The organism is Streptomyces sp. NPDC000345 (genome assembly GCF_042898825.1).
Taxonomy (GTDB): Bacteria; Actinomycetota; Actinomycetes; order Streptomycetales; family Streptomycetaceae; genus Streptomyces.
In genome coordinates this window covers 57,672-115,342 of sequence record NZ_JBIAZE010000014.1, presented here as the reverse complement: position 1 = coordinate 115,342, position 57,671 = coordinate 57,672, and the positions used below count along the sequence as shown (strand labels likewise).

Genomic DNA, 57,671 nt, shown 5'->3' with positions numbered 1-57,671 from the left:
AGAGGAATCACAGTGAGTCAGATCATCCGTCGGATCGGTGTGCCCCCCAGCGAGCGGGGGAGCACGGGAGGGGGCAACTGCCCCGACATCTTCGAGTTGTCCGACGGGAACTTCGCCGTCATCGGCACGGACGCCACGGAAGCGCTCGACGGAGGCCTGCCCTCCGACGCCTCGCGCGCGGACTACGAACGCATCGTCGTCGTCACCCGCGAAACGCTGATCCGAGCAAAGGCCGACATCCCGGACGCGTGAGAATCCCATGGGCATAGACATCATCCTCGTCATAGCCGCGGTCATCAGCGCGGCCGGCAGTGCCACTGGCGCTTACGTCGGCATCAGGATGCTCCGCCAGCATTCGAAGGCCCAAGCAGCACCAGCCTCACCGTCGGAGCCCGACCGTTCCGCCCCGAACCCCGACAGAAAGACCGCCGGGCACGCCGAGCCCTTCACCCAGGAGCCCGAAGCGCGCCGCCAGGCCGACCAGTCCCAGTGACGAGCGCCTCTCGGGTCCGGCACCTCTCAAGGTGCCGGACCTTCCGCGCCCCCTCAGACCGCTTTCGGCACCTCCACCGGCGCCCCCGGCCCCACATACCGCGCCACAGGGCGGATGATCTTCGAATCCTGCGCCTGCTCCAGGATGTTGGCGCTCCAGCCCACCACCCGGGCCGCCGCGAAGGTCGGGGTGAACATCTCGCGGGGCAGCCCGCACCGTTCCATGACGACGCCGGCGTAGAACTCGACGTTGGTGTGCAGCTCGCGGCCCGGCTTCAGTTCGGCGAGGATCGACTCCACCCGCCGCTCCACCTCGACCGCGAACTCGACGCGCGCCCCTCCGAACCGCAGCGCGGTCTCGCGGAGCATCCGCGAACGCGGGTCCTCCGTGCGGTAGACGGCGTGACCGAAGCCCATGACGCGCTCACCGGCGAGCACACGCTCCCGGATCCAGGAGTCGATGCGATCGGGGGAGCCGATCGCGTCCAGGGTGTCCAGCGCCCGGCTGGGTGCCCCGCCGTGCAGGGGCCCCGACAAGGCGCCCACCGCCCCCACCAGGCATGCGGCCACGTCGGCCCCGGTCGAGGCGATCACCCTGGCCGTGAAGGTTGATGCATTGAATCCATGGTCAATGGTGGAGATCAGGTACTGCTCGACCGCCCGGCCCCGCTCCGCGTCGGGCTCGGCGCCGGTCAGCATGTAGAGGTAGTTCGCCGCGTACGACAGGTCCTCGCGCGGCTCGACGGGGTCGAGGCCCTTCCCCAGCCGGTACAGCGCGGTGAGCAGGGTCGGCACGGCGGCTGCCGCGACGACGGTGTCCGCTCGGCGCCGGTCCGCGTCGATGTCGTACACGGGCCGGAAGCCGTGCTCCGCGCCCAGCAGTGACAGAGCCGTCCGCATCCCGGCGAGCGGATTCGCCCCGGCGCCGGCCGCCGCGATGGCGGGCAGGGCCGCCGTCACCGCCCGCGGAAGCCGTCGCAGGGCGGCGGTCTCCGCGGCGAAGGCGGCACTGCGCCGCGCGTCCGGCAGATCGCCGTGGACCATGAGGTGCCAGACGTCCTCGAAGGGGCGGGTGTGCGCCAGGTCGACGGCCGAGTACTGGCGGTAGTGGTAGAACCCCTCGCGCCCCCGGACGTCACCGACCTCCGTGTCGGCGACGACGACTCCGGCGAGGCCGCGCGGGGCGTCGAGGAGCGCGGGGGTGGACGGGTTGACGGACGTGGCGCCGGACGACGTGACTGTCATGACTTCCTCCCTGATATTGATTCGACTGTCCATGCTTGACCAAATCTCTGTCAATATTGATTGAATCGATGTTCAGTCAACGCAAACGCTCTGCGGATACGGTGAGCCCCATGCGCGATCACGACCCCGCCTCCGGCCACGAGGACCCACGGCTGAGCACCAGGGAGGCCGCCGAACTGCTCGGCGTGAAACCCGAGACCGTCTACGCGTATGTGAGCCGCGGTCAGCTGAGCAGCAGGCGTACGCCCGGCGGCCGGGGCAGCACCTTCGACGCCAGGGAGGTCGAGGCGCTCGCACGGCGCAACAGGCGCGAGACCGGCGGGAGTCCGGGCCCGGGCGGAGAGCTGTCCGTGCGGACGCGGCTGACGTTCATCGACAAGAACCGGTACTACTTCCGGGGTGTCGACGCGACCGAACTGGCCGCCCGGCACTCGTACGAAGAGGTCGCCGAGTGGCTGTGGACCGGCCGGATGAGCCCGGGCACCACCTTCACCGCGCCGGCCTCCTCCGTCACGGCCGCCCGCCGCGCGGCCGACGCGCTGCCCGAACACAGCGGCCCCACCGACCGGTTGCGGGTCGCCGCCGTCGCCGCCGCGGTCGCCGACCCGCTGCGCTTCGACCTGACCGGGGAGGCCGTGCTCGGCACCGCGCGCATCCTGATCCCCACCCTCGTGTCCGCCCTGCCGCCCAAGCGGCGCGACCACCGCGACGAGGGGTCCCTGGCCCAGCGCCTGTGGGGCAGACTCAGCGGGCGCCCACCGGCCGAGGCGCACCTGCGGGTCCTGGACACGGCCCTCGCCCTGCTCGTCGACCACGACCTGGCCGCGTCGACGCTCGCCGTGCGCGTCGCGGCCTCGGCCCGCGCGCACACCTACGCGGCCGTCTCCGCCGGGCTCGGAGTCCTGGAGGGGCCTCTGCACGGTGCCGCGAGCGGGCTCGCGCACCGGCTGCTGCAGGAGGTCCTCGACCTGGGCGACGCGGCCCCCGTCATCGCCCAGGAACTGCGGGCCGGCCGCCGCATCCCGGGCCTCGGCCACCGGCTCTACCCCGGCGAGGACCCGCGCGCGCGTGCCCTGTTCGCCCTCCTGGAGGAGATCCCCGAGGCCGCTCCCGCCCTCGCCGCGGCCCGGGACATCGTCGCCACCACCGCCCGGCACACTCCGCTGCACGCCAACGTGGACCTCGCGCTCGGTGTCCTCACCGCCTCCTGCGGCATGGAGTCCTCGGCGGGCGAGACGATCTTCGCCGTGGCCCGGACCGCCGGGTGGATCGCCCATGCCCTGGAGGAGTACGGGGAGCGGCCGCTGCGGATGCGGCCCAGCGGGCACTACGTGGGTCCGAAGCCGCCCCAGCCCCTCCCCGGCTAGGACGCTCGGGCCTTGGACGGCGCCGGGGCACGCGCGCGTGCCCCGGACGGTGAACAGGAGTCACCGCCCCGGCCCGAGGAGTCCACAGCCACCCACAGGCGCCGAGGGAGGTGCGGCGCGTCAAGTCAGGTTAGGCTCACCTCTGTGAGTACGTGCGCGACCGACTCGCGGAACCTCGGCGAGCCCATGCCCGGAACCGCGGCCACCGCCTCGACCTGGCTCCTGCTGGAACAGGCCGGTCCGTGGGGTGCCAAGGCGCTCACCTCGAGCCACCTGGACCCCGCCCTGGGCCGGGACCTGGAGGCGGCCGCCCACGGCACGGGCGTGCGCGTCGCGCTCATCCGCCGCCCGGGCCGGCACGCCGACCCCGGCCTGCCGCCGCCCGTGCGGCAGGTGTACGCGGCCCACACCACGCCGGGGAACGCCTGGGTGCACACGACCACGACCACCGACCCCGGGCGGCTGCTGGACCTCGACTTCGCCGCGCTCGGCCGGGGCGACCACCGCACGTTCGACACCGCGCTGCGCGGCGGCCCGCACACCGGTGATCCCCTCGCCCTCGTCTGCACCAACGGCAAGCGCGACCGCTGCTGCGCCCTGCTGGGCCGCCCGCTCGCGGCCGAACTGGCCGCGTCGGGCGTCCGGGGCGTCTGGGAGGTCACTCATCTGGGCGGTCATCGCTTCTCCCCCACGGTCCTCGTCCTGCCGCACGGCTACGTGTACGGCCGCGCCGAGGCCCACTCCGTCATGGAGGTCCTGCACGGCGTCCAGGAGGGGCGGGTCGTCGTGGACCGGTGCCGAGGGCGTTCGGCCTGGGAGCGGCCCGCGCAGGCGGCGGAGCTGGCCGTGCGGCGGGCGGCCGGCGAGGACGGGGCGGACGCCCTCGACGTCGTCCTCACCACCGGCGGGGCACCGCGCTGGGAGGTGACCGTCGCACACACCGACGGACGCCACTGGCGGGTCGTCGTGGCGCAGGGCGCCTCCCAGCCGCCCCGGCCCGAGAGCTGCGGGGCGTCGGTCCTGGGGTCGCCCGCGCGGATGGACGTGGTGGCGGTGCACGAACTGGCGGTGGCGGTGGCCGGCTGAACCAGCCGCGTCGCCAGCCGGACACAGCCCCCGCGCGGACCCGGCCGAACCGTTTCCTCTTGAGTCGGTCAAGAGATCCACACCACAGACCCCTACGGCTGCACCGGCTCGCCCACGTACCGTCTTGGGTATGAGCCCCTCTCCCCCCGCCCGTCGCCTGCGTCTCGGCATGCCGCGGCGCATGTTCTCGCAGGTGCTGCTGATGCAGCTGGCGATCGCCGCGGGAGTCGTGGTGCTCGCCACCGGCCTGTTCCTCGCCCCGCTCAGCGACCAGCTGGACGACCAGGCGATGCGCCGCGCCCTCGCCATCGCGCAGACCACGGCGGCGGTGCCCCAGATCGCCGAGGACCTGCAGAGCACACCGCCCACCGTCGGCGGGCCGGTCCAGCGCGAGGCGGAACGGATCCGCAAGGCCAGCGGCGCCGAGTACGTCGTCGTCATGGACCTCCACGGCACCCGCTGGTCGCACACCGATCCCGACGAGGTCGGCGGCCATGTCTCCACGGACCCCAGTCAGGCGCTGGCCGGGAGGAACGTCATGGAGATCGACAGCGGCACCCTGGGCCGCTCCGCCCGCGGCAAGGTGCCCCTGCGGGACGGCGACGGCAAGATCATCGGGGCGGTCTCGGTCGGCATCGAGTACGACAGCGTGCGGGCCCGTCTGATCCACGCCATCCCGGGGCTTTTCGCCTACGCGGGCGGGGCGCTCGCCGTGGGCGCGCTCGCCGCCTGGCTGATCTCCCGGCGGGTCCAGCGGCAGACCCGCGACCTGGCCTTCTCCGACATCTCGGCGCTGCTCGCGGAGCGCGAGGCCATGCTGCACGGCATCCGCGAGGGCGTCGTCGCGCTGGACCGGGCCGGCCGGGTCCGGCTGCTCAACGACGAGGCCCAGCGGCTGCTCGGCATCGGCGAGGAGGCGGTGGGCCGCTCGCCCGACGACGCGCTCGGCGAGGGGCGCACGGCCGACGTGCTGGCCGGCCGGGTGACCGGCACCGACCTGATCGCCGTACGCGGACAGCGCGTCCTGGTCGTCAACCGCATGCCCACCGACGACGGCGGCGCGGTGGCCACCCTGCGCGACCGCACCGAGCTGGAACAGCTGGGCCGCGAGCTGGACTCCACCCACGGTCTGATCGACGCGCTGCGCGCCCAGGACCACGAGCACGCCAACCGAATGCACACGCTGCTCGGCCTGCTCGAACTGGAGATGTACGACGACGCCGTGGACTTCGTCGGCGAGGTGGTCGGCGATCACCGGGCCACCTCGGAACAGGTGACCGAGAGGATCGAGGACCCGCTGCTCGCCGCTCTGCTGGTCGGCAAGGCGACCGTCGCGGCCGAGCGCGGTGTCGCCCTGTGGGTCTCGGACGGCACCCGGCTCCCGGACCTGCTGGTGGACCCGCGCGGGCTGGTCACGGTGGTGGGCAACCTCGTGGACAACGCGCTCGACGCCGTCGCCGGCACCCCGCACGCGCGCGTGGAGGTCGAACTGCGCGCCGAGGGACGCACCGCCGTCCTGCGGGTCCGGGACACCGGACCGGGAATCCCGGCGGAGCAGCGTGAGTTGATCTTCACGGAGGGCTGGTCCACGAAGAAGCCGCCCGCGCACGGCAAGCGCGGCATCGGGCTGTCCCTGGTCCGCAGGCTCGCCGAGCGGCAGGGCGGCAGCGCTACGGTCGGCGAGTCGGCCGGCGGGGGCGCCGAGTTCACCGTCGTCCTGCCCGAGGCGCTGGCAGGGCCCGATCTGGAACCCGCCCTGGCCGCACCGGCGAAGGGCACGGCCGAGGAGGAGTCGCGATGATCGAGGTCCTGGTCGTGGACGACGACACCAGGGTCGCCCAGGTCAACGCCGCTTATGTCGAGAAGGTGCCCGGCTTCCACGTCGCCGGCGAGGCGCACAGCGCCGCCGAGGCGCTGCGCCTACTGGAGCGGCAGCCGCGTCTGGACCTGGTCCTGCTGGACCACTACCTGCCCGACGAGACCGGTCTGGAGGTCGTCCAGGAGATGCGCCGACGCGGTCACCAGACCGACGTGATCATGGTGACGGCGGCGCGGGACGTCTCGACGGTGCAGGCCGCGATGCGCCACGGCGCCCTTCAGTACCTGGTGAAACCGTTCAACTTCGCGGGTCTGCGCGCCAAGCTGGAGGCGTACGCCGAACTGCGCCGCACCCTCGACGGCGGCGGCGAGGCCGAACAGGCCGACGTCGACCGGATCTTCGGTGCGCTGTCCGCCCCGTCGGAGCCCGGGCTGCCCAAGGGGCACTCCCCCACCACCGCGGAACTGGTCCGCCAGGCCCTGATGAGCGCGGAGGGGCCCCTGTCGGCCCAGGAGATCGCCGACCGGACCGGGGTGAGCCGCCAGACCGCCCAGCGCTATCTGAAGCTCCTGGAACGGACGGGACGGGCCCGGCTGACCCTGAAGTACGGCGACGCGGGCCGCCCGGAACACCGTTACGTGTGGGCGACCCGCGCCTGAGGGCACGGCCCGGTGCGGCCGTCAGCCGGCCGCCTTCTCGACGAACTCCGTCGTGTAGGTCTTACTCAGGTCGACGTCGGCCTTCTGGATGTTGGGGTTGAACGCCTTGAGGACCTTCTCCACGGTCTCGGGGCCGTCCTCGGGCATCACGCCGTCCTTGGTGAACATGGGCAGGGTGCTCTTGATGGCCACCGCGTACAGCGTCTTGTTGCCCTGCGAGTAGTCGGCGGGCATCTTGTCGGCGATCTCAGCGGCGCTGTGGGTGGACATCCACTTGAGCGTCTTGACGAATGCATTGGCCAACTTCTGGACGGTGTCCTTGTGGCTGTTGACCCAGTCCGTCTGCATGTACAGGCTGGACGACGGGTACGGCCCGCCGAGCGCCTCCATCGAGCCCTGCGGGGTGCGCATGTCGAGCAGGACCTTCCCGGCCTTCTTGTCCAGGATCGTCGCGACGGTCGGGTCGGTCGTCATACCGGCGTCGATGGCGCCCTTCTGGAGCGCCGAGATGAACGTCGGCCCGGCACCCACCGCGACCGGGGTGAAGTCGCTGACCTTCACGCCGTTCTTGACGGCGAGGTACTTGGTGAGGAAGTCGGTCGAGGAACCAAGGCCGGTGACGCCGAGCTTCCTGCCCTTGAAGTCCTCGGGTGAGGTGATGTCGCCCTCGGCCTTGGTGGAGACGATCTCCACTTCGCCGGGCGCGTGCGAGAACTGCACGACGGATTCGACGGCCTTGCCCTTCACCTGCAGGTCGAGCGTGTGGTCGTAGAAGCCGACGGCGCCCTGGACCTGGCCGGAGACGAGCGCGGTCTCGGCCTGCACGCCGGCCGGCTCGCTCAGCAGCTCGACGTCGAGGCCCTCGGCGTCGAAGTAGCCGAGCCGCTGGGTGAGCATCGCGGGCAGGTAGATGACCTTGTCCAGGCCGCCGACCATGATCTTGACCTTCGTCCCCTTGCCGTCCCCGCCGGAGCCGGTGGACGCGGTGCTCGCCGCGTCGTTGGCGCATGCGGTGAGCGAGGAGAGGGCGAGCAGGCCGGCGGCGGCCAGGGCGGTGTGTCTGGCGGAGAAGCGCATGGCGGGTTCACGTCCTTGTGAGAGGGGTGGTGCGGAGGGAGGGGAATCGTGCGACGAGGGTCAGCTGTCGGAGCCCGAGGGCTTCCAGCGGAAGATGCGGCGCTCGGCGAAGGTGAGCAGTCCCTCGGCCACGAGTGCGACGACGGCGAGGATGACCATCGCGGCATACACACCGGCCGTGTTGAACGTGCCCTGCGACTGTGCGATGAGCAGGCCGACGCCCTTGGTCGCGCCGATGTACTCGCCGACGATGGCGCCGATGAGGGCGAAGCCGAAGCTGACGTGCAGGCTGGTGAAGATCCACGAGGTGGCGGACGGGATGACGACCTGAAGCGTCACCCTGCGGTCGCTCGCGCCGAGGATGCGGGCGTTGGCGACGAGATTGCGGTCGACCTCGCGGGCACCCTGGAAGGCGTTGAAGAACACCGGGAAGAACACCAGCACGACCGCCGACGCGACCTTGGAGGCGGGGCCGAGGCCGAACCAGATCACGAAGATCGGCGCGAGGACGATCCTGGGTATCGAGTTGAGGACCTTGATGTAGGGACCAAGGACATCGGCGAGGAAGGTGATCCGCCCGAGCAGGATACCGAACACGACACCCGCGACCACGCCGAAGACCCAGCCGAGCAGCGCCTCGTAGAGCGTGTACCAGATCTGCTCGCCCAGGGACCCGATGGCGGTCCCGTGGGTCACCCAGGTGTAGATCTGATCCCAGACCTTCGAGGGCATCGAGAAGTTGAACGGGTCGATGACCTTGGCGCGGGCAAGCGCCTCCCACAGGGAGAGCACGGCCACCAGGAGTACGACCCGGGACGTCCCTACGACGATCTTGCGTCTGCGGGCGGCACGCGCGCGTGAGTGCGCGCGGTCCGGCGCCTTGACCGTGTCGACGACGGGTGTGCTGAGGACGTCAGGCGACATGGGCGGCACCTCTTTCGCGGGTGATGCGGACCTCTTCGCCGAGGGACTCCCAGATCTCGCGGTAGATCTCGATGAACCGCGGCTCCAGGCGCACCGACTCGACCTTGCGCGGCCGCGGCAGGTCGATGTCGAAGACGTGCTTCACGGTGGCCGGTCCGGCGGTCATGACCACGACCTTGTCGGCCAGCGCGATGGACTCCTCCAGGTCGTGGGTCACGAAGACGACCGAGGCCCCCGTGCCCTCCCACAGCTCCAGGAGCTCGTCCGACATCAGGGCCCGCGTCTGGACGTCGAGCGCCGAGAACGGCTCGTCCATGAGCAGGATCTCGGGATCGTTGACGAAGGTGGCGGCGAGGGCGACGCGCTTGCGCTGGCCGCCGGAGAGCTGATGGGGATAGCGGTCCTCGAAGGCGGCGAGCCCGACCCGGGCCAGCCACTCGCGCGCCTTCCGCTTCGCCTCCGCCTTGGGTACGCCGCGGAAGCGGGGGCCCGCCATCACGTTGGACAGCACCGTACGCCACGGGAACGTCGCGTCCTGCTGGAAGACGAAGCCGACCTTGTCGCCGACGCCGCGCACCGGCTCCCCCGCGACCAGCACGTCGCCCTGCGTCGGCTCCTCGAGGCCGCTGACCAGGGTCAGGGTGGTCGACTTGCCGCAGCCGGTCGGCCCGACGACGGCCACGAACTCGCCGCGCCCGATGGTGAGGTCGAGGTCCCGGACGGCCGTGTGCAGACCCCCCGAGGGGGTCCTGAAGACCTTGCTCGCGCCCCGCAGCTCGATGGCGGGGCTGGTGTGTGCGCTCATGGCCGGGGACGGTAGATGTGAGCCGGGATACGGCATCAGCCTTGTGAGCGCATGCGCTTCTTTTGCTTGCAAGAGGCTGTTGTGCTCGTTTTGCGCGCGCTACAACAGCGGAGCCGAAACATGGGCTTAACGCCCACCAGGCCTTGAGGGAAAGAGGCCCGATGATTGACGTCCTGGTCGTGGACGACGACTTCCGCGTCGCTGAGATCAACGCCAAGTACGTGGGGAAGGTTCCCGGTTTCCGGGTGGCCGCCCGCGCGCACAGCGCCGCCCAGGCGCTGGCCACCGTGCAGCGCGGAACCATCGACCTGGTTCTGCTCGACCACTACCTCCCCGACGGAACGGGTCTGGACCTCGTCCACCGCATGCGGGAGCAGGGCCACGGCACCGACGTCATCATGATCACGGCGGCCGGTGACGTCAGCACCGTCCAGACCGCCATGCGCCTGGGCGCGCTGCACTACCTGGTGAAACCGTTCACCTTCGCCGCGCTGCGCACCCGCCTCGACTCCTATGCCGCCCTGCGCCGCACGGTGGACCGAGTCGGCGGCCGGGGCGTCGCCGGCCAGGAGCAGGTCGACCGGATCTTCGGCGCCCTGCGCACCGCCCCGGTGCCGTCCTCCCCCGGTCTGCCGACCGGCCACTCGGAGCCGACCACGGATCTGATCTGCGCCGTCCTGCACCGCGCGGACCACCCGCTCTCCGCCCACGAGGTGGCCGCCGAGACCGGTCTGAGCCGTTCCACCGCCCAGCGCTACCTCAGGCACCTGGAACAGGCCGGCCGGCTGCGCCTCTCCCTCAAGTACGGCGACACCGGCCGCCCGGAACACCGCTACGCCTGGGTGGCGCCGTAGCTCCACGGGCGCCCGGCGCGGTACGCGTCAGACGGCCCCCGCACCGGTCAGCGACCGTACCTCGGCCTCCGCGTGCTTGGCCTCGTCCGCGATCTCGGACGAGGTGACCGTGCCGAGCCAGCCCGCCAGGAATCCCAGCGGGATCGAGACCAGACCGGGGTTCTGCAGCGGGAAGTACTGGAAGTCCACGCCCGGGAAGAGCGACTCGGGACTGCCCGACACCACCGGTGACAGCACCACGAGGACCAGGGCCGGCACCAGGCCGCCGTACACCGCCCACACCGCGCCCCGGGTGGTGAAGCCGCGCCAGAACAGCGAGTACAGCAGCACCGGCAGGTTCGCGGACGCCGCGACCGCGAACGCGAGCCCCACCAGAAAGGCGACGTTGAGATCGCGGGCCAGCAGTCCGAGGCCGATCGCGACCACGCCGATGCCGACGGCGGCGATCCGCGCCACCGCGACCTCGCTGCGGGGTTTCGCCTGCCGTCGGCGCAACGAGGCGTACAGGTCGTGCGCCACCGACGCCGAGGAGGCGAGCGTGATCCCGGCGACGACCGCGAGAATCGTCGCGAACGCGATCGCCGCCACCAACGCGAACAGAACCGTGCCGCCGGTGGAGTCGGCCCCGCCGCCCAGATCGAGCGCCAGGAGCGGAACGGCGGTGTTCCCGGCCGCGTTCGATGCGCGCATGGTCTCCGGGCCGACGATCGCGGCCGCCCCGAAGCCGAGCACGATCGTCATCAGGTAGAAGCCGCCGATGAGCCCGATCGACCAGACGACGGACCGCCGAGCGGCCCGTGCGGTGGGGACGGTGTAGAAGCGCGACAGGATGTGTGGCAGCCCGGCCGTGCCCAGCACCAGCGCCAGCCCGAGGCTCATGAAGTCGAAGCGGGCGGTCCAGTCGCCGCCGTACTTCAGCCCGGGCGCCAGGAACGCGGCCCCGTGTCCGCTGCGCTCGGCCGCCGTCAGCAGCAGCCGGTCGACGTCACCGTGGAAACGCACCAGGACGAGCACCGTGAGCGCGATCGTGCCGCAGAGCAGCAGGACCGCCTTGACGATCTGGATCCAGGTGGTGGCCCGCATCCCTCCCAGCGACACATAGATCACCATCAGCGCGCCGACCCCGATGACGGCCCACGCCTGGGCCGCCTCGCCGGTGTTCCCGAGCAGCAGCGCGACCAGGCTGCCCGCACCCACCATCTGCGCCACCAGATAGAGAACGGACACGGTGACCGAGGAGGTTCCCGCCGCGATCCGCACCGGCCGCTCGCTCATCCGCGCCGCGACGACGTCGGCGAGCGTGAACCGTCCGCAGTTGCGCACCAGTTCGGCGACGAGGAACAGCACCACCAGCCAGGCCACGAGGAAGCCGACCACGTACAGCAGGCCGTCGTAGCCGAAGAGCGCGATGAGCCCCGCGACACCGAGGAAGGAGGCGGCGGACATGTAGTCGCCCGCGATCGCGAAACCGTTCTCCATCGGGGAGAACAGCCGCCCGCCGACGTAGAACTCGTCCTCCGAGCCCTGCCGGTTGCGGCTCACCCAGGTGGTGATGCCCAACGTGACCGCGACGAACGCGCTGAACAGCAGCAGCGCCAGAGCCTGGTGGTGACCGATCACAAGGCACCACCCCTTGTCCCCCGCGTCAGCTCCTGGGTGTCCCAGCGCAGTTCGAGCGCCGCACGGTCCCGGCGCAGCCGCGCGTGCCGCGCGTAGGCCCAGGTGAGCAGAAACGTGCTGAGGAACTGGCCGAGCCCCGCGAGCAACGCCACGTTCACCGCGCCCGCCACCGGCCGCGCCATGAATCCGGGAGCGGCCGTCGCGGTCACGACGTAGCCCACGTACCAGAGGAAGAACCCCGCCGTCGCCGGCCCCACGAACCGCCGGTACCGGCTGCGCACTTCCTGGAAGGCCGCGCTGCGCTGCACCTCGAGGTAGACCTGGGCCGCCGCCACGGCCCGGTCGTCCCCTCCGTGGCGGGCCGCGGGCACCCCGGCGAACGGCGATGCGCCCACCGGGCCCCTAGTGCCCGGCTCCCCCCAGCCCGACGCGAGCGTGTCGTACCAGGGGTCCTCGTAACGCGCCTCACCCGGCGCTTCGGCGAACTCCGGGCCCTGGCCCGGGTGGTGTTCGCCCGATCTCTCAAGGCCGTCTCCGCGGCCGCGGACACAACCGTTGCTTGACTGCATGCCCAAGGATGGACAGAACGGGAAGATCCCCGACTCTTCTTCCCGCCTACTTCACCCCATCAGGTGACGAAATGGCCATTCATCCCGTCGGCGGCCGTACCAGCCCCTTTCCGTACGCGTAACGCACTGCCTGCGCACGGTCCTTGAGCCCTGTCTTGGTGAACATGTTGTTGATGTGGGTCTTCACCGTCGCCGTGGAGACCTGGAGCCTGCGGGCGATCTCCTGGTTGCTGAGGCCTTCGGCGATCAGCGTCAGCACCTCCGTCTCCCGGGTGGTGAGCCCGTCGGGTGGAGCGGCGGGCACGGCCGGTTCCGGCTCGGGTGCCGACAGGCGCTCCAGCAGCCGTCGCTGGACGCTCGGCGACAGTCCCGCGTCCCCGGACAGGACGCTCCGCACGGCCCGCACGATCTCGTCGCCGCCGGCGTCCTTGGTGAGGTATCCCCGCGCCCCCGCCCGCAGTGCCGGGAACAGGGACTCGTCGTCCACGAACGTCGTGAGCACCACGACCTGCGTCCCGGGATGCTCGCCACGGATCCGCCGCGTCGCCTCCACGCCGTCGCAGCGGGGCATGCGCAGGTCCATCAGCACCACGTCCGGGGCGAGTTCGGCGACGAGCCGCACCGCCTCGTCGCCGTCTCGCGCGGCCCCGACGACCTCCACTCCCGGCAGCAGCCCGAGCAGCATCACGATGCCCTCCCGGACCACGGTCTGGTCGTCCGCGACGACCACCCTGGCCGGTTTCCGCTCCGCCTCCTCGGTCATACCGGCACCCTCAGCGTCACCGCGAACCCTTCCTCGTCCGGCCCGGCGTCCAGCGATCCGCCCAGCAGCTCGGCGCGCTCCCGCATTCCGAGCAGACCGTACCCGCCGCCGGTCGCGGCCAGTTCACCCGGCGAACCGCCCGAGTCGCGTATGTCCAGGGTCACTTCATGCGGGCCGTAGTCCAGCCGTACGCGGACCTTCGCACCCGGCGCGTGCTTCCGGGCGTTCGTCAGAGCCTCCTGGGCGACTCTGCGCACGGCCTGCGACGCTTCGGCCGGTAGTGCTCTGCGTTCACCTCCCACGGTGACCTCGGCACCGTGGGCCGCCCGCGCGAGGCCGGTCAGGAAGTCCTCGAGCGGCGTCAGGTCGCCGCGCAGCGCGGACAGCGCCTGCCGGGTCTCGTCGAGGCCGTCGCGGGCCATACCCCGGGCCGCCACCACCCGCTCGAGGATCTGCTCGCGGCCCACGCCTCGCTCGATGAGGAGCCGGGCGGCCTCCAGGTGCACGAGCTGCGCCGAGAGGCTGTGGGCCAGTACGTCATGGATCTCCCGGGCGATGCGGGCCCGCTCGGCGAGCGCGGCCGACTCGGCCTCCGCGGCCCGCGCCGCACGCTCCTGTGCGAGCAGCCGCTCGGCGTTGCCCCGCGCCTCGGCGTCCAGGCGCAGCGTGTATCCGGCGAGGGTCATTCCCCCGATGGTGGCGGCCGTGCTCACCCACCCGCCGCCGTCGACCTGGGCAAAGGCGGCGAGTCCCACGGAGGCCACCGGCAGTGCGGCCGCCACCGGCAGTCGCTCCAGCGCCGCGATGGCACAGCCGCACCAGAGCACGACGGCCGGAACGCCGAAGCCGGCGGCCCGGGCCCCGGCGGCGAGCGCCAGCAGCAGCGCGACGAGTGCCAGAGAGGGCCACAGGCGGTGCTCGAGCGTCGTCTGGAAGAAACCCCAGGCCAAAGCGCCGGCCACAAGGATCCCGCCGATTCCGGCGACGACCGCCCACCCGTGGACACGGCCGTCCTGGAAGGCGCTCCACAACAGCCCGCCGAACACGAGCAACCGAATACCCCAGGCCAGCAGACGTCTGGGCCGGGAGGTCTCCTCGAGCCCCAGCGCCTCACGGGAGGGCCAGCGTGTCCAGGCGCTCTCCCTCACAGGCGCTCCTTCCACGCGGGCCGGGCCACCCTCTCACCGTACGCGGGGCCGCGCACGGGGCTCGCGCCCGGACTCCGCACCGACGCGGTGTGGTGGCGGGCATCGAGCAGGCCGGGCTCACGCAGCGCCATGACGGCCAGGACCTCCGGCAGGACCCACCACCGCCGGTCCGCGTCGACAGGGCTCGCGCGAAACTGCCGCCCGATCACCAGCACGACCACGGCCACGATCACCAGCGCGTTGATCAGCCCGGACATCACGGCCTCCGTGAGCGAGAAGGGGAGGCCGGCAGCGAGTGCTGCCGACGCCTTCGACGCTACGGATTCATACAGGTCAGCGGATCGGAGCCCAGGTGGATCACGGGTGGATCGCGTGTGCCGGCGACTCCACCCACGGGTGGAGTCGCCGGGCACAGGGCCGGGCCGGGCGCGGCCGCTACGCGTCGATGCGGGACCGGTCCAGGGTCGCCGCCGAGCTGGAGATGAACTCCTTGCGCGGCGCCACGTCGTTGCCCATGAGCAGATCGAACACCTGCTCCGCCGCCTCCAGGTCGGAGAGGTTGATACGGCGCAGGGTGCGGTGGCGCGGGTCCATGGTCGTCTCGGCCAGCTGGTCGGCGTCCATCTCGCCGAGACCCTTGTAGCGCTGGATGGAGTCCTTGTACCGGACGCCCTTGCTCTGGAACTCCATGAGCTTGTCGCGCAGCTCACGGTCCGAGTAGGTGTACACGTACTTGTCCTGGCCCCGCTTGGGCTGGACGAGTTCGATGCGGTGCAGCGGCGGCACCGCGGCGAACACCCGGCCGGCCTCGACCATGGGCCGCATGTAGCGGTGGAAGAGCGTCAGCAGCAGCGTGCGGATGTGGGAGCCGTCCACATCGGCGTCGGTCATCATGATGATCTTGCCGTAGCGGGCCGCGTCGATGTCGAAGGTCCGCCCCGAGCCCGCTCCTATGACCTGGATGATCGCGCCGCACTCGGCGTTCTTGAGCATGTCGGTCACGGACGACTTCTGAACGTTGAGGATCTTGCCCCGGATCGGCAGAAGCGCCTGGAACTCGGAGTTGCGGGCCAGCTTCGCGGTGCCGAGCGCGGAGTCGCCCTCGACGATGAACAGCTCGCTGCGGTCGACGTCGTCACTGCGGCAGTCGGCGAGCTTCGCGGGCAGCGAGGAGGACTCCAGGGCCGTCTTCCGGCGCTGGGCGTCCTTGTGCTGACGGGCCGCGATGCGCGTACGGGCGGCGGCCACCGCCTTCTCCATGACCACGCGGGCCTGGGCCGCGGCGTCGCGCTTGGTGGAGGTCAGGAACGCCTTGAGTTCCTTGGAGATCACGGTGCTCACGATGCGCCGGGCGGCCGAGGTGCCGAGGACCTCCTTGGTCTGGCCCTCGAACTGGGGCTCGGCGAGGCGGACGGTGACGACGGCGGTAAGGCCCTCCAGGGCGTCGTCCTTGACGATGTCGTCCTCGGCGACGCGCAGCAGCTTCTTGGCGCGCAGCACCTCGTTCATCGTGCTGGCCACGGCCTGTTCGAAGCCCGCCACATGAGTGCCGCCCTTGGGGGTGGCGATGATGTTCACGAAGGACTTCACGGCGGTGTCGTATCCGGTGCCCCAGCGCATCGCGACGTCGACGTCCAGCTCGCGGGTGACCTGGGTGGGCGTCATCTGCCCGTGCTCGTCCAGGACCGGGACGGTCTCCCTGAACGTGCCCTGCCCGGTGAAGCGCAGGACGTCGCACACCGCCTTGTCGGTGGCCAGGTACTCGCAGAACTCGCTGATACCGCCGTCGAAGCGGAAGGACTCCTCGCCCTTGCTGCCGCCCTCGCCCAGGCCGTACTCGTCGCGGACGACGATGGTCAGGCCCGGCACCAGGAACGCGGTCTGGCGGGCGCGCTGATGGAGGTTCTCGAGGGAGAGCTTGGCGTCCTTGAGGAAGATCTGGCGGTCGGCCCAGTACCGCACACGTGTGCCGGTGCGGGTCCTGGCGATCTTCTTGGCCTTGCGCAGGCCGCCCTTGGCCTCGAACTTTGCGTCGGGGCCGTCCGCGGCGAAGGCGCCCGGCACACCGCGCCGGAAGCTGATCGCGTGCGTGTGGCCGCCACGGTCCACCTCGACGTCGAGGCGGGCCGAGAGGGCGTTGACGACGGAGGCACCGACGCCGTGCAGACCACCGGAGGCGGCGTAGGAACCGCCGCCGAACTTGCCGCCGGCGTGCAGCTTGGTCATGACGACCTCGACGCCGGAGAGGCCGGTCTTGGGCTCGACGTCGACGGGGATGCCCCGGCCGTTGTCGCGCACCTCGACCGAGGCGTCGTCGTGGAGGATCACCTCGATGTGGTCGCAGTAGCCTCCTAGGGCTTCGTCGACGGAATTGTCGATGATCTCCCACAGGCAGTGCATCAGGCCCCGACTGTCGGTCGAGCCGATGTACATACCCGGGCGCTTCCGCACGGCCTCGAGGCCCTCGAGGACGAGCAGGTGCCGCGCGGTGTAGTTGGAACCGTCCCGGTCTGCTCCTGCCAGCAGCGCTGTGGACGGCACGGACGTCTCGGCGGTCACGCGGTTCGCTCCTCGCTGAATTTCAGGTGGGGCCCTTCTGGGTAAGGGCGCGGCTTCATTCGCCGCCAAGAGGGTACCGAGGCCTGGTAGAGCCGTTGTAACGCCACCCTCGTACGGAACTCAGCCTAGTCCAGAGTCGTATGGGTGTTCGATCCCTCGTTGGAGTGAAGTACATATCACGTTCCCTTCGAGGCATGAACCATTTAGGCTCCGGGCACGTCCTCATGAACAAACCGGCAATCCAGCCGGGAGGACCGAGCCATGACCGACAGCGCGAAACCGTAAGCACCACAGACACGCAATACGGCACATTCGCCGCCAAACCGGCAGCAGACGGCCACCTCGAAGATTTTTTTCGAGGAAAAGCCACGAGCGGGAACGTTTTGGGGCTGGTTGGATGTTGACCCTGGTACGACAGCTCGTCGAGCTAGAGAAGAGGCGACGTGACTACTGTTCTGACCCCCGCGAGCCCGCTGACGGCCGCTGACCGCTGCGACCGCTGCGGCGCCCAGGCGTACGTGCGCGTGGTCCTGCTCAGCGGCGGAGAACTGCTCTTCTGCGCCCACCACGGCCGCAAGTTCGAGCCGGAACTCAAGAAGATCGCCGCTGAGATACAGGACGAGACGGAGCGGCTGACGACCGTTCCCGCAACCGCCTCCGAAGAAGAGCGCTGATCCCGCGCGTTCACGACGAGCCAGAACCGGCACAGGCTGGTGTGAGGGCGGCGGCCCCTGGAAACAGGGGCCGCCGCCCGTTCTCGTGGTCTCACGGCCTTGCTCCGCGGCGCCTGCGGCCAGGCGGCGACGGAGATCAAGTCCACAACGCCGTCAGGGCGCCGTGGCGGTCCCCTGAGGAGCCGCAGCGGCCCCCTGAAGCGTGGCGGCTCCCGGAGCGGCCTGGCCCTGGCTCAGGGCCCGGACGATCTCGGAGACCCGTGTGTAGACCCCCGGGCTTCCCGCCCGCCCGCAGCCGCTGCCCCACGACACGAGTCCGATCAGCCGGCCCTGTGCGACCAGCGGCCCGCCGCTGTCCCCCTGACAGGCGTCCCGCCCGCCACGCGCCTCTCCGGCGCACACCATGCTCCCGGAGAGGTAGGTGCCGTCCGCCGAGCCCGGATACGCCCGCTCACAGAGCGCGTCGGTCAGCACATGGACCCGAGCGGCCCGCAGCCGATGCGGATAGGCGCCGAATCCCGTGGTGTCGCCCCAGCCGGTGATGACGGCCTCCGTCCCGGGCCGGTACGCCGCGTCGCCCGCCGCGGCCAGGGCGATGGCCGACGTCGCGGGGAGGGGTTCGGCGAGGGTGAGCACGGCGTAGTCGCCGGCGTTGCTGACGCTGTCGTAGGCCGGATTGACCCAGGTCTCCCGGACGGCGATCTCGCGGCCCAGGTCCGAGGAGAGGTCCGTGCGTCCCGCGACGACCTTCAGATCGCGCACCTGGTCCGGCGCTTCCAGGACGTCCTCGGCCATGCAGTGGGCCGCAGTGAGCACGGTGGTGGGACCGACCACCACACCTCCGCAGAACTGTCCCGACCGCGTACGCCCGAACCGGTCACGGCTGGACAGCGCGACCGTCCACGGGCTCTGGGCGGCTTCGACGGGGAAGCCGCCCAGAACGACGTCGGAGGCCGCGGGAGCGGCGGACAGCAGCGGTATGGCCACCGCTGTGGCCGCCAGAGCCAACGGCCGGGCCAATGCCCGGACAAAGCGACGACGCATACACACTCCTCACTCCGATGTGACCGATGAACACCCAGAGTGATTCACTGTGCGACGCCCCGCACCCGCGCGCTCACGCCGAAGGCCCGGCTCCCCGAGCGGGAAACCGGGCCTTCGGCGTCGCGGTACGGCCAGAACCTGGTCGTGCGACCTCGGTCTAGTCGAGGTAGTCGCGCAGGACCTGCGAACGCGACGGGTGGCGCAGCTTCGACATGGTCTTGGACTCGATCTGGCGGATGCGCTCGCGCGTGACGCCGTACACCTTGCCGATCTCGTCGAGGGTCTTCGGCTGACCGTCGGTGAGACCGAAGCGCATCGAGACGACGCCCGCCTCGCGCTCGGACAGGGTGTCGAGGACGGAGTGCAGCTGCTCCTGCAGGAGCGTGAAGCTGACCGCGTCGGCCGGCACCACGGCCTCGGAGTCCTCGATGAGGTCACCGAACTCGCTGTCGCCGTCCTCGCCCAGCGGGGTGTGCAGCGAGATGGGCTCGCGGCCGTACTTCTGGACCTCGATGACCTTCTCCGGGGTCATGTCGAGTTCCTTGGCCAGCTCCTCCGGGGTGGGCTCGCGGCCCAGGTCCTGGAGCATCTGGCGCTGCACGCGCGCCAGCTTGTTGATGACCTCGACCATGTGCACCGGGATACGGATGGTGCGGGCCTGGTCGGCCATGGCGCGGGTGATCGCCTGACGAATCCACCAGGTGGCGTACGTGGAGAACTTGTAGCCCTTGGTGTAGTCGAACTTCTCGACCGCGCGGATCAGACCGAGGTTGCCCTCCTGGATGAGGTCCAGGAAGAGCATGCCGCGGCCGGTGTAGCGCTTGGCCAGGGAGACCACCAGACGGAGGTTGGCCTCCAGGAGGTGGTTCTTGGCGCGGCGGCCGTCCTCGGCGATGATCTCCAGCTCGCGCTTGAGCTTGGGGGCGAGCTTGTCGGCGTTGGCCAGCTTGTCCTCGGCGAACAGACCGGCCTCGATGCGCTTGGCGAGCTCGACCTCCTGCTCGGCGTTGAGCAGGGGGACCTTGCCGATCTGCTTGAGGTAGTCCTTGACGGGGTCGGCGGTGGCACCGGCGGCCGCGACCTGCTGGGCGGGCGCGTCGTCCTCGTCCTCGTCGGACAGCACGAAGCCGGCACTCTCGGTGCCCTCGGGCTCGTCGCCGCCCTTGGGGGCGTCCTCGAGGACCTCGTCCTCGAGCAGCTCGACGTCGTCCTTCTTCGCGGTGGTCTTCTTCGCCGCCGCCGCGGTCTTCTTGGTGGCGACGGTCTTCTTCGCGGCCGCCTTCTTGGCGGTCGTGGTCTTCTTGGCAGCCGCCTTCTTGGCGGGGGCGGCTTCCTCTGCGGGGTCGTCCACAGCGGGCGCGGCCGGGGCGGCCGGCGTGGTGGCGGTGGCCTTCCTCGTGGTCACCGTCTTCGCCGCGACCGTCTTGGTGGCGGTGCGCTTGGCCGGACTCTTCGCTGCGACGCTCTTTCGGGTGCGCTTGGGCTCCGCGGCACTGACCATCAGCGTCACACCCTCTTCCTCGAGGATCTGGTTGAGGCTGCGCAGTACGTTCTTCCACTGAGTGGCCGGAATCTGGTCAGCTTCGAAGGCCCGACGCACATCGTCGCCGGCGATCTGCCCCTCAGCCTTTCCCCGCTCAATGAGCGCCATGACAGAGACGGACTCGGCGATCTCCGGCGGGAGCGTACGGGATGTGCTGGCCGACACGAACAACCTCTCGGAACGTTGGAAAACGGCTTCCGGCCCCGTCCACGGCGGACGAGAGCCGACCACCGGCCTGGGGTGGGCCGACGGCGCGGGCGGGGGGCCGGGAAGATGCACAGCGCCTAGAACGGCGTCCGTATTCCCTCCGCGGCTGTCACCTCTTAGGTCATCGCGTTGTTTCCACAAGCGTTACGCCCAATCTTCGTGGCCCGAGTCACACCCCGTAAGCGCCTAAAAACGGTCAGACGCGGTCAGAGGTGGTCACTCGTAGTACGTACCCAGGTTGCCCCGATCCACCCCGATCCGTGTCGCGCCGTCGGACCCCGCAGACCCTGTGCGGGGCTCTGCGGGGTCCGACGTAGGGGCGGGCGGCCGGCCGGCGACGCAGGAGGAAGGACGTCCCCGGGCCGGGCACCCGCAGTGTGCGGTCAGTGCTCGCGCGGCGCCGGCACGACGCGCTCCACCTCGGGGTGCACGGTGAGCAACTGGCGCATGGCCGCCTCGGCCGCACCGCCGTCGCCCGCGGCCAGGGCGTCGACGATCCTGCCGTGGTGCGCCAGCGAGGCCTCGTTCGGCCGGTCACAGCCCGTGACCGGACCGCCGGAGACATGGAGGGCGGCCGAGACGATCCCGGAGAGGTGCTCCAGCATGCGGTTGCCGGCGATCTGGATGAGCAGTGTGTGGAACTCCGTGTCGGCCCGGGAGTAGGTGAGCGCGTCACCCTGCCCCATGGCATGTCCCATGATCTCGACCATGTCGCCCAGCCGCTGCTGGATGTCGTCCCGCCCGTGCCCCGCGGCCAGCCGGGCGGCGAGCGGCTCGATCGTCCAGCGCAGCTCGCTCAGCTCACGCCGCTGGTCGTCGCGCTGCGGGCCGAAGGCCCGCCACTCGATGATGTCCGGGTCGAGGAGGTTCCAGTCGCTGACGGGACGCACACGCGTGCCGACGTTCGGCCGGGCACTGACCAGGCCCTTGGCCTCCAGGACGCGAAGCGACTCACGGACGACGGTACGGGAGACCTCGAAGCGCTGGCCGATCTCCTCGGGCACCAGCGGACGGTCGGCTCCCAGGTCACCCGAAACGATCATCTGGCCCAGCTGCTGGACGAGTTGGCCGTGCAGCCCGCGGCCGCGGCTGCCCGCGGCACGTCGGCCCACGCGGCCCAGCTCGGGTTCCGCGCCCTCCCAGACGTGGGCTCCCACGCGGTCGGCGGCGGAGGCCTCGGCGTAGGGGTAGCGGTCGAGTTCGCCCGGGCCGGCCAGACCGGAGTCGGTGGAGCGGGCGGCGGTCATCATGGTGTGCGCAAGGGTACTCACGGATCCTTTGTCGGCGCCGTCTCCAACTCCCTTGAGGTCTTTGGTGAAAAGCACACGAAAGGGTGATCGCTCACCCCGTCGCAATTGACGCCTTATCGGAAAGAAATGGGCTTTATCCGGGGAGTTGTGCACACGCCAGGACAGGAACGGTGCGGAACAGTCGTCATCGAACCCTGCTCCGCACGGTCATCAGCAGATACGCGCACAGCAGGGCGGTCACCGACAACGCCAGCGCGCCGCCGACGGGTTGGGCGATCACCCGCATCACGGCCACCACGTATCGCTCTCCCCCGAAGGGCCACTGGACGAGCAGCACCTCGCGCAACCGCAGCGAGAACCCGGCCGCGGTCCGCACGGACGCGTTCTCGGCGGCCTTTTGTGCGAGCGGCACGACGACGACGGGTACGGCGAGCACGGCCGCGAGTCCGGCCGTGGTCGACCGGAAGACACCGGCGGCCAGGACGCCGGCCCAGGCGCAGCCGACCACGAGCGCGAGCCAACCGGCGCTCAGTGAAGCCCACTCCGCGGGAACCTGCGCGAGCTCCCGTCCGTAGAGGAGATAGAGCACTTCGGCGTCGCAGCCCACGGCGAGGAAGGCCAGCATCAGCGCCGTGAGCCCGGCGACGAGCAGCTTGGCGGTGAGCAGCCCGAGCCTGCGGGGCACCGTGCCACGGTCCGCGGCCAGGGCGGGGTGGCGGAACTCGTCACCGAAGGCCAGCGCACCCAGCAGTCCCGCCCCGAGCGCCGCCGGCGGCAGCGGCAGCTCCACGGGCCACGCGGCCAGCAGCCGCGCCTGCGAGGTGTGACCCATGCGCGCCAGGAGTACGGCGATGAGGGCGGAGGAGAGGAGCACCGCGGCGCCGGTGACGAAGCTGGTGCTGATACCGGCGGCGCGGCGGATTTCGTAGCGGAGGGGGCGGAGCGGACTGGGGGCGGAGCGGACGGAGATGGGGGGCGGCAGGGCCGAGTCGAGGTTGCGGACGGCTCCGCCTGCCCCCGGGAAGCGGCGGCCGGACCCCCTGAGCGATCGGGCTCCGTTCGCGGCGGGACCGCCGGGTTCGGCGACCGGGTCGGGGAGCGTCAACTGCTCGGCCACCACCAGCGGCAGAGGCACGCGCACGGGCTTGGTCAGGGGCAGGGGGTCCTCGAGGTCTCCGGCGTCCCCGAGAGGCAGCGGCCCAGACGGAGGCTCGGGCTTGTCGGCGGCGGGCGCAGGAGCCAGGGGGCGAGCTGCCGTGACCTCGAGGACGGTGGGCGCGGGAGCGGTGGGCTCGGGAAACGTGGGGGCTTGCACATGGGGCTCTGCGGCTGGGGCGTCACCCGAGGCGCTGCTCGTGGCCGTCGCCGTGGCGGGCTCGGGCCGCCGGGTGGCGCATGCGGAAGCCGTGTCGCCGGCAACCGATCTGTCATCGGAAGCCGACGCTTCTTCAGAAGCCGACGGTGTGTCGGAAGCCGGCACTGTGCCGGGAGTCGGCCTTCCGTCGGGTGCGGGCGTTCCCTCGGCGGTCGGCGTGACGTGGGGGGCCGGACCGTCCTCGGCGGCCGGTGTTCCGTGAGGGGTCGGCCCTTCCTCGGCGTCCGAGCTGCCGCTGACGTCGGAGTCTTCCGGGTACGAGGGACGCGGTGTGGGAACGGCGACGGGGTTCTGCTCCCCCTCCTTCGCCGAGGGGACCGCCTCCGGCCCTCCCCCGGGCCGCACCCGCCCCGAAGTCCCCGTTCCCGCACCCGGCCCCATGTCGCCTGTCTCGTCCGCGAGTTGGTGGACGAGGATGCCGTGCCGGAACGCCGCTTCGCCCACCTCGGCGCAGGTACTGCCGTACACGCAGAGCCGGTTGCCGTCCTCCTGGACGACCTCGACGGAGCGTCGACCGGTACGCGCCTCCCTGGTGAGCAGGGCGGCCAGGCGGGCGGCGTGCGGGGTGCGGACGGCCACGCGGGGGCGCAGCCGGGTGCGGGCGAAGTCGCTGACGTCCTGGTCGGCGACGACTCTGCCCTTTTCCAGGGTGACGACCCGGTCGGCCGTGCGGGCGGCCTCCTTGGGGTCGGCCGTGGTCATCAGAACGGTTCCGCCGTGGGCCGCGTGTGCGCGCAGCATGCCGTGCAGCCAACGGTTTTCACGGCCGGAGAGGCCCGCGGCCGGTTCGTCGAGCACGAGGGTGTGCGGGTCGCCGAGGAGGGCACAGGCCAGTCCGAGCCGCCGGTCCATGCCGCGGGAGAGGGTGCCGAGGCGTTCGTCCCGCAGGCTGATCAGGCCGACCACCTCCAGGACTTCGTCGGCACGCCGGACCGGTACACCGGCGGCCGCGCACAGCATCCGCAGATGGCCGCGGACGGTGCGGGCCGGGTGTCCCGGCACATCGCCGAGGAGGACGCCGACCTCCCGGGAGGGATGGGCGATGCGGTGCAGTGGGCGGCCTCTGAAGTAGGTGAGACCACGGCCCTGTTGGAGTTCGAGCATGAGTCTCAGCGCCGTGCTCTTGCCCGCGCCCGGCGCTCCGAGCAGCGCGGTGACACGGCCCGCGCACGCCTCGAAGGACACGTCGTCGACGGCGGGCGGAAGTTCCTTGCGGGAGTCGCTGGTCAGTCCGAAGGCCTGGATCACCCGTAGCAAGATAGCGCGCTATGTCCGGTTTTTCGGGTGCAGCGCGGCCGAAGAGGCATGCCCGATCGCCGCATCCGGCTCGCCGTCATCTCTCCTCGACATCAACTTCCGGCGCGGAGTGGGCCGTTGTCGCGGTATCGCCTCACACTTCGGGGCGCAGCATCGGCGGGTTGAGCAGCGTCGCGCCGCCTGCCCGGAAGAGCTGGGCCGGGCGGCCGCCCTGACGTGTGGTGGTGCCGCCGGTGGGGACGAGGAAGCCCGGGGTGCCCGTCACTTTGCGATGGAAGTTACGCGGGTCGAGGGCCACGCCCCACACCGCCTCGTAGACCCGGCGCAACTCGCCGACCGTGAACTCGGTGGAGCAGAACGCTGTCGCCAGAGACGAGTACTCGATCTTGGACCGGGCGCGTTCCACCCCGTCCGCGAGGATCCGGGCGTGGTCGAAAGCGAGAGGGGCGAGGGGTTCGCCGTCCCGGCCGTAGCCACCCTGCTGCAGCAGTTCCTCGACCGGCGCCCAGCGCGCGTTGCTGGCGTCGCCACCGGCGCGCGGGGCGGGCAGGTCCGGGGCGAGCGCGAGGTGGGCGACACTGACGACGCGCATTCTCGGGTCCCGGTCGGGGTCGCCGTACGTCGCGAGCTGTTCCAGGTGGGCGCCGTTGCCCTGAGCCGGGGCGGAGGGGTCGTGGGCGCGCAGTCCGGTCTCCTCGGCCAGCTCCCGCGCCGCCGCCTGGTTGAGGTCCTCGTCGGCCCGCACGAAGCCGCCCGGGAGCGCCCACCGCCCCTGGAACGGCGACTCGCCCCGACGTACCGCCAACGCGCACAGGGCATGGCGGCGCACGGTCAGCACGACCAGGTCCACTGTCACGGCGAAGGGCGGAAAGGCTGACGGGTCGTAGGGCATGCGGCGATCATAGTCGTCTTCCTGACGATAAACACACCCTTCGCCGGACGCATCGAGAACTGATCCACTTCGGTCGGCCACGACGGTCACCGGCCGGCGCCGGCTCTTTGCCGGTTCCACGTCATACCAGGTCACACTCCCAATTGCAGTCCGTCGGCCGCTTCCTCGACCATGGCGAGGCCGAGCCGGCTGACCCGTACCGAGAAGGGGCCGCCGGCGACCCTCAGCCCGGTCAGGCCGATCTCGCCCAGGGGTGCGCCGCGCAGGGGGCGCAGGGTGATCGTCCCGGCCGGTGCGTCGGGCCGGATGCCGGCCGGAGTGGTCAGCAGCAGGACTCCGGCGGCTGCCGACGTGGCGGCCGGGCGGCAGGCGGCCGGGTGGGGCAGAGGGGCGCCCCCCTCGGTGCGCTGCCCGCCTGCGTACATCTCGGGAAGGCGGTGGCCGAAGGCCTCGGCCGCCGCGAGTGCCCCGCTCAGCAACGCCCCGGCCTCCTTCTCGTAGCCCGCGGTGGCCAGGCCCGCCACGGCGATCGCCGTCTCGTGGACCCGTACGGCGCCGCTGCGATGGCCGAACGGGTTGTAGCCCGGCTCCTTCGCGCTCAAGGCCCGCAGTCCCCAGCCGGAGTCCATGGCGGGACTGCCGAGCAGCCGGGCCAGGCTTTCGGTCTGCACCTTGTCGAGCAGCCCGGGTGCCGACGCACCGCCTCCGAGCAGGCCTGTGTCCAGGAGGTGGACGGCTGACGCGCCGAGGTGGGGCACCGGCCGGCCTTCCGGCGTGAGGGCGGCCGGCGGCCGGCCGCCGCCTCGGTCGTCGAGCCAGAAGTCCCGCCGGAAGACGGCCCGAAGTCGCCGCGCCCACTCCCGCAGCCAGGCGGCGTCGGGGCTCGCTCTGCCGCAGGCGTCGAGCAGGTCGGCACCGAGCAGTGCCGCCCGATGGGCGTGGGCCTGGGTCTCGCAGCGGACGGGCCCGCCGGGCTGGGGGTCGCGCAGATACGTCCCCTCCCCCACGGCGGCCCGCAGCCAGCTCAGGCAGCGTTCGGCGGTCGGCAGCAGTTCCTCCGTGTCCTGCTCGGGCAGCCCCCAGCGGCGGGCCTCCGCAAGGAGCACAGGGAAGAGCAGGGTGGCCTCCGTGCCGGTGCAGCCGGGCGGCAGGTGGGCGCCCGCGTCCCGCCGGGGACCGGGGATCATGCCGTGTCGCGGGCCCTCGTGCGAGATCTGGGTGCGGGCGAGCGTGCGCAGCGTGCCCGCGGCGAGCCGGGTCCCGAGGGGCAGGGTCATACGGGCGGCGGCGAGCGCCTCGGCCGGGGCCAGGCCGCAGCGCCATGGCGCCCCGGCCGCCAGATAGGTGTCCGTGGGGTGGGAGGGGTCGCGCACCAGCAGGGCCTGGAGATCCCCGGTACTCGTGGCCATGAGCGCGGCCACCCGTGGGTCGTCACCCGTCGCGCGGGCGGCCGCCAACGGGCTTGTGGCCGCGCGGCCGACGGGCCGGGCCGGCCCGGCGCCTTCCAGACGGACCTTCAGTTCCACACAGACGCTGCCGCCGGGAGGAAGGTCGAAGTCCCAGCGCAGCAGTCCGGCGGAGGCGATGGCGTCCGCGGGCGGCGGGTCGGCGGTGACAGATGAGGTTCCTGTGGCACAGGACCAGCGCAGCCCGGAATCGCGGACGCTGGCGGGCAGTTCGGGACCCACGGCGCCGGACGCGATCGCCGCGATGTCGGACAGGTCCGCGCCGAGGGACACCTCGACCGGGAGGCGCAGGGGCCGCAAGGCTGAGCTGCGCAGCACGATCCGCTCCGTGCCGTCCGCGCGGCGGATCCGCTCGACGACGACGTCCGGGTCCGGACCGCCGTGCGGCGTGACGCGCAGGGCGGCGGTGAAGCGAGCCTGGTCGGACGCGGTCATGCGCGCCTGCACCGCGAGCGGTTCCCGTCCGGCCACCCGCACCTGGCAGCGCGAGAGGATGCGGCGGCCCGCCCGGTAGAAGCCCTCCAGCCCGCGTCCGGTCAGCTGTCCCTGTTCGGTGGAGATCGCGAGGCACGGCAGGGCGACGCAGATCATCGCGAGGTGGGCAGGCGGCAAATCGCCGGCGGGCCGGGGTGGCGATGGCATGGCAGGTGCCGTACCGCGGGACGGGCGCGGAGACGGGCGGCGCGGTACGCCGAGGGGCGGGAAGGAGGGCCCGGCGCGCGTGCCCTGGTGGGCGGACGTGCCCGCGACGCCCTGCGAACCGGCAGGAGGCGAGGCGCTCCGGACGTCCACCAGGAGCTCCGTTCCCGGAGGCAGCGCGTCCGGGTGCGGTCCGCCCGGCGCCGCTCCAGGGAGCGGCGCCGGGGTGCCGAGGCTGGGGTGGTCGGAGGCTGAGGGCGGAGTCGGCTGATGCATGCGGTGACTTCTTCTGCTCGCTGTGCGCCTCGGGCGGGGTCGAGGGCCGGTGACGGGGTCCCGCGAAGCGGGGGCGCTGCGGCGGTACGCCCCGTGCGGACATCCGCCACTCAGGTGAACGGGGCCGGGCTCCCCCGGGTCACGCCCCAGGCGGACGGTCCCCACCGAATGGCGGTCCGGCATCGGGGTGTCCCGCGCGACCGCCCGCGCAGGATCACCCGGCACGACGCCCCTCCCCGACCGCCAGCCGTCGACGGCCAGCCGCACGGAGGCACAGCCGATCGACGCGCCGAGGAGGCTCATCCCTTCCCCCTGGCGTCGTCACCTTCGGCGCGGACGCCCTGCGGGCGGTTGCCCCGGCGCCGCGCGGAGAGCTTCCCGGCGGTGCGCGGGCGTGACCGGCCCCTGCTCGCGGCGGCAGGACGTGTCGTGGGCGTACGGGCGCGGCAGGGGTGCGCGCCCGGCGCGAGCTCCGTCGGCTCGCCTCCTTCCGCCGCCTGGGCACGCGAGGGGCGGTCGGTGATCGCCTCTGCGCCTGAGCGGTCCGGTCCGCCGCCGGACGCGGGAGCGGGCGTCGGCACGGTCACGGAGGCGCCGTCCACGGCGTCGGAGCCCGCGGGGGGATCCCCCACTCGCCGGTGCGGCTCGCGTGCCTCACGCGCCTCGCGCTCGGTGCGCAGACAGCGGCGTACCGATTCCGGGTCGAGCCCTTCGTTGCAGGCTTGATGCAGCAGGCGTGCGAAGAGGTAGCCGGGGTCCGCGCCCAGGGCCATGGCGAGGGCTTCCCTGGCCTCGAGTTCGTCACCGCTGGACCAGGCGACCCAGCCGGCGAGGGTGAGCGGGGCCGCCGCGTGTTCGCGGTAGGGGCCGACGCAGCGGCGTGCCAGCGCCCGCCACAGACGCAGGGCGGGCGCCGCCTCGTCGCCTTCCATCCACTCGGCCGCCCGGTCGCGCGTCCCCCGGTCCTGAAGACCGAGGATCAGAGCGGCGGCTTCGTCGCATCCGAGCAGTTCGTCGTCCCGGCCGTCCGCCCTGGCGCTGCCGGACACGAAAGGGGCCGCGGCGAGGCGCCGCATGACCCGTCCGGCCAGTTCGACCGTCTCCTCGGCGACCGCCGCGCGGCTCACCTCGTCGAGGATGCGCGGGACCATTGCCATGTTCGCCGTGTCCAGGGCGACTTCCTGCTCCAGCACGATCCCCGTCTCCAGGGGCAGCAGCCGGGCCCGCAGTTCGCGCAGGGTGCCCCGGACCTGGATTCCGGCGTAGGTCGCGGCCGCAGCCAGCACCGAGGTGCCGGGCAGACCCATCGGCGTCCCTTCGGCCGGGCAGCAACCCTTGCGGGGGCAGCAGTACGACCAGAAGCGGCCGTCGGAGATGCACAGCGCCTCGATGACCGGGGCGTCGAGATGCCCGCACGCCAGCCGCAGGGCCTGGGCCAAGGGTTGCAGCCGCTCCATGACCTCGCGGCCCGTCTCGCCCTGCGCCGGATCCTGACAGAGGTAGGCGACCATCTGCGCGGGACGGGTGCCCCGGCGTTCGCCTCCCTTCACCAGCCCGTCCGCGAGTTGCTGGGCGACGGCGGCCCAGTCGCCGGGATGCGCGGGAATGCCGAGCCTGGCCCGGCCCCCGAACCGGCCTTGCCGGCCCCGGTCGCTCAGGGCGACCAGCACGATGCTGTCCTCCGGCCGGTATCCGAGAAGGTAGGGCAGGGCGTCGGCGAGTTCTCCCGGTGTGCGCAGGGTGACGTGGTGGACGGCGGCGTCTGCGTCGTGGGGCGGGTCGGCGTCGTAGGGCGAGTGGCTGATGTACGCGGTGGGCCCGTCGTACGGGTACTCGTCGCCGCAGATGGACGCGCCGCTGAAGATGGACGCATCGCCGTGCGTGGACGCGTCGCTGTAGGCGGTCGAGTCGGCTCGCGCCGTCGCACCCCCGTGCGCGCTGACTTCGCCAGGGTCCGTCGCGTCGCCGTGGGCGGTCCGGCCGTCGCAGGACGCGGGCCCACCGAACCCGTCACGTCCGTCACATCCATCTCGCCCATCACGTCCGGTGATGTCGCCGTTTTCGGAGGGGCCGGTCGTTTCGCTGTGATTCGTCATGCGCCGACGATCTCGCGGATCCGGATATTCCGCTTTGCCCTGTGGATAAGTCCGACCAGGGACACGTCAACCAGTCGGATTCGGACACCGCCCGGACCCGGTTTGTCAGCGCCGTCCTGTTGTATGGGAGGCATGGAGCACACGAGCAACACGGATCTCCGGTCGGACGCCGATGCCGTCCTCGCCCGCCTCGTCGGCGACCCCACGGGCGCGGCCCGGCTGCGCGAGGACCAGTGGCGGGCCATCGAGGCGCTGGTCGCCGAGCGGCGCCGGGCCCTGGTCGTGCAGCGGACGGGGTGGGGCAAGTCCGCGGTGTACTTCGTGGCGACCTCGCTGCTCCGGGCCCGCGGCTCGGGTCCCACCGTGATCGTCTCCCCGCTGCTCGCCCTGATGCGCAACCAGGTCGAGGCCGCGGCCCGGGCCGGTATCCACGCACGGACCATCAACTCCTCGAACACGGAGGAGTGGGAGACCGTCCAGGCGGAGATCGCCGCGGGCGAGGTGGACGTCCTGCTGGTCAGTCCGGAGCGGCTCAACAACCCTGACTTCCGCGACCAGGTGCTGCCCGCACTGGCCGCCGCGACCGGACTGCTCGTGGTCGACGAGGCGCACTGCATCTCCGACTGGGGCCACGACTTCAGGCCGGACTACCGCCGGCTGCGGACGATGCTCACGGACCTTCCGCCGGGGGTTCCGGTGCTCGCGACAACGGCGACGGCCAACGCGCGCGTGACCGCCGACGTCGCCGAACAGCTGGGTACGGGCGGCACGTCGGACGCCCTGGTGCTGCGCGGCCCGCTGGACCGGGAGAGCCTCAGTCTGAACGTGCTGCGGCTGCCCGACGCCGCGCACCGGATGGCCTGGCTCGCCGACCACCTCGACGAACTGCCCGGCTCGGGAATCGTGTACACGCTCACCGTGGCCGCCGCCGAGGAGGTCACCGCCTTCCTGCGGCAGCGCGGACACGTCGTCGCCTCGTACACGGGCCGCACGGAGAACGCCGATCGTCAGCAGGCCGAGGAAGACCTGCTGGCCAACAAGGTCAAGGCCCTGGTCGCCACCTCCGCGCTCGGGATGGGCTTCGACAAGCCCGACCTGGGCTTCGTCGTGCACCTCGGCTCGCCCTCCTCCCCCATCGCGTACTACCAGCAGGTGGGCCGTGCAGGCCGCGGTGTCGAGCACGCGGAGGTGCTCCTGCTGCCGGGCAAGGAGGACGAGGCGATCTGGGAGTACTTCGCGTCGCTGGCGTTCCCTTCCGAGGACCTGGTGCGCCGCACTCTGGACGTCCTCGCGGGCGCGGAGCGGCCTCTGTCGCTGCCCGCGCTGGAGCCACTGGTCGAACTGCGCCGCTCCCGCCTGGAGACCATGCTGAAAGTCCTGGACGTGGACGGCGCGGTGAAGCGGGTCAAGGGCGGCTGGACCGCGACCGGCCGGCCGTGGACGTACGAGACCGAGCGCTACGACTGGGTCGCCCGGCAACGCAAGGCCGAGCAGGAGGCGATGCGCCAGTACGCGTCGACGACCGGCTGCCGGATGGAGTTCCTGCAGCGGCAGCTCGACGACGACGGCGCCAAGCCGTGCGGGCGGTGCGACAACTGTGCGGGGGCCCGCTACACCGCGGAGACGTCCACGGCGGCGCTGGACGCAGCGCGGGTGGATCTGGGCCGCGCGGGCGTCGAGGTCGAGCCGCGCCGGATGTGGCCGACCGGCCTTCCCTCGATCGGCGTACCGCTCAAGGGACGCATTCCGGCGGGAGAACAGGCGGACACCGGAAGGGCCTTGGGGCGACTCTCGGACATCGGCTGGGGCAATCGGCTCCGCCCGATGCTCACCGCCCAGGCGCCGGACGGTCCCGTACCGGACGACGTCGCCAGGGCGGTCGTGGGGGTACTGGCCGACTGGGCGAAGGGGCCTGGCGGTTGGGCTTCCGGAGCGGCCGACGCCCGCCCGCGCCCGGTCGGCGTGGTCACCGTCGCCTCCAGGACGCGGCCGAGGCTGATCCACTCGCTGGGCGCACGCATCGCCGACGTCGGCCGGCTGCCGCTGCTGGGTGCGGTGGAGTACGCCGACGATGTGTCACCGGTCTCGCGGAGCAACAGCGCCCAGCGGCTCAAGGCCCTCGACGGCCTGCTGGAGGTGCCGCCCTCGCTCGTCTCCGCGCTGGCCGAGGCCCGGGGGCCTGTCCTGCTGGTGGACGACTACACCGAAACCGGATGGACGCTCGCGGTCGCGGCGAGGATGCTTCGACGCTCGGGTGCCGAGGGGGTGTTGCCGTTGGTGCTGGCTGTACAAGGTTGATCACGCACAGAGTGCGAAGGGGGCGTGGACCGCTGCCCCACGCGTCCGCCCGCGCATCACTGGGTAGGGATATATGACACACACCGCCGTATAACGGTCGGTGGCCCCAATTGCTCGTTGCCGCATCCAAGTTCGACAGGAAGAATTGAAGTCCGCTCCCCGCACGGCTCGTCCGTAGTCCGGTTGGGCTTTGCTGCGGCGTGCGCTCCCCCGAATCCGACCCGCCCGCTGTGTGGGCCGTAGCCGAAGGGAGGATCGTGACCCTCGGATTCGCTCCGTCTTCGGCAGCATCGTTGTCCACGTCCGCCGCTTCCGCCAATCGCTTGCTCGAACCCGCGGAGTGGTCCGCGGCCGGCATCCCTCTGCTGCGCAACCCGCGTGAAGTGGTCAGCGGGCTGCACTCACGGCACCGGCCCGAGCCGGCCACCGCGATCGTGGCCGTGCTCGACCCGGACGAACGGGTGCGGGCCAGCGCGTCGTTCACCCGGCGACAGGCGTCGGCCGACGGCTGGATGTTCCGCAACGCGCTGCTCGCCCAGCTGCGCCGGGTCATCCCGCACGACCTGCGGCGCCGGACGCCGGTGCGGACCGCCGTGCTGCTGTACTGCCGTGACGGCGACGCGCGGTGGACGGAGGAGGACGGGGCGTGGATGTGGGGTCTGCGTGACGCCTGCACTCTGCACGGACTGCGCTGCGGGGCGTACATCACGCTGACCCGGGACGGATGGCAGGTGCTCGGCGAGGGGCGCGGAGGCCGCCGCCCCAACACGGACTCCGCCCCGGAGCCCTTCGGACTGTCCGAGGCACCGCCCCCGCTGCCGCGGACCGGCGGCGCCGTCTCGGAGGTTCTGCGTCGCGCGGCGGCCCGCTGAAGCACATCAGCGGGTACGACGAGCCCGACGGCCGCAGACCCGTTCGGCGGCCAGGAGTGCTGCAGGGCGGGGCATGAGCAGCCGTACCTCAGACGCTGAACAGCAGGACCGCTGAACAGCGGGACGCGGGAAACCCTTCGGGCTCACGCGCATCGTCGCGTGGCGTGCGGAACCGCCCGCGGCGATGCGGACATGACGGCGTACGGCGGTGTTCTGCGGGGTGGGCCACCGGGTGGCTGCGCTCTTGGCCGACCACGGCACCTCGCGCCGCCGCTTTCACGGGACCAGCCGGGCCTCGGCTTCACCGGCTCCGCACGAGGGGCCGCCCGTCCACCGAGCCCTGTGGGCGGGCGGCTGACCGGCTCCGAGGGGCCTGGCTCCGGGCACGCCGAGGTGCGCGTGCCGAGACGTCCGTCGTCCGCCCACGTGTAAGCACACCGTCGAGGTGCCGCGGCGGCGACGCCTCCGCGGCCCGGCGCGTCCGCCCCGCCGGGGTCGGCTCAGACGCCAGCGCCCAGCACCGTGTTGATCTGCTGCGGGTCTCCGCAGACGATCAGCAGGGCGCCGGCCCGCGCAAGAGCCAGCGGCAGAGCGGTGGCGGCCGTGTCGGGACCACCGTTGACGGCGACCACGACGACGGGGCGCACCGCCGCCCGGCCCGCGGAGGCCGCGTCGGCGTAGAAGACGTCGTCCCCGGCGTCGTGCTGCGCCCAGTACGACGCTTCGCCGAAGGACAGCTCATGGGCGGCCCAGGGGTGCTGCTCGCCGGTGGTGATCACCAGCACGTCACCCGGGGTGCGCCCGGAGTCCAGGAGCAGGTCCACGGCCTCCTCGGCGGCGTCCAGCGCACCCTCGGCCGAGGCCGGGATCAGCTGGACCTGGGGAGCCGCCGAAGCGGGCGCGGCAGCGGCCGGGGCCGAGGGCCCGGGCTTGACGGCGACGTCACGCGGGGTGCGCTGCCCCGGAGGCGTCGGCCGGAGGGGTCCGGGACGACCGGGACGCGACGGAGCCGCGGGACGGGGGCCGGGTACGGGTCGAGGGGTCGGCGCTGTGCGGCCGCTGGCCGGAGTGGCGCGGGGACCCTGGGCACTCTCGTGAATCTGAGGCTCCTCGGGAAGGAGAGGCATGGGCTGTTATTTATCAAACGTTGGTGCGGCTCGCGCCAGCGGGTGGCACATCAGTGCGAGCGGAATCGTCAGAAGTCGAAGCCGAGCTGACCCTCGATCTCCGGAACGCTTCCGTCCGCCCAGCTGCGGGCCTTCTTGAGGTGCCGCCACTGGGGCAGCGCATCAAGATACGCCCACGACAACCGGTGGTACGGGGTGGGGCCCCGCTCCGCCAGTGCGGCCTTGTGCACGGGCGACGGATACCCGGCATTGTCCGCAAAACCGAAGTCTGCATGGTCGACACCCAGTTCGGCCATCATTTTGTCGCGCTGAACCTTGGCGATCACCGAGGCCGCCGCGACCGCCACGCACGACCGGTCACCCTTGATCACCGTCCGAACCCGCCACGGGGCACCGAGATAGTCGTGCTTCCCGTCCAGGATCACCGCATCGGGACGGACCGGCAGTGCGCCCAGCGCCCGCCCCGCGGCGAGCCGCAGCGCGGCGGTCATCCCCAGGTCGTCGATCTCCTCCGGGGAGGCATGACCCAGGGCGTACGACGTCACCCATGTCTGCAGGACCTCGGCCAGTTCGGTGCGCCGCTTGAGGGTGAGCAGTTTCGAGTCGGTGAGTCCCAGGGGCGGGCGGCGCAGTCCGGTGACCGCCGCGCAGACGGTGACGGGACCGGCCCACGCACCGCGGCCAACCTCGTCGACACCGGCAATGATCTTGGCCCCGGTCGTGGCGCGGAGTGAGCGCTCGACGGTGTGGGTGGGTGCTTCGTACGGCATGGCGCCCTTAGCGTACGCCGCCTCGATCCCGGTGCGACACCCCGGTCGGCCACGGCCCCCCAGCCACGGCCGGCCACCCGTCCGGGGCCGCCGTCAGCAGGCATCCGGACGCAGCAGCGGAAGCATGAACTGGTCGATCATCTCCTCGAGATCCCGATCACTCCATTCGCTGGCGCACACCTTCGTCCGGTACATCATCATGGCCGGAATGGCATCGAAGACATAACCGTTCGCCGCCCCCGGTCGCACCTCGCCCCGCTCAATCCCGCGACTGATGACCTCGTGCAGCATCCTGACGGCCGGCTCCACGACTCCTTGCACGATCAGCTCTTGGAAGCGTTCCGACTGAGACGGATCGCATTCGTGAATGATCGACCGCAATGCGAAGCCCGGGCGCGAGAACATCGCGTCACGGGCCATGCGGCACAGCGCCACCAGGTCCTCGCGCACGCTCCCGAGGTCGGGCGCGGCATCCATCCGGGGCAGCCCGGCACTCAAGGCGTCCGCGACGAGATCCTCCTTGGACGGCCAGCGGCGATAGACCGCCGCCTTCCCCGTCTGGGCTCCGGCGGCGACACCCTCCATCGTGAGGCCGTTCCAGCCGACGGTGCCCAACTGTTCCAGCGCGGCGTCGAGGATCGCGCGTTCGAGCACGGCGCCGCGCCGGCGAGGGGAGGCCGTCCGGGCGGGGGCGGCCGTCCAGCGCGAAGTAACCATCTGAGTGTCTCCAACGAGCAGAGGGGGCGGGGAGTTCGAAGCGGAGCGGGGCCGCCGCGGCACCAGCGGGGGACGTACCGAGGGGCGACCCGGAAAGTGAACGCTTGCGTTCACTACTGGGGACTCACTACCGTTGACGCGAGAGTGAACGCCAGCGTTCACTAACGCAGTTGTGGGGGACCCATAGTGACAACCTCTCAGTTGATTCAGAACCAGAAACGGGGTGCGGCCCGCCGGGAGGGACGACCCGGCATCGCGCTCACCGTCATCGCGGCCTGCCAACTCATGGTGGTACTCGACGCGACGATTGTGAACATCGCGCTCCCGCACATTCAAGACGCGCTGAAGTTCAGCACCACCGACCTCACCTGGGTGGTCAGCGCCTACACACTCACGTTCGGCGGGCTGCTGCTGCTCGGCGCCCGGGCCGGTGACATCCTCGGCCGGCGCCGGGTGTTCATGACCGGAATTCTGCTCTTCACCTTCGCCTCGCTGCTGGGTGGACTGGCCCAGGAGCCCTGGCAGTTGCTGGCGGCCCGGGCACTGCAGGGCATGGGGGGCGCGATAGCGTCGCCCACCTCGCTGGCGCTCATCACCACCACGTTTCCCGAAGGCCCGGAACGCAACCGGGCCTTCGGTGTCTTCGCCGCCGTCTCGGCCGGCGGCGGCGCCATCGGCCTGCTCGCCGGCGGCATGCTCACCGAATGGCTCGACTGGCGGTGGGTGCTGTTCGTCAACGTGCCCATCGGTGTGCTCATCGCCTCTCTCACGCCGCTCTACATCAACGAGTCCGAGCGGCACCCGGGGCGCTTCGACATCGCGGGCGCCGTGACCTCGACGGCGGGCATGGCCTCCCTGGTCTACGCGTTCATCCGGGCTGCCGGGGAAGGCTGGCGGGACGGTCTGACCCTCGGGGCGTTCGCCGCCGCCCTGATCCTGCTCGTCGCCTTCGCGTTCACGGAGATGCGGGCCAAGGAGCCGATCACTCCGCTGCGGATGTTCGCCGACCGCAACCGCTCCGGCACATACGTGATCATGCTCAGCCTGGCCGCGGCGATGTTCGGAATGTTCTTCTACATCGTCCTCTTCGTCCAGAACGTGCTGGGCTACAGCCCGATCAAGGCCGGGCTCGCCTTCCTGCCCGTCACGGCCGCCATCGCGGTCGGCGCGGGCCTGTCGCAGCGCTTCCTGCCCGTCCTGGGGCCGAAGCCGTTCATGCTCGCGGGGTCCGCCCTCGTGGTGACCGGCCTCACCTGGCAGACGTTCATCAGTCCGGACAGTTCCTACGCCGGCGGCGTGCTCGGCCCGATGCTGGTGTTCGGCTTCGGCATGGGCCTGAACTTCGTGACGGCGACCGTCACCGCGGTCTCCGGTGTCGCCCCGCACGAGGCGGGCGCCGCATCGGGTCTGCTCAACGTCACACAGCAGGTGGGAGGTTCGCTCGGGCTGGCCATCCTGACCACGGTCTTCGGCTCGGCCAGCAAGAACGAGGCGGAGAAGCAACTGCCGAAGTTCCTGGCCGACGGATCGGCCGAGCAGAAGGCCGAGTTCGCCAAGACGCACCAGCTGCCCGCCCCGTGGGGCCACGACGTCCTGGCCCAGGGCATCTCCACGGCCTTCGTCCCGGCCGCCGCCATGGCCGCACTGGCCCTGCTCACGGCATGGTTCGTCATCCGCGTCCGCAAGAGCGATCTGGACGCCCTGTCCGGGACGGCGGGGCCCATGGCCGGCTGAAGCGCGCGGACGGCCGGAACGGCAGGCCTCACCACCTGCTGAAGCGTGCGGATGGCCGGGACTCACCCCGACAGCGAACGAGGGGCACGACGACCCGGCCGTCCGCACCCCGCGGGACAGCCACGCCGACCCGCCCGCCGGCACGGACAGCAGCGCCGACACCGCCGGCGCTGTCGGCGCTGTCGGCGCTGTCGGCGCTGTCGGCGCTGTCGGCGCTGTCGGCAACAGCGCGGCCAAGACGAACCCCATGCCCACCACCCCCTACGACGCTCCCCGTCACCCGCCCGTCCCGACGCACACGTCGCACAGCGGATGCCCGAACAACGCGCGAGCCGTCACGCAGAGTTCCCGGCGAACACGAAGAGTTGTCGTCGGAGGTCGAACCGACTCCTCCCGACGGCGCGAGAGTCGGGTGGAGCCAAGCCAGGAAGACCTCGCCGCTCCGGTCAGACCGACGAGGCCACCCAAGCAGGCAGTTCCTCCACCTGTTCCGCCCAGGCGACCGGAGGCGCCCCGGCCTTCCCGGCGGCCAGCACTCCGCCCACGATGGCGCAGGTGGTGTCGACGTCGCCGCCGACCTGTGCGGTCGTCCAGAACGCCGTCTCGTAGTCGCCGAGGGCACGAGCGGCCGACCAGAGCGCGAAGGGCACGGTGTCATGGGCCGACGTACGGCGTCCGCAGCCCAGCACCGCCGCGACCGTGGCCGCGTCGCCGTAGTCGAGCATGTCCCGCGCGCGCCGCAGGCCCGCGCCGACGGCGCTCTTCGGCACGAGAGCGATGACGCCGTCGAGAAGCGCCTCCGCAGCGGGCGGACCCCCGGGTGCGCCGACCAGCGCGGCTGCCGCGGCGACGGCCATGGCCCCGACCACGGCCTCCCGGTGCTGATGCGTGGGATACGCGGAGATCTCCGCCTGATGGGTGGCCTGCTCGGGATCGTCCGCGTACCAGGCGCCCAAGGGGGCGATCCGCATCGCGGCGCCGTTGCCCCAGGAGCCCTGCCCCTTGAACAGGGCTGACGAGAGTTCGCGCCAGTCGGCGCCCTCCCGGACCAGCCTCAGCAGCCGGTTGACCGCGGGGCCGTAGCCGCGGTCGAAGTCGTGGTGCTCCGCGAAGGAGCGGGCCAGGGCGTCCTGGTCGATGCGGCGGTGGGCGGCCAGGACGGCCACGACGGAGCAGGCCATCTCCGTGTCGTCGGTCCACTGCCAGGGGCCGGGTGGCAGCTCGCGGCGCTTCAGCAGCGGGTAGTTCACCGGCACGAAGAACTGAGAGCCGAGCGCGTCACCCACCGCGAGTCCGCGCAGGCTGGCGAGGGCGCGCCCCAGGCGCCCGTCGGGAGAGGAGTCAGCGGTCATCGCTCTGCCACTCTATCCGCTGATCCCGTAGGGCTCCGGATCTCGCCAGCGGTCGAAGGGCCGGTCAAGCGTGTACTTGCCGTCGTCACCGAGAACGAGCATGCGCATCTCGGCGTTCCCCGGATTCGACAGCGACTCGAATTCGGCGACCGTCCAGTGGAACCAGCGCATGCAGAACAGACGCATGGCGAGGCCGTGGGTCACGATGAGCACGTTCGGCGGGTGGTCGGGGGCCTCGAAGCTGCGGAACAGGCTCTCCAGGAAGCCGCCGACCCTGTCGTACACGTCGGCTCCGCTCTCGCCCTGCGCGAAGCGGTAGAAGAAGTGTCCGTAGGCGTCCCGGTAGGCCTTCTGCAGCCGCACGTCGTCGCGGTCCTGCCAGTTCCCCCAGTCCTGCTCGCGCAGCCGGGGCTCCTCGCGCACGCGGATGAGGTCAGGATCCAGGTGGAAGGCCCGGAGGGTCTCGTGGGTGCGCCGGTAGGGGGAGACGTACACGCTGACCCGCTCGCCGCCGAACACCTCCCGTAGCCTCTTGCCGGTCTCCTCTGCCTGCCGCCGGCCTCGATCGGTGAGAGCCAGTGCATGATCGGGTTCACGCTCGTAGACGGTGTCATCAACATTGCCCGTTGACTCCCCGTGCCGGACAAGGACGATGCGCCGTGGTCTTGCCATGCCAAAACCCTAGATCGAGTGACGGCAGATCCAATACTCGTGGGGCCTGCATACGGCGTAGGTCACACCGAACCCGCACCACACGAGGAAACACACCACAAGAGGACCCCACCGCACACCGACGGCGGACCCGTGCGGGTTTCACACCGTCCAGGTCGTCTCCAGTTCGACGATGTCACCGGTGAGGGCGGCGATGTCCGCCTCCGTCTGGGCGCGCAGCGCGAGCCGCTCCACGCGTTCGGTGCGGTACTTTCCGTGCTCGGCCTCGGAGCGCCACATCGACAGCACCAGGAACTCGTGGCCGGGCGCCTCGGCGAACAGTCCCCGGATCATGCCGGGCGAGCCGGCCATGGCGGGGTTCCACACCTTCTCCTGCATGAGGGTGAAGTGCTCGGCACGCTCCTCGTGGACCCGGCACAGGGCCACCCGCACCAGGTCGGCGTCGGTGAAGCGGGGTTCGAAGCCCGTCTTCACGTCGAAGCGGTAGTCGAAGAGCCGTACCTGGGCGTCCTTGAACGTGCCCGCCTGGGCCGCCGCCAGCCGGTCGTGGGAGCGCGCCATGAAGGAGTCGTAGAAGGCACGGCTCTCCCAGAAGGCGAAGACATGCGCGACGGAGGGCCGCCCCCTGCTCCAGCCCCCGCCCTGTCCCCGAAATCCCGGCTCCCCCAGAAGCCCCGCCCACTTTCGCTGCCCCCGCTCGAAACCGCGGCGGTCCACCACGGTGCAGCGAATCCACTTGACCAGCACCGCGCCATGGTAAGGCCACGGGGCGTGGCGTCGGTCACTCTCTGGCGCAGAGCAGCCATGCCGAGTGTCAGGGGTGCGTGGCAGGATGGACAACCGGCCCTGATGATCCGGCAGCTCGGGGTGAGGTCAGTTGGTGAACGGGGAGGGACATTGGTGAGCGGCATCAACAAGGGGATCCGCAAGGTCGAGATGGCGCTGAAGTGGGACCCGAGTCCGGCGGGGCAGCCGCCCACCGATCTGGACATCGTCGCCGCGACGTACCTCGCGAGCGATCCGGGCGGGGCGCCCGCCTATGTGGTGCACTTCGACAGCCGCTCACCCGACGGGACCATCTATCTCAACCGGGACAGCAAGGACGGCAAGGGCTTCGGCTGGGACGAGGTCATGACGCTGGAGCTCGACCGGCTGGACGCGCGGTACACGCGCGTGGTGGTGGGTGTCGTCATCCAGCAGCATCCGGCGAACCGGACCTTCGTCGGTGTCCTCAACCCCGCCTTCCGGATACGGGAGGGCTACACCGTCCTGGACGAGGACGACTTCGGCGGTGTGCTCGGGGCGACGGCGGCGACGGTCGCGGAGTTCGTGCGCGAGCCGTCCGACGGTTGGACGTTCCACCCGGGCGTCCAGGGCTTCGAGGACGACCCGGCTACGTTCACCGGGGTCATGGGCCAGGTGCGCCGGTCCTGAACCCCGGCCGGGCACGGACACCGAGGGCGGTGAAGCCGGGAACCGGCTTCACCGCCCTCGCCAGATCACACGGACCTGGCCGGTACCGCTGTGATCAGCTGCAGCCGCTGGTCGAGCCGCAGCCCTCGCAGATGTAGCAGGAGCCGGCCCGCTGCATCTTCGTGCCGCAGGAGAAGCACAGCGGGGCGTCGGCCTGGATGCCCAGCTGCATCTCCACCAGTTCGGCGCTGGTGTGGGCCTGCTTCGGGGCGGGCTGGGTCACCTCGGCGCCGGCCTTCGGCGTGGCGACGGCCTTCAGGTCGGTCTGCCGCGGGGCGGACTGGGCCAGACCCTCGACGTCGACCTCCTCCTCGGCGGGCTCGTACGAGCCGGTCTCCAGGTGACGCTGACGCTCCTCGGCGGAGTGGATGCCGAGGGCGGAGCGCGTCTCGAAGGGCAGGAAGTCGAGCGCCAGGCGGCGGAAGATGTAGTCGACGATCGACTGCGCCATCCGCACGTCCGGGTCGTCCGTCATGCCGGCCGGCTCGAAGCGCATGTTGGTGAACTTCGAGACGTACGTCTCCAGCGGAACGCCGTACTGGAGGCCGACGGAGACCGCGATGGAGAAGGCGTCCATCATGCCCGCGAGGGTCGAACCCTGCTTCGACATCTTCAGGAAGACCTCGCCGAGACCGTCGTCCGGGTAGGAGTTGGCGGTCATGTAGCCCTCGGCGCCGCCGACCGTGAAGGAGGTGGTGATGCCGGGGCGGCCCTTGGGGAGACGCTTGCGGACCGGGCGGTACTCGACCACCTTCTCGACCGCGGCACGGATCGTGTCCTCGGCCTTCTCGGTGACCTCGGTCTTCTCCTTCTCCTTGGTCTTCGCGGAGAGGGGCTGGCCGACCTTGCAGTTGTCCCGGTAGATCGCGAGCGCCTTGACGCCGAGCTTCCAGGCCTCGAAGTAGATCTCCTCGACCTCCTCGACGGTCGCCGTCTCCGGCATGTTGACCGTCTTGGAGATGGCGCCGGAGATCCAGGGCTGGATCGCGGCCATCATGCGGACGTGGCCCATCGGGGAGATGGCGCGCTCGCCCATGGCGCAGTCGAACACCTCGTAGTGCTCGGACTTGAGGCCGGGGGCGTCGATCACATTGCCGTGCTCGGCGATGTGGGCGACGATCGCCTCGATCTGCTCCTCCTGGTAGCCCAGGCGGCGCAGGGCCTGCGGGACGGTGCCGTTGACGATCTGCATCGAGCCGCCGCCGACCAACTTCTTGAACTTGACCAGGGCGAGGTCGGGCTCGACACCGGTGGTGTCGCAGGACATCGCCAGACCGATGGTGCCGGTCGGGGCGAGGACGGATGCCTGGGAGTTACGGAAACCGTTCTGCTCGCCGAGGCGCAGGACGTCCTGCCAGGCCTCTGTGGCGGCGGCCCAGACCGGGTTGTCCAGGTCGTCCATGCGGACGGCCGTGCCGTTGGCGTCGGCGTGCTGCTTCATGACGCGCTTGTGGGCGTCGGCGTTGCGGGCGTAGCCGTCGTACGGGCCGACGACCGCGGCCAGCTCGGCGGAGCGGCGGTAGGCGGTGCCGGTCATCAGCGAGGTGATGGAGCCGGCCAGGGCGCGGCCGCCCTCGGAGTCGTACGCGTGGCCGGTGGCCATCAGCAGGGCGCCGAGGTTGGCGTAGCCGATGCCGAGCTGGCGGAACGCGCGGGTGTTCTCGCCGATCTTCTGCGTCGGGAAGTCCGCGAAGCAGATGGAGATGTCCATCGCGGTGATGACGAGCTCGACGACCTTCTGGAAGCGCTCGGTCTGGAAGGACTGGTTGCCCTTGCCGTCGTCCTTGAGGAACTTCATCAGGTTCAGCGAGGCCAGGTTGCAGGACGTGTTGTCCAGGTGCATGTACTCGCTGCACGGGTTCGACGCGGTGATCCGGCCGGACTCGGGGCAGGTGTGCCAGTTGTTGATGACGCCGTCGTACTGGATGCCGGGGTCGGCGCAGGCCCAGGCGGCCTCGGCGATCTTGCGGAAGAGCGCCTTGGCGTCGACCTCCTCGATCACCTCGCCGGTCATCCGGGCGCGCAGGCCGAACTTGCCGCCCCGCTCGACGGCCTCCATGAACTCGTCGTTCACACGGACCGAGTTGTTGGCGTTCTGGTACTGGACGGACGTGATGTCGTCGCCGCCCAGGTCCATGTCGAAGCCCGCGTCGCGCAGGACGCGGATCTTCTCCTCTTCCTTGACCTTGGTCTCGATGAAGTCCTCGATGTCCGGGTGGTCCACGTCGAGGACGACCATCTTGGCGGCACGGCGTGTGGCGCCACCGGACTTGATGGTGCCGGCGGAGGCGTCGGCGCCACGCATGAAGGAGACCGGGCCGGAGGCGTTGCCGCCGGAGGACAGCAGCTCCTTGGAGGAGCGGATACGGGAGAGGTTCAGGCCGGCGCCGGAACCGCCCTTGAAGATCATGCCCTCTTCCTTGTACCAGTCGAGGATCGACTCCATGGAGTCGTCGACGGCAAGGATGAAGCAGGCGGAGACCTGCTGGGGCTGCGGGGTGCCGACGTTGAACCAGACAGGGCTGTTGAAGCTGAAGATCTGGTGCAGCAGGGCGTAGGCCAGCTCGTGCTCGAAGATCTCGGCGTCGGCGGGCGAGGCGAAGTACTTGTAGTCCTCCCCGGCCTTCCGGTACGTCTTCACGATGCGGTCGATCAACTGCTTGAGGCTGACCTCGCGCTGGGGAGTGCCGACAGCCCCGCGGAAGTACTTGCTGGTGACGATGTTGACCGCGTTCACCGACCAGAAGTCGGGGAACTCGACGCCACGCTGCTCGAAGTTCACCGAGCCGTCGCGCCAGTTGGTCATGACGACGTCACGGCGCTCCCAGACCACCTCGTCGTACGGGTGCACGCCGGGGGTGGTGTGAATGCGCTCGATACGCAGGCCCTTGGTGGTCTTGGTGCCCTTCGCTCGGGAACCTCGTGCCGGACCGCTCGCCGTCTCTGTCATGCCGCCTCCCTGTACAGGCAAAAACGCCCTGAAATGCCACGATGTTCCCGTGACATGGTGGTGTGTCTGGTGCTGCGGGCACCCATCCCTGGCCCACAGCAAGTCTTCGTCCGCCGCCGCCCGGCCGGATCAGGGGCCCGAGGCCCGGGTCCGGCCCGCCGGGTCAGTCGGCGGCGTGGGCGGGCACGGGGACCTGTCCGGTCCCTCCGCGCCCGCCGTCGTCCTTCCGGCCCCCCGCGACCGTGCCCGGGTCGTCTTCGCGGTCGTCGTCGTCCGCGGCGGGGTGTCCCGTCTGGTCCCTGAGTTCCGCGATGGCGGCCTCGAAGTCCTCGAGCGAGTCGAACGCCCGGTAGACGGAGGCGAACCGCAGGTAGGCGACGAGGTCGAGTTCCTGCAACGGGCCGAGTATGGCCAGTCCCACGTCGTGGGTGGTCAGCTCGGCACTCCCGGTGGCGCGCACCGCCTCCTCGACCCGCTGGCCGAGCTGGGCGAGAGCGTCCTCGGTGACAGGCCGTCCCTGGCATGCCTTGCGCACGCCGTTGATGACCTTGGTGCGGCTGAACGGTTCGGTGACCCCGGACCGCTTCACCACCATGAGCGAGCACGTCTCCACGGTCGTGAAACGACGGGAGCAGTCAGGACACTGGCGGCGCCTGCGGATCGACGTGCCGTCGTCCGTCGTACGGCTGTCGACAACACGGCTGTCGGGGTGCCTGCAGAAGGGGCAGTGCATGAACTCCCAACCCTCCTCACAGCAGACTCAATGGCCTCGCGGGCCTCACGGGCCCCTCGAAGCAGCCCCAAGCATAGGCGATCCACGAGGTTCCGAAGACACCGGGGACCACAACTTCTGGGCTGCTGATGACATCCAAGCACTAGATATGGGGATTGGCTCATACACCCAGGCCGTATCGCGTGTCGCAGTCGAGAGCCTCACACCGTGCGGTTCAGCCGTCACGGTGAGCACTCGAAACCCGCCGGCACACGCGCGTGCACAACCGTGTCCGCGCGGCACATACGGCGATATCGTGGGCGCCGCAGGGAGGACCGGTGGGACTCTCGCGCGGAGCGGGCCCGGCGGCCGGTCGGCCGGAGGCCGGATGGCAGACTGGGGCCGCACCTCACGAGGGCGCCGACCCCGGCGGTGAAGAGTACAACAAGGAGTTCGGTTCACCTGCCGGGTACCGCATAGGCCATACACCCAGACACATGATCAAGTCAGGCTATCCACGCTTTTTCACTCGAACGTGTGTTTGGCGCAACCTTTCGAAAGCAACTACCGTTGTCCAGCAGGGAGACAATCGAGAGGGGCCGACGTGACCACCACCGCAGACAGTGCCACCATCACCGCCCAGGACCGCTCCCAGGGCCGACTCGAGCCGGTGCATGCGATGAACGAAGCCGTGAATCCCGAGGGACACAAGCGCTCCCTGCCGGGCCGACCTCCAGGCATCCGGGCGGACAGCTCGGGGCTCACCGACCGTCAGCGCCGGGTGATCGAGGTCATCCGGGACTCCGTGCAGCGACGCGGCTACCCGCCGTCCATGCGGGAGATCGGCCAGGCCGTCGGCCTGTCCAGCACGTCCTCGGTGGCGCACCAGCTGATGGCACTGGAGCGCAAGGGCTTCCTGCGTCGTGACCCGCACCGCCCGCGCGCGTACGAGGTCCGCGGCTCCGACCAGGCCGTCTCCGTGCAGCCCACGGACACCGCCGGCAAGCCCGCCGCGTCGTACGTCCCGCTGGTGGGCCGTATCGCCGCCGGTGGCCCGATCCTCGCCGAGGAGTCCGTCGAGGACGTCTTCCCGCTCCCCCGGCAGCTCGTGGGCGACGGTGAGCTGTTCGTGCTGAAGGTCGTCGGCGACTCGATGATCGAGGCCGCGATCTGCGACGGCGACTGGGTCACCGTCAGGCGGCAGCCCGTCGCCGAGAACGGCGACATCGTGGCCGCCATGCTCGACGGCGAAGCCACCGTGAAGCGGTTCAAGCGTGAGGACGGCCATGTGTGGCTCCTCCCGCACAACGCGGCGTACGAGCCGATTCCCGGCGACGACGCGACCATCCTCGGCAAGGTGGTGGCGGTACTCCGCCGCGTCTGAGCACGGCGGGCGGGCCTCACCTCCTCCGCCCCTCTGACTGGGCCCCGGGATCCCTGCGCCGGTTCCGGGGCCCTGTGCTGCGTCGGCGCTCCCCACCCTTGAGGCGTCGAGGCGGCCCGCGTGCGCTGCACCCGCGGCTTGGCCCGCGCCACCGGCGGCCCGCCCCGTCGAGACGACGCACCCTTCCGGGGACGACGGCCGTACCGGTGAGGGCTCTTCCCCGGGCACAGGACAACCGGCCCGAGGAAGAGCCCTCCCCTCACTCCGTCTCGGCCTGCCGGGCCGCCGCGTCGATCGCCGCGAGCGACTTGCGGACCTGATTGCGGTCCGTCGTGTACCAGAAGTCCGGCATGGACGCCTTCAGATAGCTCCCGTAGCGGGCCGTCGCCAACCGCTGGTCCAGGACCGCGACCACGCCCCGGTCCCCCGACGCACGGACGAGCCGGCCCGCGCCCTGCGCCATGAGCAGCGCCGCATGTGTGGCGGCGACCGCCATGAAGCCGTTGCCCCCGCCGTCCTCGACCGCCTTCTGGCGGGCGCTCATCAGCGGGTCGTCCGGACGCGGGAACGGGATCTTGTCCATGACCACCAGCTGGCAGCTGGGGCCGGGGACGTCCACGCCCTGCCACAGCGACAGCGTGCCGAAGAGGCACGTCTTCGGATCCGCCGCGAAGTTCTTGATCAGCTCACCCAGGGTCTCCTCGCCCTGCAGGAGGATCGGGAACTCCGGGATGCGGCCGCGCAGTTCCTCGGCGGCGAGCTGTGCGCCGCGCATGGAGGAGAAGAGGCCGAGGGTACGGCCGCCGGCCGCCTGGATCAGTTCGGTCAGCTCGTCCAGCATGTCCGCGCGGTCGCCGTCGCGTGCGGGACGCGAGAGGTGCCTGGCGACGTACAGGATGCCCTGCTTGCGGTAGTCGAAGGGCGAGCCGACGTCGATCCCCTTCCACTTGGGGAGGTCGTCGCCCTCGGCGCCCTCCGGGGCGAGGCCCAGGGAGGCGCCCACACCGTTGAAGTCCCCGCCGAGCTTCAGCGTCGCCGAGGCCAGGGTCACGGAGCGGTCCGCGAAGAGCTTCTCCCGCAGCAGTCCCGACACGGACATGGGGGCGACGCGCAGGGAGGCGCCGAAGCGGTCGTGCCGTTCGTACCAGACGACGTCGTACTCGGAGCCGTTGACGATGCGCTCCGCCACGTCGTGCACGCTCTCCACGGAGGCGAGCGCCTGCTTGCGGACCGCGTCCTCGTCCTGCACGGACTTGTCGCGGGTGGCGCCGATCGCGGAGATGACGGTGCGCGCGGCATCGCGCAGGGCCATGAGGGCGTAGGTGAGGTCCTCCGGGATCTCCTCCAGGCGGCCCGGCAGCGCCAGCTCCATCAGCCGCTCGAAGCCCTCGGCGGCGGTCTGGAGCTGGTCGGCGGCCTTCTCGTTGACCAGCTTCGCGGCGCGCCGCACCGCTCGGTTGACCTGGCCCGGGGTGAGCTCGCCGGTGGCGACGCCGGTGACCCTCGACACCAGCTCGTGCGCCTCGTCGACGATCAGCACCTCGTGCTGCGGAAGCACGGGGGCGCCCTCGATGGCGTCGATGGCCAGCAGGGCGTGGTTGGTGACGACGACCTCGGACAGCTTGGCGCGTTCGCGGGCCATCTCCGCGAAGCACTCCGCGCCGTACGCGCACTTCGACGCGCCCAGGCACTCCCGCGAGGACACCGACACCTGGGCCCAGGCCCGGTCGGACACGCCGGGCGTGAGGTCGTCCCGGTCGCCGGACTCGGTCTCGTCCGCCCAGTCGCGCAGCCGCAGCAGGTCCTGGCCCAGCTTGCTGGTGGGCGCGGCCGCTTCGAACTGGTCGAAGAGGCCCTCCTCCTCGTCCTGCGGGACGCCTTCGTGCAGGCGGTGCAGGCACAGATAGTTCGACCGGCCCTTGAGCATCGCGAACTCCGGGCGCCGGCGCAGCAGCGGATGCAGGGCCTCGACCGTGCGCGGCAGGTCCCGCTCCACGAGCTGGCGCTGCAGCGCCAGGGTGGCGGTCGCGACCACGACGCGCTCCCCGTGCGCGAGCGCGGGCACCAGGTACCCCAGCGACTTGCCGGTGCCGGTGCCTGCCTGCACCAGGAGATGGGAGCCGTCGTCGATCGCCTCCGCGACGGCTTCGGCCATGGTCACCTGGCCGGGGCGCTCCGCACCGCCGACGGCGGCGACGGCAGCGTAGAGGAGTTCGGGGAGAGAGGGCTTCGTCATAGCGCGACCACCCTACGGCTCGGGACTGACAAACGGGTGAGCGACCGGGAGGTCGGCGGGGACAACGGTGACGGAATCAAGGTGCGGGGCTTCTCGGATTCGGGGCCGCTGGAGGGCCTGGTGGGGACGACGGCGGGGGCGGCGGGAGTGACGGAGGCCGCCGGGAGCAGGCAGACGGGGTCGGAGGGCGCGGTGGGACGGCCCGGAGAAATTCTCCGAGATGTGGGGGACGGGCGGGAACCGGACAGGATTCCGGGGCGTTCCCTCTGTAACGGCGCAAGCACGGAGTGTCACATCACCTCACGCAGGTTCCTGTCTCTGATCATGAGGCCGGCCCGCTTGGCGGGCAGGTCGAGCTCGGCGGAGAAGCGGAAGCCGGCGCTGAGGAAGGCGGCGACGGAGGGGGTGTTGCGAAGATCGGGTTCAGCGACGACGCGCGAGCACGCGGGTCTCCTGTCGAGTACGAGGTCGGTGACGGCTCTGAGCAGCAGACCGCCGAGCCCTCGCCCACGGGCGGCGGCATCTCCGATGAGGAGATGGATGCCGGTGTCGTGAGCTCGGGCGGGGTAGTGGCGGGCCAGGGGGTCGAGATCCGCCCGGTAGATCTCCCAGTAGCTCATCGGCGTGCCCTCCAGCACACCGAGACACGGATGGCTGTGCCCGTCGTCGGCGAGTTGACGCAGGTGCCGTTCGGTCAGGGCCCGGGGACCCGCCAGTTCCCAGAACGCGGCGACCGCCGGCTCGTTCATCCACCGCCCGATGCGGGGCAGGTCCCTCTCGACATGGACGGGGACGAGGCGGAACACGCCCACAGGTGTGGCGGTGGATCCCCAGTCGCCGACGCGGTCGAGCAGCTGGCCGCTCGGTGGGGCCTCGTCCCTGCCGAGGGTGAGGACGGGGGCGGCACCGGCGGCGCTGGTGGGGATGGGGGGCACGGCGAGGCTCCTCTCAGCAGGCGGGTGGGGGCAGGTTCCTCAGGAGCGAAGGAGTGGGAGTCGGGGATGCGGACGGTTCAGGAGTGCAGGGGGTTGGCGACGGTGACGTACACGGACTGGGTGTCGACGGGGCCGACGAGTTCGTCGAGGCCGTGCAGCCGGGTCAGCAGATTGGCCTTGCAGCGCAGTAGGGGCGAGTCGAGGAGACGGGCGGGCAGCGAGCTGTGCAACCGGTCGGGGCCACAGGCCGCGGAGGTGAGAAAGCCTCGGAAGGCGGCAAGGAGCAGGCGTTCGTCGGCGAGACGCTGAGAGCCGAAGGCGCCGATGAGGCCGAACACATTGTTGATGGCCAGGTAGTAGGCGAAGCGCTCGTCGGTGACCTCGTCCGGGACGAAGGTGTCGCTGTGCTCGCCGATACCGGGCAGCCGGGCTTCGAGTTCCGCGCGGCGGGAGGCGCGGAAGTAGTAGCCCTGGTTGTCGCGGTAGCGGCCGCCGGTGGGCCAGCCGTCGGAGTCCAGCAGAAGGAGGGTGTTCTGCTGGTGGGCTTCCAGCGCGATGCCCGCTACCCCGTCGAGCCACAGCACCGGGCGCACGACCTGCTCCAGGTAGCGCAGGAACCACTCGGCGGCGACCGCGCCGAGTGGACGCCCTGTCCGTGCGGCGAGCCGGGTGAGCACCACGGCCAGCCGTGAGCTCTGGACGACGGCTGTGCCCGGGGCGGGCGGGAGCGGCACGGTCGCCGGGGCGTCAGAGGTGCGGGACGCGAGGGCATCTCGGGCGTACGGGCGGGGTGAGACGAGGCCCGCGACGCACGAGACGTCGTCCGTGGGGGTGAACGGGTTGTGTCGGATCACGACGTCGAGGCCGGTCACGGGGCGGCCGTCCGTCCCGTCGACGGCGAGCCAGGCAGGGTCGCGGACGATGTCGAAGCCCGGGTGGGCTGCCTGCCACTGCTTCGCCAGGCCGGTCCGCAGCAGACGGTGCACTTCGACACCGCGATGGAGTTCCTTGCGCAGGTTCTCACGACGGGAGTTGGTGATGCGCAGGCCGAGCGACAGTTTGAGCATCGCCGGGGCGCCGGAGCGGTGGACCGTGCGCACGGAGGAGGTGGGGTGCCACGGGGAGCCGTGCGCGCCGAGGTCCCGGAGCAGCCCGGCGTCGAACAGGGCGGCGACCTCGGGGCGGTGCCTGACCTCGCGCGACTGCCAGGGATGCAGGGGCAGGAGGGCGTAGTCGTCGGGGGACGGCAGTCCGGGGGCGGCGAGCCGGGCCGTCAGCCGGTCGGCGGCAACCGTGCGGCCGCTTTCCGTCCAGGCGGAGTCGGTGACGAGCAGGGAAGGAGCGACAGCCAGCCAGTGCAGGGGGAAGGAACCGCGCAGCTCGGGTGAGTACAGGCGTGCTTCCGCGTCGGAGAGGCCCTCCCGGCTCTTCGGGGCCGGGTGCAGGGGGTGTCCGAGGATCAGCGCCTGTTCGGCGGACAGGAACAGGTCGGGTCCGTCGGACGGTTGGTCGCGGCGCTCGCCGACGAAGTGAACGGTACGGCGCAGGGAGTCGGCGACGCGCGCCACGAGGTCCACGCCTCCGGCGGCCGGGCCGGTCCCGGCGGGTGTCTCGCGGGCCAGCAGGGCGGCGATCGTGACGGCGTCCACGGGCGGCGACTGTTCGGGGGCGTCGGCCAGGCGCGGGAGACCGAAGCGGTGCCAGCCGGTCGGGGACCAGTGACGGACGGGGGTGAGCAGGGCGGTGGCGCTGGCGGGCAACGGGACGCGGAGGGTCCCGTCGGCGGGAGCCGACAGGCCCGCCTCACGCACCCAGCAGCGCAGCAGGTTCTCCACGGCCGCGGCCTGGGCCGCGGTGTGCGGGTCGGCGTGGTCCAGGAGGTCGGCCGGGAGGCCGTGCGGCGGTCCGGCGTGCGCGGCGTCGCGCTGCTGAGGCGGGATGAGAACGGCCGGTGTGCGGGTGGTCGACGGAACGGAGGAGGTGGACGCTCGTGTGGTGGCGACGGCGGAGGCGGGATCCGGGGAGCCGGTGGGCGGTGGGGAGTTGTGCAAGGTCGCTCCTCATGGGGTGGGGCCGGCGCGGTCGGCGGCGGGAGACGCCGGTGGGGCGCCGGGGGCGCGACGGCGGGGACGGGGTGGCCGGTGCCGGTGGCACGGGCAGGGCGGCGGTGGGCGAGCGGCTCGGCCGGGTGCCCGCGTCACCCCGGCCGTTCGGCACGGCCGTGTCGCTTCCACGCCTGTCCGGTCGGCGGGCTCGGCTGGTCCTCGCCGCGAGGGCCCGTGCGGTGGGCGTGGCCCCGGGCTGCCGCCTCGATCGCGTCGGCCAGCCGGTCGAGTACGGCAGCCGCCTGTTCGTCGGTGATCGTGAGAGGTGGGAGCAGCCGTACGACGCTTGCGTGGCGGCCTCCGAGTTCGACGATCAGGCCCCGGCGCAGGCACTCCCGCCGTACGGCGAGGGCCAGTTCGGGGGCGGCGGGGTGCGGGCCGCACCCCGGGGCGGGGATCTCCGCGACGGTGCTGATCTCGGCAGGGCCGGACGTGCCGGGGGCAGCGGCGGGGACCGGGGGGCCGTGGCGCGGCGCAGCCCGCGGGTCGTCCGTCGCGTCCCGGCCGGGGCCCGGCGCGCCGCTGCCGTCGCCGTCCGCACGCCGCCCGTGCGCGCGCTCCCCCTCCGGGTCGACCAGTTCGACCCCGATCATCAGTCCGCGCCCCCGCACGTCCCCCATGCACGGCAGGGTCTCGGCGAGGCGCCGGAGCTGGTCCAGCATGCGGGCGCCCAGGGTGGCCGCGCGTTCGGCGAGGCGGTTCTCGCGGACGTGGGCGAGGGTGGCCGTGCCGGCAGCCATGGCGAGCTGGTTGCCGCGGAACGTGCCCGCGTGGGCGCCGGGTTCCCACACGTCGAGGTCGTCGCGGTAGACGATGACGGCCAGGGGCAGGCTGCCGCCGATGGCCTTGGACAGGACCATCACATCGGGGGTGATCCCGCTGTGCTCCACCGCCCAGAAGGCGCCGGTGCGGCCGACGCCCGTCTGGACCTCGTCGGCGATGAGCGGCACGGAGCGGTCGGCGGTGATCTGCCGCATACGGCGCATCCAGGTGTCCGGCGCGGGGATCACGCCGCCCTCACCCTGGACGGGTTCGAGGATCATGCCGGCCGGACGCCGGACGCCGGACCTGGGATCGTCGAGGACGGACTCGGTCCAGCGGGCGGCGAATTCGGCGCCGCGCTCGCCGCCGACGCCGAACGGGCAGCGGTAGTCCTGCGGATAGGGCAGGCGTGCCACCCGGACGTCGAGGGCACCGCCGGAGGCTTCGAGGGAACCGGCGGTCATGCCGTGGTAGGCGCCGGTGAAGGCCAGGACGCCGGTGCGGCCGGTGGCGGCACGGACCAGCTTGAGCGCGGCCTCCACGGCGTCCGTGCCGGCGGGCCCGCAGAACTGCACGCGTGCGCGGCCGGCGAGCCCGGGCGGGAGGGTGTGGAACAGTTCGGTGACGAAGGCGTCCTTGACCGGGGTGGCGAGGTCCAGGACGTGCAGGGGCGCACCCGAGTCGAGGACCTTGCGAATGGCCTCCAGGACGACGGGGTGGTTGTGGCCGAGCGCGAGGGCGCCGGCGCCGGAGAGGCAGTCGAGGTAGCGGCGGCCGTCTGCGCCCTCGATGGTCAGTCCCCGGGCCCGTACCGGCACGATGGGCAGGGCACGCGCATAGGTGCGCGCCGCCGACTCCCGTGCCGACTGCCGCCGCAGGATCCCCTCGTACGCGAACCGGGCGCCCGCCGGCCTCCCTTCGGCGGCAGCCCCGACGGCGGCAGCCCCGACAGCGGCGGCACCATCGGCCCCGGCGGAGGAAGTCCCAGGGTCGGGTGTTCCGGTGGAACGCCCCGAGGGGGCCTCCTCGGGCACTGGCTCGGTCACGGCTCCCTGTCCTCCCGCGGTTCAGGGGGCCGAGCGCGGGCAGCGGACCCCCCACCACCACCAACCCCGGACGGCTCTCCTGGTTACGGGTTGCCTCAAGATCCTTGCCGTGACGGAACCGTTGCCCTCCCGTCGGGAGTCCCCCACAGCGAACGCATATCGTGTGGAGGCATTGCACAGGGCCGTGAGAGGCGCCTGAACTCGGCGTGAGGCCACGCCGGGTTCGGCCCCGACGCAACGGCCACAGCTTCAAGTTCGTTGACAGCAGGGGGAGTCAGACCATGCGATCCATACGGCCGTCGTTCACCGCTCGTCGGGGGAGGAACGCGCGCCGCAGAACCTCCCCCGTGCTCGGTGCCGTCGCCCTCGCCTCGGCGCTCGCGCTCACCGCGACCGCCTGCGACTCGGGTGACACCAGCGCCGGCAGCCAGGCGAGCGCGTCGGCCACGGCCGGCGACGACGGCAAGATCACGATCCCGGACGACATCAAGGACCGGCTCAAGGAGCACGGGATCGATCTCGACAAGTGGAAGAACGGCGCCTGGAAGAACTGGGACAGGGACGACTGGCTGCGTGAGGCGCAGGACTACGTCAACCCGATCATCAAGGGTCTGTGGGACCCGGACCGGATGCGGGAGGCCGAGGATCCGGACCGCGCGGTCGACGACAACGACCTCTCCGGTGACCAGGGCGTGACCGACCCTACGCCGGCGCCCGTGGACGCGGAGGCCGTCCCGACGACGTACCACGCCAACGCCCCCGAGGCGGGCAAGGTGTTCTTCGACTCCCCCGAGGGCACGATGGTCTGTTCGGCGACGGTCGTCGAGGACCCGGCCCACCCCGGCAAGTCCAACCTGGTGTGGACGGCGGGGCACTGTGTGCACGCGGGCAAGAAGGGCGGCTGGTACCGCAACATCGCGTTCGTGCCGTCGTACAACGACGAGGGTCTGTCGGCCGAGCAGTTGCAGACGGCCACCAAGGAGGAGGCCGCTCCGTACGGCGTGTGGTGGGGCGACTGGGTGAAGACCTCCGACCAGTGGATCGCGCAGGGCGGGCAGACCGGCGGTGACGGCGCGCCGTACGACTTCGCCGTCATCCATGTGACGCCTGAGGCGGGCGGTTCCGGCAAGTCGCTGGAGGAGACGGTCGGTTCGGCGCTGCCGGTGGACTTCGACGCCCCCGCGGTGCCGAAGGTCAGCAGCATCACCGCGACGGGGTACCCGGCCGCGGCGCCGTTCGACGGGCAGAAGCTCTACCAGTGCCAGGACGAGCCGGGGCGGCTGTCGTTCAGCGAGTCGGACCCGACGATGTACCGCATCGGCTGCACGATGACCGGTGGTTCGTCCGGCGGCGGCTGGGTGGCGACGGGGTCGGACGGCAAGCCGGCGCTGGTCTCCAACACCTCGGTCGGCCCGGCGAGCGCGGGCTGGCTCGCGGGACCGCGGCTGGGTGAGGTGGCCCAGGGCGTGTACGACTCGGTGAGTGACAAGTTCGCCGGTCAGTAGCGGGAGTGGCGGTGGGGTGTCCCACGCGCTGAAGGCCCGCCTCCCGCGGCAAGCGGGAGGCGGGCCTTCGGACTTCTCGGAGGGGTACGGCCGCTCAGGCCGTCGGCGGCCGCTCGGACCGCCGGCGGCCGTTCAGGAGAGCGGTGCCGGAACGTACGGCGCGAGGTCCGCCGCCAGTTCCTCGTGCACCCGGGCCTTGAGCAGGGTGCCCTCCGCCGTGTGCTCCGCGGAGATCACCTCGCCCTCGGTGTGGGCGCGGGCGACCAGCTTGCCGTGGGTGTACGGCACGAGCGCCTCGATCTCGACCGAGGGCCGCGGCAGCTCGTTGTCGATGAGCGCGAGCAGCTCCTCGATGCCCTGGCCGGTGCGGGCCGAGACGGCGATGGAACGCTTCTCGATCCGCATGATCCGCTGGAGGGTCAGCGGGTCGGCCGCGTCCGCCTTGTTGATCACGACGATCTCGGGCACCTCGGTGGCGCCGACGTCCCGGACGACCTCGCGTACGGCGGCCAGCTGCTCCTCCGGGTTCGGGTGCGAGCCGTCCACCACGTGCAGGATCAGGTCGGACTCGCCGACCTCCTCCATGGTGGAGCGGAACGCCTCGACCAGGTGGTGGGGCAGATGCCGGACGAAGCCGACGGTGTCCACCAGGGTGTACAGGCGGCCGCTCGGGGTCTCGGCCCGGCGCACGGTCGGGTCGAGGGTCGCGAACAGGGCGTTCTCGACCAGGACGCCCGCGCCGGTGAGACGGTTGAGCAGGGAGGACTTGCCGGCGTTGGTGTAGCCCGCGATGGCCACGGACGGCACCTTGTGGCGCTTGCGCTCCTGGCGCTTGATCTCGCGGCCGGTCTTCATCTCCGCGATCTCCCGGCGCATCTTCGCCATCTTCTCGCGGATCCGTCGCCGGTCCGTCTCGATCTTCGTCTCACCGGGGCCTCGGGTGGCGAGGCCGCCGCCCTTGCCGCCGCCCATCTGACGGGACAGCGACTGACCCCAGCCTCGCAGCCTCGGCAGCATGTACTGCATCTGCGCGAGCGCGACCTGCGCCTTGCCCTCTCGGGACTTGGCGTGCTGGGCGAAGATGTCGAGGATCAGGGCCGTGCGGTCGATGACCTTGACCTTGACGACGTCCTCGAGGTGGATCAGCTGGCCCGGGCTGAGCTCACCGTCGCAGATGACGGTGTCCGCGCCCGTCTCGAGGACGATGTCGCGCAGCTCGTCGGCCTTGCCGGAGCCGATGTAGGTGGCCGCGTCGGGCTTGTCGCGGCGCTGGATCACGCCGTCGAGCACGAGCGCGCCCGCGGTCTCCGCGAGGGCGGCGAGCTCGGCGAGGGAGTTCTCCGCGTCCTGCACGGTCCCCGAGGTCCAGACGCCGACGAGCACGACCCGCTCCAGGCGGAGCTGGCGGTACTCGACCTCGGTGACGTCCTCGAGCTCGGTGGAGAGGCCCACCACACGGCGCAGGGCCGCGCGGTCGGAGCGGTCGAACTGGTCGCCGTCCCGCTCTCCGTCGATCTCGTGGCTCCAGGCGACGTCCTCTTCCATCAGGGCATCGGCCCGAAGACCTTCGGGGTAGGCGTGCGCGAAGCGCTTGGTGTCCTGGGAAGGGGAAGAAGAGGAGGTCATTGGGTCCTTACGTCGTTGGGGATGCCGGTTCGGCGGTCTTCATGAGGGACAACGCACGAGTACCCCGGGGGATTCCCGTGTGTCCCGTGCCCCGCCGACCTCACGATGGTCGCACGGTACGGCCCGTCTCGTCACCGGCTTATTCGGGGGCCTTCGGCTCCTTGGCGGCGGCCTTCGCGCCCTTGGCGGCGGAGGCTTCGGGCTTCCAGTCCGGGTGGCCCGGCATCGGCGGGGTCTTCTCGCCGTACAGCCAGTCCTGGAAGAACGTGCCGAGGTCGCGGCCGGAGACCCGCTCGGCGAGGTGCCGGAAGTCGGCCGTGGTGGCGGTGGAGTCCCGGTACTCGCGCACCCAGTCGCGCTCCACCTGGTCGAATGCCCGCTCGCCGATCTCCTGGCGCAGGGCGTACAGGACGAGGGCGGCGCCGTCGTACACGTTCGGCCGGAAGATGCTGATCTTCTGGCCGGGCTCGGGCGGCCTGGGGAGCGCCGGGGGGCCGCCGGCGGCGCGCCAGCCGTCGGAGGAGCCGTACGCCGCCTTCATGCGCGCCTCCAGGGTGCGGCCCGCCTTCTCCTCGGCGTACAGGGCCTCGTACCAGGTGGCGTGCCCCTCGTTGAGCCACAGGTCGGACCAGGTGCGCGGGCTGACGCTGTCGCCGAACCACTGGTGGGACAGTTCGTGGACCATGACCGACTCGATGTACCACTGGGGATAGCCGGGCTCGGTGAAGAGGTCTTTCTCGAAGAGGGAGAGGGTCTGCGTCTCGAGTTCGAAGCCGGTGGATGCGGCGGCCATGAGCACGCCGTAGGCCTCGAAGGGATAGGGGCCGACCTTGCGCTCCATCCAGGCGATCTGGTCGGGGGTCTTCTTCAGCCACGGTTCGAGGACCTTGCGGTCCTTGGTGGGCACGACGTCGCGGACGGGCAGACCGTGCGGTCCGTCGCGGTGCAGGACGGTGGAGCGGCCGATGGACACCTGGGTGAGCTCGGTGGCCATGGGGTGCTGGGTGCGGTAGGTCCACGTGGTCGTCCGGCCGGCCCGCTCGGCACCGGTGGGCAGCCCGTTGGCGACGGCCGTGTACTCCTCGGGGGCGGTGATCCGGATGGTGAACATCGCCTTGTCGGAGGGGTGGTCGTTGCAGGGGAACACCAGGTGCGCGACATCGGCCTGGTTGGCCATGGCGAGACCGTCGGTGGTGCGCACCCAGCCACCCTCCCGGTCGCCTCCGCTCACCGGGTCGCTGGTGTGCCGCACGGTGATGCGCGTGCGGGTGCCCGGCATCAGCGGGTTCCGCGGGGTGACCACCAAGTCGTCGCCGGCGCTCTCGAAGGCGGCGGGCAGGCCGTCGACCTCGACCGAGTCGACCTTGCCGTGCGCGAAGTCGAGGTTGATCCGCTCCAGCGTGGCGGTGGTCCAGGCGTCGATGGCGGTGACCGCCTGGAGCGGCTTGCTGTTGGAGCCGGAGTACGTGAAGGAGAGGTCGTACGCCGCCACGTCGTAGCCGGGGTTTCCCAGGTACGGGAAGAGGCGGTCTCCGACGCCGAGCGGTGCCGCCGGGGCGCTCGCGGCGACGAGGCAGACGGAGACGGCCGAGGCGAGCAGCGCGGACGCCAGACGGCGGGAGGTGGCGGTACGGGGGCGGCGGACCCGGGAGCGGGGGGTGAGCAGCATGCACCACCGCTACCAGCGCC

General features: G+C 71.4%; 45 protein-coding genes. 14 read left to right on the top strand and 31 right to left on the bottom strand.

Annotated features, from left to right (window positions below; all coding sequences use genetic code 11):
- The first annotated feature begins 12 nt into the window (after nucleotides 1-12).
- Nucleotides 13-252 (top strand): hypothetical protein, encoded by a 240-nt coding sequence (locus ACFY30_RS29480; protein WP_390848191.1) that lies wholly within the window; start codon nucleotides 13-15, stop codon nucleotides 250-252.
- Nucleotides 253-259: 7 nt separating this feature from the next.
- Nucleotides 260-493 (top strand): hypothetical protein, encoded by a 234-nt coding sequence (locus ACFY30_RS29475; protein ID WP_390848190.1) that lies wholly within the window; start codon nucleotides 260-262, stop codon nucleotides 491-493.
- A 53-nt stretch (nucleotides 494-546) separates the two neighbouring features.
- Here ACFY30_RS29475 and ACFY30_RS29470 read toward each other — a convergent pair whose 3' ends face one another.
- The gene (locus ACFY30_RS29470) at nucleotides 547-1,737 is read right to left on the bottom strand and encodes a citrate synthase (RefSeq protein WP_390848189.1); all 1,191 of its coding nucleotides are present in this window, start codon (nucleotides 1,735-1,737) and stop codon (nucleotides 547-549) included.
- Between the two features lie 110 nt (nucleotides 1,738-1,847).
- Between ACFY30_RS29470 and ACFY30_RS29465 the strand changes: the two genes are divergently transcribed.
- From ACFY30_RS29465 to ACFY30_RS29450, 4 genes are all read left to right on the top strand, one after another.
- Nucleotides 1,848-3,104 carry a citrate/2-methylcitrate synthase gene (locus ACFY30_RS29465; protein ID WP_390848188.1) on the top strand — a complete coding sequence of 419 codons (1,257 nt, stop codon included), beginning with the start codon at nucleotides 1,848-1,850 and terminating at the stop codon, nucleotides 3,102-3,104.
- Between the two features lie 144 nt (nucleotides 3,105-3,248).
- The gene (locus ACFY30_RS29460; RefSeq protein WP_390848187.1) at nucleotides 3,249-4,190 is read left to right on the top strand and encodes a sucrase ferredoxin; all 942 of its coding nucleotides are present in this window, start codon (nucleotides 3,249-3,251) and stop codon (nucleotides 4,188-4,190) included.
- A gap of 130 nt (nucleotides 4,191-4,320) precedes the next feature.
- Nucleotides 4,321-5,991 carry an ATP-binding protein gene (locus tag ACFY30_RS29455; RefSeq protein ID WP_390848186.1) on the top strand — a complete coding sequence of 557 codons (1,671 nt, stop codon included), beginning with the start codon at nucleotides 4,321-4,323 and terminating at the stop codon, nucleotides 5,989-5,991.
- A complete protein-coding gene (locus tag ACFY30_RS29450) occupies nucleotides 5,988-6,668 on the top strand; it encodes a response regulator (RefSeq protein WP_390848185.1) in 681 nt (226 codons plus the stop codon). Before ACFY30_RS29455 ends, ACFY30_RS29450 begins: the two co-directional genes overlap by 4 nt.
- A gap of 21 nt (nucleotides 6,669-6,689) precedes the next feature.
- On the opposite strand, the gene ACFY30_RS29445 is transcribed toward ACFY30_RS29450, so the two are convergent.
- The 3 genes from ACFY30_RS29445 to ACFY30_RS29435 are packed head-to-tail and all read right to left on the bottom strand — an operon-like array spanning nucleotide 6,690 to nucleotide 9,474.
- Nucleotides 6,690-7,745: an ABC transporter substrate-binding protein gene (locus tag ACFY30_RS29445; RefSeq protein ID WP_390661884.1), complete on the bottom strand. Its 1,056-nt coding sequence runs from the start codon at nucleotides 7,743-7,745 to the stop codon at nucleotides 6,690-6,692.
- A 60-nt stretch (nucleotides 7,746-7,805) separates the two neighbouring features.
- The gene (locus ACFY30_RS29440) at nucleotides 7,806-8,669 is read right to left on the bottom strand and encodes an ABC transporter permease (RefSeq protein ID WP_390848184.1); all 864 of its coding nucleotides are present in this window, start codon (nucleotides 8,667-8,669) and stop codon (nucleotides 7,806-7,808) included.
- The gene (locus ACFY30_RS29435) at nucleotides 8,659-9,474 is read right to left on the bottom strand and encodes an ABC transporter ATP-binding protein (RefSeq protein ID WP_390848183.1); all 816 of its coding nucleotides are present in this window, start codon (nucleotides 9,472-9,474) and stop codon (nucleotides 8,659-8,661) included. The genes ACFY30_RS29440 and ACFY30_RS29435 overlap by 11 nt, the downstream gene beginning before the upstream one ends.
- A gap of 161 nt (nucleotides 9,475-9,635) precedes the next feature.
- Here ACFY30_RS29435 and ACFY30_RS29430 point away from each other — a divergent pair, with 161 nt between their 5' ends.
- Nucleotides 9,636-10,328: a response regulator gene (locus tag ACFY30_RS29430; protein WP_390848182.1), complete on the top strand. Its 693-nt coding sequence runs from the start codon at nucleotides 9,636-9,638 to the stop codon at nucleotides 10,326-10,328.
- 27 nt (nucleotides 10,329-10,355) lie between these two features.
- On the opposite strand, the gene ACFY30_RS29425 is transcribed toward ACFY30_RS29430, so the two are convergent.
- The 6 genes from ACFY30_RS29425 to ACFY30_RS29400 form a co-directional block, all read right to left on the bottom strand.
- Nucleotides 10,356-11,948 carry a cation acetate symporter gene (locus ACFY30_RS29425; protein ID WP_390848181.1) on the bottom strand — a complete coding sequence of 531 codons (1,593 nt, stop codon included), beginning with the start codon at nucleotides 11,946-11,948 and terminating at the stop codon, nucleotides 10,356-10,358.
- Nucleotides 11,945-12,517 carry a DUF485 domain-containing protein gene (locus ACFY30_RS29420; RefSeq protein WP_390848180.1) on the bottom strand — a complete coding sequence of 191 codons (573 nt, stop codon included), beginning with the start codon at nucleotides 12,515-12,517 and terminating at the stop codon, nucleotides 11,945-11,947. The genes ACFY30_RS29425 and ACFY30_RS29420 overlap by 4 nt, the downstream gene beginning before the upstream one ends.
- 79 nt (nucleotides 12,518-12,596) lie before the next feature.
- Entirely contained in the window at nucleotides 12,597-13,280 is a 684-nt protein-coding gene (locus tag ACFY30_RS29415; protein WP_390848179.1) for a response regulator, read from the bottom strand.
- Nucleotides 13,277-14,428 (bottom strand): sensor histidine kinase, encoded by a 1,152-nt coding sequence (locus ACFY30_RS29410; protein WP_390848178.1) that lies wholly within the window; start codon nucleotides 14,426-14,428, stop codon nucleotides 13,277-13,279. The genes ACFY30_RS29415 and ACFY30_RS29410 overlap by 4 nt, the downstream gene beginning before the upstream one ends.
- On the bottom strand, nucleotides 14,425-14,685 hold the full coding sequence (locus tag ACFY30_RS29405) for a hypothetical protein (RefSeq protein ID WP_390848177.1): 261 nt from the start codon (nucleotides 14,683-14,685) through the stop codon (nucleotides 14,425-14,427). Before ACFY30_RS29405 ends, ACFY30_RS29410 begins: the two co-directional genes overlap by 4 nt.
- A gap of 178 nt (nucleotides 14,686-14,863) precedes the next feature.
- Nucleotides 14,864-16,987 carry a type IIA DNA topoisomerase subunit B gene (locus ACFY30_RS29400; RefSeq protein WP_390848176.1) on the bottom strand — a complete coding sequence of 708 codons (2,124 nt, stop codon included), beginning with the start codon at nucleotides 16,985-16,987 and terminating at the stop codon, nucleotides 14,864-14,866.
- A gap of 443 nt (nucleotides 16,988-17,430) precedes the next feature.
- Between ACFY30_RS29400 and ACFY30_RS29395 the strand changes: the two genes are divergently transcribed.
- The gene (locus tag ACFY30_RS29395; protein ID WP_242764899.1) at nucleotides 17,431-17,661 is read left to right on the top strand and encodes a hypothetical protein; all 231 of its coding nucleotides are present in this window, start codon (nucleotides 17,431-17,433) and stop codon (nucleotides 17,659-17,661) included.
- A gap of 153 nt (nucleotides 17,662-17,814) precedes the next feature.
- Here ACFY30_RS29395 and ACFY30_RS29390 read toward each other — a convergent pair whose 3' ends face one another.
- From ACFY30_RS29390 to ACFY30_RS29360, 7 genes are all read right to left on the bottom strand, one after another.
- Complete coding sequence (locus tag ACFY30_RS29390) at nucleotides 17,815-18,705, bottom strand: serine protease (protein ID WP_390848175.1); 891 nt, start codon at nucleotides 18,703-18,705, stop codon at nucleotides 17,815-17,817.
- A 157-nt stretch (nucleotides 18,706-18,862) separates the two neighbouring features.
- Nucleotides 18,863-20,413, bottom strand: coding sequence for an RNA polymerase sigma factor (locus tag ACFY30_RS29385; RefSeq protein ID WP_390848174.1), 1,551 nt, complete (start codon nucleotides 20,411-20,413; stop codon nucleotides 18,863-18,865).
- Between the two features lie 425 nt (nucleotides 20,414-20,838).
- On the bottom strand, nucleotides 20,839-21,726 hold the full coding sequence (locus ACFY30_RS29380; protein WP_390848173.1) for a FadR/GntR family transcriptional regulator: 888 nt from the start codon (nucleotides 21,724-21,726) through the stop codon (nucleotides 20,839-20,841).
- 163 nt (nucleotides 21,727-21,889) lie between these two features.
- Nucleotides 21,890-24,328 carry an ATP-binding cassette domain-containing protein gene (locus tag ACFY30_RS29375; protein ID WP_390848172.1) on the bottom strand — a complete coding sequence of 813 codons (2,439 nt, stop codon included), beginning with the start codon at nucleotides 24,326-24,328 and terminating at the stop codon, nucleotides 21,890-21,892.
- 142 nt (nucleotides 24,329-24,470) lie between these two features.
- Nucleotides 24,471-25,229 (bottom strand): NUDIX domain-containing protein, encoded by a 759-nt coding sequence (locus tag ACFY30_RS29370; RefSeq protein WP_390848171.1) that lies wholly within the window; start codon nucleotides 25,227-25,229, stop codon nucleotides 24,471-24,473.
- A 131-nt stretch (nucleotides 25,230-25,360) separates the two neighbouring features.
- The gene (locus ACFY30_RS29365) at nucleotides 25,361-27,337 is read right to left on the bottom strand and encodes a glycogen debranching N-terminal domain-containing protein (RefSeq protein ID WP_390848170.1); all 1,977 of its coding nucleotides are present in this window, start codon (nucleotides 27,335-27,337) and stop codon (nucleotides 25,361-25,363) included.
- Nucleotides 27,338-27,909: 572 nt separating this feature from the next.
- Nucleotides 27,910-29,706, bottom strand: coding sequence for a DUF4192 domain-containing protein (locus tag ACFY30_RS29360; RefSeq protein WP_390848169.1), 1,797 nt, complete (start codon nucleotides 29,704-29,706; stop codon nucleotides 27,910-27,912).
- A 132-nt stretch (nucleotides 29,707-29,838) separates the two neighbouring features.
- On the opposite strand from ACFY30_RS29360, the gene ACFY30_RS29355 reads away from it, so the two are divergent.
- The gene (locus tag ACFY30_RS29355) at nucleotides 29,839-32,004 is read left to right on the top strand and encodes a RecQ family ATP-dependent DNA helicase (protein WP_390848168.1); all 2,166 of its coding nucleotides are present in this window, start codon (nucleotides 29,839-29,841) and stop codon (nucleotides 32,002-32,004) included.
- A 257-nt stretch (nucleotides 32,005-32,261) separates the two neighbouring features.
- Complete coding sequence (locus ACFY30_RS29350; RefSeq protein ID WP_390848167.1) at nucleotides 32,262-32,876, top strand: hypothetical protein; 615 nt, start codon at nucleotides 32,262-32,264, stop codon at nucleotides 32,874-32,876.
- Nucleotides 32,877-33,376: 500 nt separating this feature from the next.
- On the opposite strand, the gene ACFY30_RS29345 is transcribed toward ACFY30_RS29350, so the two are convergent.
- The 3 genes from ACFY30_RS29345 to ACFY30_RS29335 form a co-directional block, all read right to left on the bottom strand.
- Nucleotides 33,377-34,003: a hypothetical protein gene (locus tag ACFY30_RS29345; RefSeq protein WP_390848166.1), complete on the bottom strand. Its 627-nt coding sequence runs from the start codon at nucleotides 34,001-34,003 to the stop codon at nucleotides 33,377-33,379.
- Nucleotides 34,004-34,071: 68 nt separating this feature from the next.
- Nucleotides 34,072-34,773: a ribonuclease HII gene (locus ACFY30_RS29340; RefSeq protein ID WP_390661902.1), complete on the bottom strand. Its 702-nt coding sequence runs from the start codon at nucleotides 34,771-34,773 to the stop codon at nucleotides 34,072-34,074.
- A 93-nt stretch (nucleotides 34,774-34,866) separates the two neighbouring features.
- Entirely contained in the window at nucleotides 34,867-35,490 is a 624-nt protein-coding gene (locus ACFY30_RS29335) for a TetR/AcrR family transcriptional regulator (RefSeq protein WP_390848165.1), read from the bottom strand.
- 186 nt (nucleotides 35,491-35,676) lie between these two features.
- On the opposite strand from ACFY30_RS29335, the gene ACFY30_RS29330 reads away from it, so the two are divergent.
- Nucleotides 35,677-37,224 carry an MFS transporter gene (locus ACFY30_RS29330; protein ID WP_390848164.1) on the top strand — a complete coding sequence of 516 codons (1,548 nt, stop codon included), beginning with the start codon at nucleotides 35,677-35,679 and terminating at the stop codon, nucleotides 37,222-37,224.
- A gap of 446 nt (nucleotides 37,225-37,670) precedes the next feature.
- Here ACFY30_RS29330 and ACFY30_RS29325 read toward each other — a convergent pair whose 3' ends face one another.
- The 3 genes from ACFY30_RS29325 to ACFY30_RS29315 form a co-directional block, all read right to left on the bottom strand.
- On the bottom strand, nucleotides 37,671-38,576 hold the full coding sequence (locus ACFY30_RS29325) for an ADP-ribosylglycohydrolase family protein (RefSeq protein ID WP_390848163.1): 906 nt from the start codon (nucleotides 38,574-38,576) through the stop codon (nucleotides 37,671-37,673).
- A 12-nt stretch (nucleotides 38,577-38,588) separates the two neighbouring features.
- Nucleotides 38,589-39,248, bottom strand: a complete 660-nt coding sequence (locus ACFY30_RS29320) for a histidine phosphatase family protein (protein ID WP_390824288.1) — start codon at nucleotides 39,246-39,248, stop codon at nucleotides 38,589-38,591.
- A 141-nt stretch (nucleotides 39,249-39,389) separates the two neighbouring features.
- A complete protein-coding gene (locus ACFY30_RS29315; RefSeq protein WP_390848162.1) occupies nucleotides 39,390-39,995 on the bottom strand; it encodes a YdbC family protein in 606 nt (201 codons plus the stop codon).
- A gap of 153 nt (nucleotides 39,996-40,148) precedes the next feature.
- On the opposite strand from ACFY30_RS29315, the gene ACFY30_RS29310 reads away from it, so the two are divergent.
- Nucleotides 40,149-40,682 (top strand): TerD family protein, encoded by a 534-nt coding sequence (locus ACFY30_RS29310; RefSeq protein WP_390848161.1) that lies wholly within the window; start codon nucleotides 40,149-40,151, stop codon nucleotides 40,680-40,682.
- Nucleotides 40,683-40,776: 94 nt separating this feature from the next.
- Here the strand turns inward: ACFY30_RS29310 and ACFY30_RS29305 are convergent, their stop codons facing one another.
- Both ACFY30_RS29305 and nrdR read right to left on the bottom strand, forming a co-directional pair.
- On the bottom strand, nucleotides 40,777-43,671 hold the full coding sequence (locus tag ACFY30_RS29305) for a vitamin B12-dependent ribonucleotide reductase (protein ID WP_390848160.1): 2,895 nt from the start codon (nucleotides 43,669-43,671) through the stop codon (nucleotides 40,777-40,779).
- Between the two features lie 163 nt (nucleotides 43,672-43,834).
- A complete protein-coding gene (gene nrdR, locus ACFY30_RS29300; RefSeq protein WP_390848159.1) occupies nucleotides 43,835-44,404 on the bottom strand; it encodes a transcriptional regulator NrdR in 570 nt (189 codons plus the stop codon).
- 583 nt (nucleotides 44,405-44,987) lie between these two features.
- Here nrdR and lexA point away from each other — a divergent pair.
- The gene (lexA, locus tag ACFY30_RS29295) at nucleotides 44,988-45,767 is read left to right on the top strand and encodes a transcriptional repressor LexA (protein WP_055635752.1); all 780 of its coding nucleotides are present in this window, start codon (nucleotides 44,988-44,990) and stop codon (nucleotides 45,765-45,767) included.
- A 259-nt stretch (nucleotides 45,768-46,026) separates the two neighbouring features.
- Here the strand turns inward: lexA and ACFY30_RS29290 are convergent, their stop codons facing one another.
- The 4 genes from ACFY30_RS29290 to ACFY30_RS29275 form a co-directional block, all read right to left on the bottom strand.
- On the bottom strand, nucleotides 46,027-48,003 hold the full coding sequence (locus tag ACFY30_RS29290; protein ID WP_390848158.1) for an ATP-dependent DNA helicase: 1,977 nt from the start codon (nucleotides 48,001-48,003) through the stop codon (nucleotides 46,027-46,029).
- Nucleotides 48,004-48,293: 290 nt separating this feature from the next.
- Nucleotides 48,294-48,938 carry a GNAT family N-acetyltransferase gene (locus ACFY30_RS29285; protein ID WP_390848157.1) on the bottom strand — a complete coding sequence of 215 codons (645 nt, stop codon included), beginning with the start codon at nucleotides 48,936-48,938 and terminating at the stop codon, nucleotides 48,294-48,296.
- A 77-nt stretch (nucleotides 48,939-49,015) separates the two neighbouring features.
- Nucleotides 49,016-50,989 carry an IucA/IucC family protein gene (locus ACFY30_RS29280; RefSeq protein ID WP_390848156.1) on the bottom strand — a complete coding sequence of 658 codons (1,974 nt, stop codon included), beginning with the start codon at nucleotides 50,987-50,989 and terminating at the stop codon, nucleotides 49,016-49,018.
- Nucleotides 50,990-51,135: 146 nt separating this feature from the next.
- Nucleotides 51,136-52,686: a diaminobutyrate--2-oxoglutarate transaminase family protein gene (locus tag ACFY30_RS29275; protein ID WP_390848265.1), complete on the bottom strand. Its 1,551-nt coding sequence runs from the start codon at nucleotides 52,684-52,686 to the stop codon at nucleotides 51,136-51,138.
- Between the two features lie 446 nt (nucleotides 52,687-53,132).
- Between ACFY30_RS29275 and ACFY30_RS29270 the strand changes: the two genes are divergently transcribed.
- Complete coding sequence (locus ACFY30_RS29270) at nucleotides 53,133-54,356, top strand: trypsin-like serine peptidase (protein ID WP_390848155.1); 1,224 nt, start codon at nucleotides 53,133-53,135, stop codon at nucleotides 54,354-54,356.
- A 132-nt stretch (nucleotides 54,357-54,488) separates the two neighbouring features.
- Here the strand turns inward: ACFY30_RS29270 and hflX are convergent, their stop codons facing one another.
- A complete protein-coding gene (gene hflX, locus ACFY30_RS29265) occupies nucleotides 54,489-55,982 on the bottom strand; it encodes a GTPase HflX (RefSeq protein ID WP_390848154.1) in 1,494 nt (497 codons plus the stop codon).
- Between the two features lie 139 nt (nucleotides 55,983-56,121).
- Nucleotides 56,122-57,651, bottom strand: a complete 1,530-nt coding sequence (locus tag ACFY30_RS29260) for a M1 family metallopeptidase (protein WP_390848153.1) — start codon at nucleotides 57,649-57,651, stop codon at nucleotides 56,122-56,124.
- Between the last annotated feature and the right edge of the window lie 20 nt (nucleotides 57,652-57,671).

What these genes read in the sequence shown, in the direction of transcription:
- ACFY30_RS29455 (WP_390848186.1), top strand. Translation starts at nt 4,321, where the DNA reads ATGAGCCCCTCTCCCCCCGCCCGTCGCCTGCGTCTCGGCATGCCGCGG.
- ACFY30_RS29445 (WP_390661884.1), bottom strand. Translation starts at nt 7,745, where the DNA reads ATGCGCTTCTCCGCCAGACACACCGCCCTGGCCGCCGCCGGCCTGCTC.
- ACFY30_RS29405 (WP_390848177.1), bottom strand. Translation starts at nt 14,685, where the DNA reads ATGTCCGGGCTGATCAACGCGCTGGTGATCGTGGCCGTGGTCGTGCTG.
- ACFY30_RS29335 (WP_390848165.1), bottom strand. Translation starts at nt 35,490, where the DNA reads ATGGTTACTTCGCGCTGGACGGCCGCCCCCGCCCGGACGGCCTCCCCT.
- ACFY30_RS29440 (WP_390848184.1), bottom strand. Translation starts at nt 8,669, where the DNA reads ATGTCGCCTGACGTCCTCAGCACACCCGTCGTCGACACGGTCAAGGCG.
- ACFY30_RS29290 (WP_390848158.1), bottom strand. Translation starts at nt 48,003, where the DNA reads ATGACGAAGCCCTCTCTCCCCGAACTCCTCTACGCTGCCGTCGCCGCC.
- ACFY30_RS29355 (WP_390848168.1), top strand. Translation starts at nt 29,839, where the DNA reads ATGGAGCACACGAGCAACACGGATCTCCGGTCGGACGCCGATGCCGTC.
- hflX (WP_390848154.1), bottom strand. Translation starts at nt 55,982, where the DNA reads ATGACCTCCTCTTCTTCCCCTTCCCAGGACACCAAGCGCTTCGCGCAC.
- ACFY30_RS29450 (WP_390848185.1), top strand. Translation starts at nt 5,988, where the DNA reads ATGATCGAGGTCCTGGTCGTGGACGACGACACCAGGGTCGCCCAGGTC.
- ACFY30_RS29325 (WP_390848163.1), bottom strand. Translation starts at nt 38,576, where the DNA reads ATGACCGCTGACTCCTCTCCCGACGGGCGCCTGGGGCGCGCCCTCGCC.
- ACFY30_RS29370 (WP_390848171.1), bottom strand. Translation starts at nt 25,229, where the DNA reads ATGCCCTACGACCCGTCAGCCTTTCCGCCCTTCGCCGTGACAGTGGAC.
- ACFY30_RS29390 (WP_390848175.1), bottom strand. Translation starts at nt 18,705, where the DNA reads ATGCGTCGTCGCTTTGTCCGGGCATTGGCCCGGCCGTTGGCTCTGGCG.
- nrdR (WP_390848159.1), bottom strand. Translation starts at nt 44,404, where the DNA reads ATGCACTGCCCCTTCTGCAGGCACCCCGACAGCCGTGTTGTCGACAGC.
- ACFY30_RS29270 (WP_390848155.1), top strand. Translation starts at nt 53,133, where the DNA reads ATGCGATCCATACGGCCGTCGTTCACCGCTCGTCGGGGGAGGAACGCG.
- ACFY30_RS29340 (WP_390661902.1), bottom strand. Translation starts at nt 34,773, where the DNA reads ATGCCGTACGAAGCACCCACCCACACCGTCGAGCGCTCACTCCGCGCC.
- ACFY30_RS29345 (WP_390848166.1), bottom strand. Translation starts at nt 34,003, where the DNA reads ATGCCTCTCCTTCCCGAGGAGCCTCAGATTCACGAGAGTGCCCAGGGT.
- ACFY30_RS29365 (WP_390848170.1), bottom strand. Translation starts at nt 27,337, where the DNA reads ATGCCATCGCCACCCCGGCCCGCCGGCGATTTGCCGCCTGCCCACCTC.
- ACFY30_RS29430 (WP_390848182.1), top strand. Translation starts at nt 9,636, where the DNA reads ATGATTGACGTCCTGGTCGTGGACGACGACTTCCGCGTCGCTGAGATC.
- ACFY30_RS29360 (WP_390848169.1), bottom strand. Translation starts at nt 29,706, where the DNA reads ATGACGAATCACAGCGAAACGACCGGCCCCTCCGAAAACGGCGACATC.
- ACFY30_RS29465 (WP_390848188.1), top strand. Translation starts at nt 1,848, where the DNA reads ATGCGCGATCACGACCCCGCCTCCGGCCACGAGGACCCACGGCTGAGC.
- ACFY30_RS29470 (WP_390848189.1), bottom strand. Translation starts at nt 1,737, where the DNA reads ATGACAGTCACGTCGTCCGGCGCCACGTCCGTCAACCCGTCCACCCCC.
- ACFY30_RS29435 (WP_390848183.1), bottom strand. Translation starts at nt 9,474, where the DNA reads ATGAGCGCACACACCAGCCCCGCCATCGAGCTGCGGGGCGCGAGCAAG.
- ACFY30_RS29475 (WP_390848190.1), top strand. Translation starts at nt 260, where the DNA reads ATGGGCATAGACATCATCCTCGTCATAGCCGCGGTCATCAGCGCGGCC.
- ACFY30_RS29320 (WP_390824288.1), bottom strand. Translation starts at nt 39,248, where the DNA reads ATGGCAAGACCACGGCGCATCGTCCTTGTCCGGCACGGGGAGTCAACG.
- ACFY30_RS29305 (WP_390848160.1), bottom strand. Translation starts at nt 43,671, where the DNA reads ATGACAGAGACGGCGAGCGGTCCGGCACGAGGTTCCCGAGCGAAGGGC.
- ACFY30_RS29260 (WP_390848153.1), bottom strand. Translation starts at nt 57,651, where the DNA reads ATGCTGCTCACCCCCCGCTCCCGGGTCCGCCGCCCCCGTACCGCCACC.
- ACFY30_RS29415 (WP_390848179.1), bottom strand. Translation starts at nt 13,280, where the DNA reads ATGACCGAGGAGGCGGAGCGGAAACCGGCCAGGGTGGTCGTCGCGGAC.
- ACFY30_RS29420 (WP_390848180.1), bottom strand. Translation starts at nt 12,517, where the DNA reads ATGCAGTCAAGCAACGGTTGTGTCCGCGGCCGCGGAGACGGCCTTGAG.